This is a genomic window from Paenibacillus sp. IHBB 3054 (assembly GCF_051594305.1).
Lineage (GTDB): Bacteria > Bacillota > Bacilli > Paenibacillales > Paenibacillaceae > Paenibacillus_AQ.
The window spans coordinates 1-57671 of sequence record NZ_JBOFBG010000006.1; the positions used below are offsets into that span (position 1 = coordinate 1).

The window sequence follows — 57671 nt, forward strand, 5'->3', positions numbered from 1 at the left end:
ACAAATTGCAATTACTGCGCAGTAATCCCTATAGCCACAGCATAAAGACCCCATACTCCGCAAAGCTGGAGCATGGGGTCTTTATGAGCTATAATACTGCGGGGTCAGCCCGGCAGGTCGCCGGCTTCCTCCACAAAGGAGATCAAGCCATCGTCAAGCGAAGCAATCCGTACCAGCGATTCCACACGGTAGCCTGCTTCCTTCAGCAGCTTGTTGCCGGGCTGGAAGGCTTTTTCGATCACGATGCCGATTCCGGCTACGCTGCCTCCCGCCTGTTCCACGATGCGGGCCAGCCCGAAGGCCGCTTCACCGTTGGCAAGGAAATCATCGACGATCAGCACGCGTTCACCGGGAGCAATGAACTTTTTGGAAACTGTGATGTCATTGCTTTCTTTTTTCGTAAAAGAGTAGACCTTCTCCACATAAATATCTTCGGTCAGGGTCAATGATTTCTGCTTGCGTGCAAAAATGAGCGGAACCTCAAGCTCCAGCGCCGTCATAATGCCGGGGGCGATCCCCGAGGATTCGATGGTCAGCACCTTCGTCACCTTTTCTCCGGCAAAACGGCGGGTAAACTCGCGGCCGACCTCACGCATCAGAAACGGGTCCATCTGGTGATTCAGAAAAGAATCGACCTTGAGCACACCTTGACCGAGAACAATACCTTCATTGATAACCTTCTGTCTCAATAACTCCATTCTGTGCTCCTTCCTCTCCATCTCAAATGGACCCTGTCTTAGTTTTTACAGGCCAGACGGCTTCTGCGGCAGCAAATTGCCGACAATCGACTTCAGTTCGTTGTCCTCTTTGCTATTCGCCTTGCCGCCGTCAAAGCTCGTGATGCGGATTTCCGAGTACTTCTCTCCCGGATTCACAGGTTTAAAAATCAGCTTCTCACGGTCTTCCAGCCGAACATTGAACTTCATGTCCTTGAACATGCCGATCAGTTCATTTTCTCCTGGAACTTTACCGTCTTCCAGAAACAAGAGACCTCTGAGTGACTTGATCCCTTCCGGATGCTGCACATCAAAATGAATAATACACTCCACGCTTTCACCTCCCCAGCTTAATTTCGGCTTGCGAGCAGTTTGCTCCTTACCCAAACACGTTTCCTAATGTCCTGGCTCTTGCTGCTCTTGCTGCTCTTCCGAGTCTTCCAATTCATCATGTTCCTCTTGTTCGTCCGGTTGCTCCTGTTCGCCCAGTTGTTCATACTCCTGGTCATGCAGTACATATTTACCGTAAATGTGGCTGTAGCGTTCCCCGTACCTTCTTGTTAGCTCGGGACCCATATCCTCTTCCAGCTCGAAGAGCACCATCTCCTGCGTAAAGTGGTTCAGCAGCAGTTCCACCAGCACCTGATGTTCGGTTACGACCGCCTGTGCCGTTCCGTCCTCATACCGCATGCCGAGCATGCACCAGTTCCTGTCGATCACAAAGGAAAACTTCCGCCCGCCGCTCCGGCGCGGCTTGCCACCCAGCGGCGGCCATACCGGATAAGGTGCGGGAACCTCGTTGCCGCCGTCAAAGGCCCACAACAGCTTCACTCCCCGCAGCTCTGCCTGCTCCAGCTCATTGCGCAGCAGCGAAGCTTCCTCACGCCATACATCTACTACGATTTCCTGCTCAGCAAGATTCAGTTGGCGGATCAGTTCCTCCATCACATTCCGGTCACCCTCCACATTGTAGAAAGAGGGATTGACCGGGCCGCCGCGCGGCATTTCGCTTTCCATATAAGCCAGTGAAGCCGATACCCGTCCGGAGATCATGGTCGCGAGCTCTTCCGGGTCCAGCACACTGTAACGCGCCGGCTCCCCTTCACCGCATCTTACATAACCTTGCTGAGTCAGGCGCTGAAGCGCCGCATATACGTTGGACCTTGATACTCCGAGCTGCTTTGCCACTTCATAACCCGAAGCCTGGCCTTTGCTGGCCAGCTCGACCATAATTTTGGATTCCATCTCTGTGAAACCCAAATTGCGCAGATGCAGCAGCAACTGTTCCATCTATGTTGTCCCCCTAAGCTGACTGTAAATGCTGACTAGATTTGTTCTGATCCGCAACGCGGGCACCACATGGAACCCTTGGGCAAATCCGCCCTGCAGATCTGACATTTGACGATATCCCGCACGCCGCCTTCACTGGATGCAGCTTCTTCCGCAGGCTCACCGGCTTTCCAATCGCGGATACGCCGGTCAAGCTCAAGCTGTCTTTCCCGCTCCCGTTCAAGCTCATCGGCTTCACGGCGGCTGCGTTCGGTATCCTGCACCGCTCCGCCATATTCCTCCTGCGGCAGTTCATCGTCTACCGGAAGCACTTCGGTATACACCGTACGCTGCTCCGATCTCATCGCCAGCTCTTTCTCCGCTTCCGTCAGCTCCTCCTCGCCATAATATTGATCTTCCTCTTCATCCTCATGAATGCTGTGCACTGTGACGGGCACCGCTTCTTTTCTTGAAGCCGGTTCCTCCAGCTTGCGTCCGCATTTCGGACAGAAATTGGCGTCCAGAGCTACAACATTCCCACAGGTGCAGAGCTTTTCATTCTTCAGCTCGGCAATCCGGAAGCGCAGCTCCTCAATCTGTTCCTGAAGCTTCAGGCAGGCCCGGGAATGCTCCACCATTTTGCCTTCGGCCAGGGACAAATCCTTCGAACGATATCCGTCGTAGAACAGCTTTCCCATTTTCATAAATTCAATTTCCATCTCATGTTCGATATCGGAAATATGCCCGTTCAGCTTGCCGATCTCCACCGAGCTTTGCGCTTTTTCACTCACCCGGCTGGCACCGTCTTTAATGCGTTGCAGAAAATTCATTGTAGTTCCTCCTTCTCCAGAGTGAGAACAGGGCCGATTTGCAGCCAAATATTATTCCAAATAAACCCTCAACGCTCCGTGCAATAGCGGAAACGTGCTTCTATCATACCAAATGTCCCGATTAGATTCATTATTTGTCGTTCTGTGTATAATAGTAAAAAATAACCATGTACAAGCTTACCAACGATGGAGGGATCGATCTTGCCGGACGAAGAGAAAAAACGCTATTTCGTATCCGTAACCCACAGCCTTGTTCAGGACGTGCGCAATGACTCCAATGAATTTGAAGTGCTGCTTAACGCTGAAGAGCTTACCCTTCTCCATGATCTCCTGAACGAACCCGAACGCGGGGATGATTACGCCTTCCGGCGTGCCTTTGTGCCTTATAAGTCTGCCGATCACGATGAAGCTGCCCGGCAATTTGACGATGAGACCGTCAGACTGTACCAGACCCTGCACCGTTTTGGCAGCATAGTGACGCAGCAGACCATTGAACAGCTGGGTATACTGCCCAAGTTGGAAAATACCGGGTATCATGATAAAGGTTATGACGGAGGCTCCCCAACGAACAAATAATCAACGTAAGCGCCGCACTTTCTATCCCTTATGTGTGCTAATACGCTTCTGCGGGAAGAATGTTGCGCTATTTTGGGTTGGCCGGATTATAGTTGCAAACAGCCTGGACTCTTCGACACTACAGGGGGGTCTGGTTTTTTTTGCTTCTGGGGCAGTACATCGGTTAAAATAGGGATATAGACTGGTCCCGGAATGTATAACATTTCTTTATTCATGGGTTCATCTTATCCAGTCACAAATAACTAAACTTGGGAGAGTCTCAGTGGAAGAATATGATAGTACACAGGTTACACTGAATCAGCTGCAGGTGCATGTCAAAGATCTGAAGAAGTGGCAGGTTAATGGGGATTTCGCCAAACAGATCGAGGATTTCAAAGCTTTGCCGGCGCTGTACCGCCATGCCCTGAATGAGCTTGAGAATAAAATTGATGTGATCAAAACGGAATGGCAGGTGCGCGACGGCTTCAGTCCGATTGAGCATGTCAAGTCGCGGATCAAAGAGCCGAAGAGCATCCTGCAGAAGATGGAACGCAAAGGGCATGACTTTACCCTGGAAAATATGGAGCAGCACATTCATGATATTGCAGGCATGCGGATTGTCTGTGCTTTTGTGAAGGATATTTATCGTCTGGTCGATCATCTGTGCGCGCGGGAGGACATCCGTGTGCTGGAGATCAAAGACTATATTGCACATCCCAAACCCAACGGCTATCAAAGTCTGCATCTGATTGTGTCGATACCGCTTGTGCTGCTGGAAGGAACCCGCTGGGTAAAAGCGGAAATCCAGCTGCGTACACTTGCCATGGATTTCTGGGCCAGTATGGAGCATATCCTCTACTACAAATTCGATAAGCAGCTTCCGTCGCATGTCGCCGAGGAACTGAAAGAAGCGGCACGTGCCGCCGATGAGCTGGATCAAAAAATGCTCCGCCTGCGCCGGGAGATTCTTGAGTTATCCGAGGGAAGCAGTGCGGGTGAAACCCCGTCCGGGGAGTAATGCCATTTCTGTTTATGGAACGTGGCTGAAAAGGTAATAAAAGAAGGCAGTGCCCTACAGCTGAGCTGTTGCGCACTGCCTTTTTATTATCCTCAAGAATGAAGCAGCAGGTCTCTCCATGTATGACCCCCGTCTGCCGTGGTCCAAAGGATTTTCGGCCCGGAAATCCAGCCGTTTCGCGAGGTAGAGAACTGTATCTCCGTTGCCTTATCGAACGCTGAACCTTTGGCAACCTGTTTCCAGCTACCTCCGCCATCGTCTGTAGCAAGCAGCTTGCCGCCTGCCTGCAGCGCCCAGCCTGAGCGGGCATTCAGCCAAGCCGTCCTTGACGTTTCAACCCCTTGAATGCCGGGGCCATGCTTCCAAGTCTTTCCGCCATTATTGCTGGTGTAAAAGACCATGCTTTTAACGCCGTTCAGGACAATTTCCAGCGGCAGCACCCCATCCTTCTTATCCTTGCCGGAAAAGACAGGAGGGTAGCTGTTGCTATACGCATAACCCGAAAGCGCTGGCGGGGAGACGAGTTTCTCCGGCTTCCAGCTCTTGCCCCCATCGGCAGTTCTAAAGGTAAGAATGGACTTCTGTCCGTGATTACTGGAGGTTATCCAACCGTTAGCGCTATCCCGGAAGGTTATGCCCGTTGGATAGGCAGCAATGCTTGCGGTAAGATCGCCCACTCTGCTCCAGCTTGTCCCTCCATCCACCGTGCGGTATAACGACTTCTCCATCATGCCAAGTGCCGGCTCGGAACATAGCAGCATATACCCGCCCTGCTTATCGGAAAAATGCATAAATCCGCTGACATATCCCTGCTCCCAGCTTTTCTTCACTGGAAGACGAATAGTCTTCCATGACTTTCCCTTGTCTAACGTATGAAAAAGGGCTGTAGGCTTGTGCGGGCCATAGGCGCTTAAAATCCACGCCTCATTGTCACCCGCAAAGTAATGCGCCAGTTTGCCAAGCTGGACATCATTACCGGGCATGGGCACCGTATTGCTAAGCGGATGCTTCCAGCTTAACGCACCGTCCGCTGTATGCCACACTCCGCCCAGCGTGATTCCCCAGCCCTCTTTCACGCCTGTCATTTGGAAATTGTCCGGATATCCCTTCAGGGTAATGCTGGAGCTTTGCGCCGGTGTCGCCCCGATGGTTGAGGCGGAAATTAGAAGCGCCCCTGCTATGAACAGAGAAGCCAGAATTTTATAAACTCTCAAGTTAAGCTCTCCCTCATTTCCTGTTTGTCCTGTTATCATAAGACCTCAGCAGGAACATTAGGTTACGATCAGTTCATTCCGCAGTGAAAATATTGTTAATTAAGGCGTGTCTTCAAACCGCTTCACCCGCCAAAACCTGCTGCTGTATGCCCTAAGGAATCATGAGTACAGTAGCATTTTCTCACGCGGAGAAAGGCATTTCGCCACTAGGTAGTTTTTTCGGTAGAGGTTTACGTCTCGGTGTTTCAGAGACTTCACTCTTGTTCCGAAGGCGTGTGTGCGTCCGAAAAGTGTATTCCTGGCTCTGAGCATGAACGGACCGAGTGGCACTTATTTGGAGCTTTTAGCCTGTTACAGTAGGAAAACGGACTCCAGCGCAGTTATTTCTCCCTGATGGCCGTTTTTAGATAGAATGCAGAGCAGATAAGGTCGCCTGGGTCCGCAAAAGAGAATAAACAGGGATTTTACTCTCCATAGCTCCTCCTGAGTCCGTCCGAGTAAACGAACCCGCTGCGGGCTTTTAGGGACCCTACTTTCAATACTGAATTCCTGCTTCTCCAGAGCTCTTCCAGTTTGAAGACACGCTCTAATTGAACGATATCAAACCGTTCTGTTTCCGCTAGAAGGAAGCGGGGAAATTATGGCGTGAACTATGTTCAAAAAGCCGCATCTTCAGCGAGATGCGGCTTCCTATTCTTATAGAGCAACCAGAGCAACGTTACAGCTTACCCAGCGCTGCCGCCCTGCGGGCCGCGGCTTCTGCGACACGCCGCATGATGAGCACAAGCCCCTCACCGGCACGGGGTGTCTTGTCGAGCAGGGTCCCCCAGTTTTCGGTCGGCTTCGCAACCACCGGTGAAGCTGGAAACGGCCGGGCTGCGATTTCATGAAACATGGGACCGGGCTGGTGGAGCGAGCCTTCAGCAGCCGCTTCGGCCAGCCATTCTCCAGTCGGGACAGCCGGCCCTTTGCGCTCCAGCCGGGCCAGTTCGGCTGCAAGCAGGCCGGACGGGGCCGGTCCGGCATCCTGGCTGTCCTCCGCTTCCTCTTCCGCCCAAAGGGCAAAAACTCCGGCCAGCAGCGTCTCTTTGTTCAAACCGCGCAGTTCAAACGCCAGCAGCGGTTCCTCTTCCAGCTGCTTTTTGACCAATCCCAGCAGGGCCATCTGTTCCGGCCCTGAAAGCTTCTGTCCGGCCAATGCCAGTTCTTCATCGCCGGGCAGAAGCTTCATCGCCGCCAGGCCTCCACTCAGGTTGCCCTGCAGCAGACCATACAGCTCACCCGGGTGCTCCGCGAGCCGGATCAGCACCTCCTGTTTCACTTCATCAGACCAGCGCGGAATTTCCAAAGAGAGAACCGTCGTTGGCGCTTGCCCTTGGGCGACAGCAGCAGCGTTTCGCTTGGTCTGCACCCCCGGCGCTTTGGCCGAGAGCTGTGTTCCCGTCGCCTTAACCACCCCGGGCTCAATTTCCAGCCGCAGTTCCAGCAGTTCACTCATTGCCCATTCCTCCTTTATGCCAAGCTTGTTCCTCTACATCCAGTCCTGCCCCTGAAGCTCGATAAGCTCCTTAAGCTCATGATTGGACATCTCTGTCAGCCAGTTTTCTCCGGAACCGACAACCTGCTCCGACAGGCTTTTTTTACGCTCGATCAGTTCATCAATCCGTTCTTCCAGCGTTCCCTGGCAGATCAGCTTATGAACCTGCACATTCTTATGCTGGCCGATCCGGAACGCCCGGTCGGTCGCCTGATTCTCCACCGCCGGATTCCACCAGCGGTCATAATGTATGACATGGTTGGCCCGTGTGAGGTTCAGACCCACACCGCCAGCTTTGAGCGATAGTACGAAGAACGCCGGCCCTTCCCCCTCCTGAAAGGCATGCACCATCTCATCGCGCTCCCGTTTGGGGACGCCGCCATGCAGGAACAGCGGTGGCGAGCCATAACGTTTTGCCAGCCTGCTGACCAGCAGCTCGCCCATCGCTACATACTGGGTGAAAATAAGTGCGGATTCTCCAAGCTCGGCAATGCTGTCCAGCACCTCGAACATCACATCCATTTTACCGGAATGCTCACTGCGTTGAGTCCGGCCCTCCTCTTTGCGGTACAGCTGCGGATGATCGCATATTTGCTTCAGCTTGGTCAATGAAGACAATACCAGCCCCCGGCGGGCCATGCCGGAGCGTTCCCCGATGACACCGAGCATTTCATCCACTACACCCTGATACAGCGCCGCCTGCGTTTCTGTAAGCGGACAATAAGATTTCAGCTCCAGCTTCTCCGGCAGATCCTTGGAAATGTCCGGATCACTCTTGAGCCGCCGCAGCAGGAAAGGCGAGACGAGGCGGTGCAGCTCCCGCAGCCGCTCTCCGCCTTCACCGGATACATACCGCTGGCGGAATGAATGATAAGTCCCCAGATACCCCGGATTCAAAAAGTGAAAAATGGACCACAGCTCGCCAAGCCGGTTCTCCACTGGTGTGCCTGTCATCGCAATACGATGTGGTGCTGACAGCTTCATCACACTCTGTGCCTGCTTGGTGCGGTGATTCTTGATATACTGCGCTTCATCCAGCACAACGGTCGACCACCGGACGCCAGCGAGATCCTCGCTGTCCCGGCCTGCGAGATGATAAGTGGTCAACACGATTTCATGGCTGGTGGCCAAGTCGATGAAGCCTTCCCCGCGAACCCGTCTTCCCCCGTGGTGAATATGCACACTCAGCGATGGTGCGAAACGCTGCAGCTCCCGCTGCCAGTTGCCAAGCAGCGAGGTCGGGCAGAGAATCAGCACCGGCTCACGCTTCTCCTCCGGCGGAGCAGTCAGGGCACGGTCCAGCAGACAGGTGATGACCTGGACCGTCTTGCCGAGGCCCATGTCATCGGCAAGGCATACACCAAAGCCAAGACCGCTGAGCGCAGCCAACCATTGAAAACCGCGCTCCTGATAAGGTCTAAGCGTTCCATGAAGACCCGGCGGCACAGAGCGCAGCGGAAGGCCCCGCAGAACATCGCCATGCATGAGCGAAGCGAGCATGCCGGAGGTTTCCATGCCGGTCACCGACATTCCCTTCCAGAGCCGCTCGTCACCATCCTCGGCCTCCAGACGCATCCAGTCCGCCGCCGACATTTCTCCGCTTTCGTTGCGCTTCATATATCTCAGAACCTGGCGGATCTCCTTCGGATCGACTTCAATCCATTCCCCCCGGAAGCGCACAAAAGGCACTCCGGCCTCCACCAGCGCATTCAGCTCTTCCTCGCTGATCGTGTTATCGCCCAGCGAAGCCTCAATGCGGAAGGAAATCAGCTCTTCCATGCCGAGGGAAGGCTGGGTCGAACCATCTATGCTGCCGGCGGGCGGCTGCATCTTCATCTTCATCCCGATCCGCCGCCGGCCTTCACGGCTCCAGCGGGATGGCATCTGCACTGTAATTCCCCGCTCCCGCAGCTGCTGTACGCTCTCCTTCAGAAAGAAATAGACACGGTCCGGCTCCAGTTGGACTCCCTCCGGAGCCGGTCCGGCCAGCGCACGCTCAATATCCGGCGATATTTTCGCGGCCCGGCCGAGTGCCGCCAGCAGCTGCTGCTGAATATTGCGGTAGCGCTTGCCCCATAAAGTGAACTCCCGTTCCCTGCTGCTCCAGATCGCCGCCGCAGGAATCCAGAATTCTCCTTCTTCCCGGTTCTCCGCCCAGAAGGTTAAATTCCAGGCATCGCCTTCGTTGGCAGGCGGCTCCAGGCGCAGACCCAGACTAAGCTGGCCGCTGTGTACCTCCTCCGCCCCGGAGTTCGGAATCTCATTCTCAGCCGTACCGTTTACGGCGGCAAGGAGGTCCGCCACCTCGGCCGGAGTCCCCTGGACCGGGATATCACGGCTGCCCGTTAGCAGGCTGTTCCACCACAGCTCGGTCAGCGGTGAATAACCACGGCGATAATTCGCCTTGTAGGGCCCCAGCTCGCTTTCCATTCCCGCAATAACCTTTTTGATCTCGGCGGTCATTACAGCCTGCAGAAAAGAATACAGCACGTACGCTCCCGCTTCTTCACGCGACGACAAGTCACCCTCCTCCGCAACATGGGTTCCCAGTGCCAGCACCGGCATGGAAGCTGCCATCTGCAAAAAGAACTCCTTATCTGCCTCCTGCCGAAAGGCCGGAGACCAGCAGGCCGCAGCGGCTTGCTCCCCCCCGCGGCGGCGCGAGCCTATAGGCCTCGGCGGCATTGCGCCGGGCACAATCCCGCCTGTACCCATCAGTTCAAGGGCAAAACGGGCCGCAGCCGCCCAATAGCGCAGTTCACCGCCAGGCTCCACTCCCTGTGCACGGCACATTTCCTCGTCCCAGGCCAGCAGCAGCTCAAAGGCGTCCTTCGGGGCCAGGGCAAGCCCTTCCAGCGTGCGCCCCGGCAGTCCGCGCCGCGTTGTCCTCCCTTCCGCAGAGGCAGCGGCCGGATACTTCACTTCCGCCAGCCGCAGCGCAGCACCCGCAAAAGGACGTCCTCCTCCCCGAAGCTCCAGCCGTTTGACCACACGTGTCCATGCATCAACTTTCGGCTCTGAAGTTTCGCCGGAGAAGCAGAATAATACGTCCCCTAACCATATTGCATACAGATGCTTAATCATTGGTGATCTCCTGTCTTTTTATGCAAACAGAAAGCGCCAGCCGGTTCCGCTAGAAGAAACGGCTTCGCCGCCCTAAAGGACGGAATCCGTTTCTAACATTGCAGAAGGCTGAATCCTTCTCCGCGAGAAATATATTTTTAAGCTAAAAAAATTCAGAAGTTTTTTTCTTCATCCCTTCATCTTATACGAAAAAGTCCTGATTTAAAAACGTTTCTGTATATTTTCTGCAGATTTTATATTCCGGCACCGTCCGTAATTGAAAAAAACCCGCCAGCAGGCGGGTTCAAGTCGTATCAAAGGGTTCTAAAGTGTTCCGGTTGCTGCTCTGCTACCTCCATCCGCAGCTCCCCGCCTTCCGGGTCATCATCCACTTGAATAATCACCGCACCGCTCTTGCCATTGCGTGCCCAGCCCCGCCGTCCTTCCTTAAGCTGCTCCAGACTGATTTCGGAGAGTCCTTCCACCGATTGGGTGAAGAAGAACGGATAACAGAGCGCGAAGCGCAGCATCTCCCTGCGGGGCGTAAATTCACGGACTGCATAAGACCAGCTTATCCGCAATGTCCCTGCTTCTCCGGCGGCCTGTACGTTGATTTGCGAATATTGCCCTCTTCTGTACCCGAAGCTGTGCCCGTCATCTTCATACAGGGTAAAGGCAGCCGAGAATCCTTCCTTGGCTTCCGCACCATACAGGTGAAACACCACCGTTTCCTCTGTTTCTTCGAGTGCGTATTGTTTGAGCGGACCTTCGGCGACAAAACTTCCGGCCTTCACATACATCGGCATAATGTTCAGCGGTGCATCGGCGAGGATATGACGTCCGCCCTCATGAACTTCACCATCCCAATAATCCAGCCAGCACCCTTCAGGCAAATACACCGAGCGATGCTCCGTATCCGGGCGGTAGACAGGGGCGATCAGCACATTTTCCCCGAGCAAAAATTGATCGCACAGGTTGGTCACATAGGGGTCGCGCGGATACTCCAGAATCAGCGGCCGGATCACAGGAAGCCCACAGGTTTCCGCCTCATGAAAAAGGTTATAGATATGAGGCATCCAGCGGTAGCGCAGGCCGATGAATTCGCGGAGAATCCCTTCGACCTCCTCACCGAACGACCATGGCTCCTGGCGCAGGGTACCGATGGAGGAATGGTTGCGGCAATAGGGGAAGAAAACACCCATCTGTGTCCAGCGCACCAGAAGCTGCGCGGAGGTATGGTGGGCGAAGCCGCCGATATCCGGTCCGGAGAAGGCCAGTCCCGAGAGTCCCATATTAAGCACCATAGGCATCGCCATCGCCATATGCTCCCAGAAGCTGCGGTTATCCCCCGTCCATACCGCGGCGTAACGCTGTATCCCGGCATAACCGGCCCGGGTCAGCACAAAGGGGCGCTCTCCCCCCATATGCTCCGCCAAGCCTTCATAGGTTGCTTTGGACATCATCATCCCATACAGGTTATGGTATTCCTCATGTGTAATCGGATGCCCGTTGTTGAAATGCATCACATCCAGATCCATCGTTTTGCTCTCATTAAACACCGCCGGCTCGTTCATATCATTCCAGATTCCGTCAATGCCAAGGTCGGTATAGTATTTATGCAGATCGCCCCACCATTCAGCCGTCCGGCTGTCGCTGAAATCAGGGAAAGCGCTGATTCCCGGCCACACCTCGCCGAAGAATATATCACCTTCCAGCCTGCGGCAGAAATACTTTTCGAGAACCCCTTGCTTGTACACCTCGTAATTGGGGTCTTTCTTGACGCCGGGATCAACAATCGGTACGATCCGCACACCGAGCTCCTTCAGCTCCGATATCATCTTTTCCGGCTCGGGAAAGTTTACAGGATCAAAGGTGAAGACACGGTATTCATCCATATAATGAATATCCAGATAAATGACGTCGCAGGGAATCTTCTTCTCACGGAAGGTCCGGGCGAGCTGCAGCACCTCCTGCTGGTTCATATAGCTATAACGCGACTGGTGGTAGCCGATCGCCCATTTAGGCGGAAGCGCAATCCGTCCGGTCAGCGAAGTGTATCTTTTTACAACATCCTTCATTTCGGGACCATTGATAAAGTAGATATCATAAGCTCCAGTGGAGCAGCCGATCGTAAAAGCAACCCCATGGGATCGCATATCAAAATCGCTCCGGCCCGTATTGTCGAGGAATAATCCGTAGGTGAGGTCGCCATGCATATGAATAATCAGCGGAATGGACTCATACAGGGCTTCTATCTCCGGCAAATGTGGCGCAAACACATCGGTATTCCAGTTCGTATAACGCTCCCCGCGTTTGTCGAGAAAGCTGGATTTCTCCCCCAGCCCGTAAAAATGCGAATCCGGCTGCATATCATACTCGGCATGACTGGCCCCGCGCGGATTCCAGCTTGTCAGGTTCTGCTGCATGATGACCTTGCCCTCGATATTTTCCACACGGAGAAGGAACGAGGTTTTCTCAAGGATCAGCCGAATCGCGCTGGTAGTGAAGATCAGTGCATCCTCTGTCTCCTCTACCGGGAACAAATGCGGCACACAGCTCTCCGCCAGCACTGCAGCAGATGTTGTCAGATCCGGAACGCTGCTGCGAAACACCTTCATCCGGAACATTTCATCATTCAAAAAGACAAATACAATCCCGCCGCGCTCCCCGCGGACGATATAAATATTCTCTGAACGTTCCCAGGATTCAATGCTTCCAGGGGTATTCCAGGTTTCCTTCATAACAAGCGGACCCATTTTTTCTGGACGTATTGCTTCGCTGCTCTCCATCGCCTCTTATTCCCCTCCGGCTATTGCCGCCTTGTTAAAATTTCCTATTCTACTTCTATTACCCCGCTTGTGCGGACGGCTATCCGCAACTTTATGACCTGCAGGTCATTTTTTTGGGTAATAATGTCTTAAGCGATGACAAAGCGGGTATATTCTATGTAGACTCAGACTTCACCGTTATACAATCTACTTAAGTATCATACCTATTTCACACCGGCCGGTTATGCTTTTTCCATCTGGTCGCTGATCTATCTCCTGCTCGCCGGTTTTATCGTATATCAATTCCGCGAGAGCACCGGGTCACGGGATTCGGTTAACTCTTTGGGCATTTGGTTTGTGCTGAGCTGCGTCTGTAATATGGGCTGGCTGTTCCTCTGGCATTATCTTTACATCGAGCTGTCGCTGGTTCCCATGGTGCTCATGCTGATTACACTAATCGTCATCTATCGTAAAACCCGCAGCGTCACCGATCCGACCACAGGCGAAAATTGGCTGATCAAGCTGCCCTTCAGTATTTATCTCGGCTGGATCTCGGTTGCCACAATTGTAAATGTCAGCGTCGTGCTGGAGAAGAACAACTGGGACGGATTCGGACTCAGTGATCCCGCCTGGGCAGTTATCATGCTCTGTGTAGGCGTACTGCTTGCTGTAATGGTCAGTTTCCCTCACCGGGACAGCATTTATCCACTAGTCTTCGTCTGGGCGTTCATCGCGATTGCCCTTGAGCACAGAGACACCGGAAATGTATTCGTGACCGCTTCAGTGGCGGCAGGCCTGCTGCTGCTCTACAGCATTTGGCTGATGTTTACTTCGCGCCGCCGGAGCAGATATTAACGCGGTTCCCGGAGTTTCAACAACAGGCTGTTTACAGGCCATTCACTGGTCAAAAAAAACCCGTTGCCTGATTGTACCGGCAACGGGTTTTTGAATCCATTTGATTTCGTTCAGTTAGCTTATCTAATTAACAACTATAAGGCCCATTATTTCTTGCGCGCTACCGCTTCGATCTCCACAAGACCATCCTTCGGCAGTCGTGCAACTTCAACCGCACTGCGGGCAGGATAAGGTTCTGAAAAGAAACTGCTGTACACTTCATTCACAGCTGCAAAGTCATTCATATCCTTGAGGTACACGGTCGTCTTCACAACATGATCCAGCGATGCGCCGGCCTCTTCCAAAATGGCCTGAACGTTGCTTAGCGACTGGCGTGCCTGCTCCTGTACACTTTCCGCAAGTTCTCCAGTTTCCGGATTCAGACCCAGCTGTCCTGAAGTATATACCCAGTTTCCGGCTACAATCGCCTGACTATATGGCCCGATGGCTCCTGGGGCTTTGGTTGTAGCAACCTGTTTTTTACTCATGATACGCTCCTCCTGTGGGTACACGACATTAATGTCATGATGTACATATGAATTTATGTCCCATTGTACGTGCTGCACTCTGTTTAATGCAAACTTCCCTTCTAGCGGCGACCAATAACATGTATCACATCATTGGGATAAACATGTACACCGCCTGTGTTGGCAAGTGCAATATTCACCATTGCTTTCGCCACTTTGGCACCGGGGATAGCCCGGTACTTCGCTGCTTTGCCGACCATTGCAAAATTAAGTGCCTTCATCAGCACGGCAGCAGCACGTTCTCCCAGCCTGAATTCCTGACGTTCTCCCAGCAGCAATGAGGGCCGGAACAGGTGCAGGCCATGAAACCCGGCGGCGATTAACCCCTCTTCCGTCCGGCCCTTGGTACGGCTGTAGAAATTGCGGGATTTGGCGCTGGCCCCCATGGAGGAAACCGCCAGAAACTGCCTCACACCGCATTCTTTGGCAATTGCAGCGGCCGCAAGCGGATACTGCAAATCCACACGTTCAAATTGTTCCTGTGAGCCTGCTTTTTTAATCGTGGTGCCCAGGCAACAGAAGACAGCATAGGCCCCGCTGAATTGTTCCTTATATTGCCCAAGCTTTTCCCAGTCAATACTGGTTTGCTTCAGCTTGGGATGCTGCAGCTCCAGCGGACGGCGGACCAGCACCCGGACCTCATCCCAATCCCCGGTCAGCAGTTCCTCGGTAACTGCCTTGCCTACCAAACCGGTCGCTCCCAGCACTACGGCTATTCTAGTCACGTAATCCCTCCTTTGCTCTAGCACTGCAAATGTTTATATGATAAGTCTATTCATCTCTGAGGATACGGCGTCCCAGCAGCAGCACCAGGACGATCATCAGCACCCCGACAACCAGCTGCATGCCATAGACCTGCGTCCAGCGGGGCCATTCTGCGATCCATTCGTAAATTCCGCCCCCGATCAGCGGCCCGAAAAAAGCAGCCAGACCCGTAAGCGCCGCATACATTGCCATATACATTGGCCGTTCCTTTTTCGGCGTATCCCCGATAATGAAGTTAAAGGCCAGCTGGTTGAAACCGCCTACCCCCATGCCGAATACGATATGGGCGGCAAACAGAACCGGCAGCATCGGGAGAACGGAGAGCATGCCCCACAGCAGCGAGGATGTCGCGATAATCGGCAGCGTCCAGAGCAGCAGGCGCTTATTGCTGTATTTTGCATTCAAATTGCCCCACACGTAGAAGCTGGCCATCATGAAGAGGGTCTGCGACACATTCAGCAGCGACAAGGTCTCATAATTGATATGGAGAAGCTGCAGCATCACATAGGAATAAAGCGGAACCGTAAGGTTCTGCAGCAGCAGCCAGGCGGAAAGAAATAAGGTTGATTTCATAAACAGCGTATCATGTAGCGGTTTCCTGAACATCGGCAGAAAGTCCTTCTCCTCCGATTTCTCAAAAGGCACATCCGGATAGAAGAAGAAGACGATGATGTTCGAAATTGAGAATATCCATACCACGATATATAAAATAAGGAAGCCATGCCCGCCGGGATAACGGTCAAGAACAATCCCGCCGCCATACATCACAAGGCTCCCCAAAGCGTTCAGGAAGGTGTTGCGGATGCCAAAATATCGGCCTCTCACACGGGCAGGGACGAGATCGCTGATGACTGAGCTCCACAGCACACCACCCGCCGTGTTAGCAATGAAAGCGATTGTATATAACACTATAAATGCAATAACCCAATGCTCTTTAGGAAAGATGAACGGTACAAGTCCGGTTGAACCCCACAGCAATCTGTGCAAGCCGATAAAGGTTACCATAGCCCACTTGCGGCTTGGCAGCTTCTGGATCAGAAACGCTACACCTATTTGCGCAACATTGACCAGAGTAGTAAGCGCCAGCACAAAACCAATCTGGCTGGACGTGGCTCCTAAATATAATAGAAATCCGGTCAGAAACTGACCTTGCAGCAGCACCTGGAAGATAGTAGACGGTATCCCCTCGAATGTAGCGATCTGCAGATTCTTACGTTGTACCGAGGCTTTGCGGATACGCTTTGGACGAATGCCGGGCAGCCTGTTTCTCATGATGTTCATGGGGGTATTAACACTCCTTAGATGCGGCGTTTGCTTCATTCTACTCCGCATCATCGTCCTGTCAATACACCAAAATCACAAATTAAATTGGAGCAGAAATTCACCGCAGCGCGGAGCCTTACAAGGGCAAATAAAGGGAGAATTGACTACCCTGATCCTCCTGGCTCTGTAAAGTGATGAATCCGCCAAGCAGCCTGGCCAGATCATTGCTGATGGACAGCCCCAGCCCTGTTCCGCCATATTTCCGTCCAATAGTCTGATCCGCCTGTTGAAAGGCTTCGAAGATGATATCATGCTTCTCTGCGGCTATTCCGATGCCGCTGTCTTCCACGTCAAAAACAATCCAGCGCCGCTCGAGCGTCCCCTCCTTACGCTCCAGTGTGCGGATGTTTAAGGAGACATGCCCCGACACTGTGAACTTAATGGCATTGGAGAGCAGGTTACGGAGAATCTGCTGCACCCGCTGGGGATCTGAATGAATGACTAGCGGCACGTCATCATGCAGTGCGATGTTGAACTCCAGCCCCTTTTGTCTGGCTGATACACTAAACTGCACAGCCAGCAGTTCAGGGATTTCACTGACATTCAAGTCTTCCTTAAGAATATCAAGCTTGCCTGCTTCTACCTTCGACATGTCCAAAATATCATTGATCAGCGTCAGCAAATCCTCCCCCGAATGGTGAATGATCCCGGCATATTCGGCCATTTCCTCCGGAGACAGCGATGCCTCATTTTCTTCTATTAATTGTGAAAGATTAATGATACTGTTCAGCGGTGTTCTAAGCTCATGCGACATATTAGCCAGAAACTCCGATTTGTACTGGGAGGCCATCATCAGCTGCTCAGCTCTCTTCTCCAATGCGATCTTATTCTTATGCAGCTCCTCCGTCTGGGCAGAGAGCAGCTCATTCGCTCTGACAACCTGTCCGTTGCGCAGCAGCTCTAATTGGAAGTCACGGATAATAAGCGCGAACAGTATACTTAGACCCAGCCCGGCGGGCAACGTGACCGGCATAATATCTTTTATGTATTCCCGGGCAGGTATAACTCCAAAAATGGTGATATTGATTACGTTCATTAAGTTAACTACGATAATAGTGACTAACCCTTTGTTCATCATGGAAGCAGTGGTACGCCGTATCCAGAAGCTCAGGGCGGCGCAGACGAAACCCAGGATAGATAAATTCAGCACTCCTACCACTGCTGCTTCATTAATGCCGAAGGTTAACCTCGTGAGCCCGGTTCCTACACCAATAATAATAAGGATGAAGGGATGCGGGTAAGCCAGAGTAGAAATAATGAGCGGAACAAACCGCAAATCAAAGATAACGTGCTCTTCCAGTCTGTACCCGAAGAAGGAGCTGATCCAGCCGGCAAAGATAGCGAGCAGCACCCAACTAACCTTTTTAACCCCTTCTGGAGCATATGTAATTGTGTGTTTATATATTAAATTCGCCAGATAAGCCAATGTTATGAGAAGGGCTGTGTTTATAAAAAATATCTTCAAATATTCCATAGCTTCACTCCTACATCATTTATGTAATAGCAAACACTTATCTATACTATCACAGTGGCAAATTGAATTCATGAAACTACAGCTCTATTGCTGTATATCCGAACAGTGCGCGAAGCTAGTTTCTTACAATTAAAGAAGACAAGTGGAAACGGCTTTGCCGTCCTTTTTAAGGACGGTACCGTTTCAGCGAGAAATAGAAGGATAAGTTATCGTGTGAAACATATAAATTCTTATATTTGCACAAATGAACAGGAGCGCAAATCAAATGCGATTTGCGCTCCTGTCTTTCAGCTCTATAGTAGGCTCTTCCTGCCGGTTACAACTTGGGATTTGTCCATAAGACACCGCCTCTTCATGAATATGGGATTATCCTGTCACGAGGCCTGATTTTCCGCTAGCTGCGGAACGACTTCTCCCAGCTATGGTATTCCGCCTCTGCGGCATCCTTGGTATGTCCGTAACGTTCCTGCAATTTACCGACCAATTTATCCTTCTCGCCGTCAATTACGTCAAGATCATCGTCAGTAAGCTTGCCCCATTGTTTTTTGGCTTCCCCTTTAAGCTGCAGCCATTTTCCCTTAACCACATTGTTATCCATTACATGTCATCTCCTTAGCCTTATTTAGGTATCGTTTAGAAGCTCATGTCTAGTAAATACTTAACCGTGCTCCCCGGATATGAATCTGGACAGTCTGCGGAATGAAGTCGTATTTTGTCACATAATAGTCTTTTAAAATGGGTATCAATATATTTTAAAAATTGATATAATCCAGATGTAAATTAATTTTTTGTTCGTTAAGTGATTATTTTCACATGATATTCCCCTCCCTTGTGCTAAAATGCCATCGAAGTAGAAACAAGATGTCTAAATTTTTTTCTAATGCTGACCGATATATGTCAAGGTAATGCTACAATTAGGGTCTAAAGCCTTGGGTACACGTGACATATGTCATTTATAAAGTGATTTTTGTCACTTCCAACGACTATTAAAATGTTTTACATTTTAATATATATATTTTAAACTATTTTTGGAGGTCATATCAAATGAAAAAAGCTTCTGTAATCTTGTCGAGCGCTCTTGTACTCGGTACTCTGCTCGCGGGTTGTGGCAACAACAAGGATGCTAACAACGCTGCACCAACAAATGCTCCTGTAGAAACTACTGCACCAGCTACCAACTCCGGCAGCAACACTGCTGGAACAGAGACTGGAAAATACAAGGACGGTACTTACTTCGGAACTATTGAAGCTGATGCAGAAACCGGCTGGCAAACTTACGCCCTGCTGACTGTAGAAGGCGGAAAAATCACCAAAGCTGATTGGAATGCTTTTAACGTTAAAAACGCAGGCGATCTGAAGAAAAAAGTTTCTGAAGATGGTAAATACGGTTTGGTTGAAAAGGGCGGTGCTCAATCCGAATGGCATGAGCAAGCAGTTAAAGCCGAAGCTTACCTGATCGAAAAACAAGATCCTGCAGCAATCACTGTTGATGCTGAAGGACATACAGATGCAATCTCCGGTGTATCCGTACATGTAAATGACTTTGTCGCTGCTGCTCAAGCTGCACTTGCTGCCGGTCCTGCCGAAGCTGGTGCTTACAAAGATGGCGGATATCATGCAGAAGGCGAAATGGATAAAGAATCCGGCTGGAAATCCACAGTTGACCTGACTGTTGCAAACGGAAATGTTGTTGCTGTTAAATTCAGCGGTTTGAATGCTGCTGGCGACGATAAGAAACAATTCTCTGTAGACGGCAAATACGGCATGAAAGCCGGCGGTGCTTCTGCTGAATGGCATGAAGAAATCGCATTGGCTGAAAAGTATTTCCTTGAAAACAAAGGTGCTGCTCCTACTTTGGATGCCGAAGGCAAAACAGATGCCATTTCCGGCGTTTCTATCCACGTAGGCGAATACTTTACACTGGCAGAAAAAGCACTCGAAGGCGCGAAATAATAATTCGCACTCCTCTTGCAGCTAATCAGACGAATGAGGTGAGTTTCTCTTGAAAAAAATAGTCATTTTGGGCGGCGGCTACGGCGGCGTACTCACGGCTAAGAAACTGGCAAAGAAATTTAAGAACGACAAAGATGTAGAAATCAAACTGATCGACCGGAATCCCTATCACACTCTATTGACTGAGCTGCATGAGGTTTCAGCGAACCGCGCGCCCGAGGATTCAATTAAGATTGATCTGAAGAAAATCTTTGCAGGTCTTAAAGTAGATGTAGTTCTTGACGAAATCAGCAACATTGATTTCAAGAATAAGAAGCTTAAATCCGACAAAGCTACCTATGCTTATGATTACCTTGTAATCGGCACAGGCAGCAAACCTACTTTCTTCGGGATTCCGGGAGCTGAAGAGAACACCTTCTCCTTCTGGTCCTATGACGACGCGGTTGCGCTCAAACGTCAAATCCGCGATATGTATACCAAAGCGGCTCAAGAAAAAAATGCGGCTGTACGCCGTTCCATGCTGACCTTCGTTATTATCGGCGCCGGCTTTACAGGTGTCGAGCTGGTTGGGGAAATGGCCGAACAACGCGAAGAATTGTGCAAAGAGTTCTACATCGACCCATCTGAAGTGCGGCTGATTGTAGCCGATATGGCTCCTAAGATTCTGCCTATCCTGCCGGATAAGCTGATCCAGAAAGCAGAAGCCCGCCTTCGCAAGATGAATGTAGAAATCGTTACAGGCGCCAAGATCACCGAGGTAGGCAAAGGCAGTGTGGCTCTCGGTGAGAAAAACATCGTGGATGCACAGACCATCGTTTGGACAGCCGGTGTTGAAGGCTCGGAAATTGTTGGCAACCTTGAAGTTCAGCAACAAGGACGCAAGCGGATTGTAACGAACGAAAACCTTGAAAGTGTAGACCACAAGAACGTATACGTTGTAGGGGATAACATCTTCTTCATCCCTGAAGGCGAAACACGTCCTGTACCGCAAATGGTTGAGAACGCCGAACAGGCAGCTCCAGTTATTGCCGGCAACATTACCGCCGACATCAAAGGAACTGCCAAGAAGGCTTACAAACCAGGTTTCCACGGTACAATGGTTTCCATAGGCAGCCGCTACGGTGTGGCCAACGTCGGCCTTCCAGGCAAGCTGTTTATGCTTACCGGCTTTATGGCTATGCTCTCCAAACACTTTATCAATATGTTCTACCTGTCCCAGGTTGTTGGTTTCAACAAAGTCTGGACTTATATGATGCATGAGTTCTTCCATGTGGAAAACCGCAAGAGCTTCCTCGGCGGCCACTTCTCCAAACGTTCGCCGAACTTCTGGCTCGTTCCGCTCCGCATGCTTCTCGGGGGCATGTGGCTGTATGAAGGTATCGACAAGATGAAGAAGATATGGGAAGATCCGGATAAGATTTTCTTGATTCCTGCAGCTCCATTCGCTACAGATGCCGCATCATCGGCCAGCGTTGCCGTGGATGCAGTAAAAGACACAGTGGATGCACAGTCGGCTGCTTCTGCAGTTACGACAGCCAAAGAAGCGGTTGAAGCTTTGCCGGTTCCAGGCTTCGTATATGATATTACGAACTGGTTCATGGATCTAATGTTCTACAACAATGACGGAACTTATACGTTCCTGGCTAAATGGTTCCAAATCGGTATGGTTTGTGCCGAAATCGTCTTTGGTATTATGCTTATCGTAGGTCTGTTCACAGCAATTGCTTCGATCGCTACCATCGGTATGGCCGTCATGATCTGGTCTACGAAGATGGCGTCGACGGAAATGCTCTGGTATGTTGGGGCGGCAATCGCCACAATCGGCGGATCCGGCAGCATCTTCGGTCTGGATTACTATGTTCTTCCTTGGCTCAAGAAGCAGTGGAAAAGGATACCGATCGTCCGGCGATGGTATCTGTATACCGACTGACGTTAGGCAGGAATGAAATACCGCTGCAGTTGAATATGATGTTCATAAGAGTAATGTGTCCCTAGGACACATTACTCTCCTTATTTACACAGGTGAAAGTATCTTTCACGTCCTAATTTGTATTTGATCTTCCAGCAAGCAACAATGATTCAAGCAACCGCCTGTCTTTATTTTAAATAATGGTTTTGTAGGGATAATCAAGGCTATGGTTTCTTCCGGCAAAACCGACAAGAAGGAGAGAATAGGGTGAACAAACAACTCATTGAAGATACCTTCCGGCTATTGCAGACTGAAATGTCACCGATTGCCGGAATTCAGTTGCATCTCTCTCCGGCAGAATGTGAGCAGCTGCTCCCGGTACTGGAACGCCATGATCTGGAATATAACCGCAAAGTCCATTTGCTAGGTATTTACACGATTCTTACCATGGCAGCAAGGCGCCATATGGAATGTGTCCCACATCATCCCGACCTGACCCGCAACATTTTGGATGGAGATTACTTATACAGCTTCTACCTTCAGTTTGCGGTGAAATGCCGCGAGCTGGATCTGGTTGCATATTTGGCTCCCTCGATCAAAAAAATGCAGATACGGCGTGCAAATGGAGACTTCACGGATCAAAATCCGGCTGCGGGAATTGAAGGATTCCTTCTCCAAGAGCAAAGGCAGCAGAACCGCACAAGCAAAGCCATTTGACAGGTGGGAATCTTAACTATGAAGCTGCATGAAGCCTTGAATATAGACATCAATGAAATTAACCGCGAAATTGAAAATCTTGTAGCCCGTGACCGGGATGTGCCCAAAAAGTCACAGTTGGCCCAGAGTATTCTTGAGCTGATCGGCTCAGGCGGGAAACGCCTGCGTCCGCTGATGGTCATTGTGGGCAGCCGGTTCGGACGCAAGTCTCCAGGCCGCAGAGCGCTGCAATTATCTGCTGCTGCCGAGTTTATTCACGCGGCCTCTTTAATTCATGATGATATCATTGACGATGCCGAGCTTCGGCGGGGCGGGGCAGCGCTTCATACCAAAACAGGTGTATTATCCGCTGTGCATATCGGAAACTATATGTCCGCCCGCGTCATTGAGCTCTTAAGCAAATATACAGGTGACAAAAACCGCTACGTCCATGATCTATCCTCCGTAGCCACCGCTCAACTATGTCTGGGTGAATACCAGCAAATGGAGCATGCCTACGATTATAATCTGACGTTTGAACAGTATCTGGAGAAATCGCGTAACAAAACAGCACTGCTGATGGCTACCTGCCTCAGGGTAGGCGCACTGTCCGCTGAGAGCACTGAAGAAGTGGCGAATCTTCTCTATGCCTTCGGTGAAGCGCTCGGAATGTCGTTTCAGATCCAGGATGATCTCTTGGACTTCACCCAATCTGCCGAGGTGCTTGGCAAACCGGCCGGAAGCGACCTGCGCAACGGCCAGGTTACCCTGCCCACCCTCTTTGCACTTCAGGACCCTGAGCTGGCCCCTCTCATCCGCAGGATCGGCCCCGGCTCATCCGGGAAGGAAGTCGCCGAGGTACTGGAGCTAATCAACCGCAGCGATGCCTTATCCCGTACCGAGGACGTCAGCCAGAATTACCTGGATCAGGCCTCAGCCATAGTGCAGCAACTTTCCAGCTATCCGGCGAATGCCGACCTGGAGACGCTGCTGCAGTACTTCGCGGGACGTGACCGCTGAAGTCCGGCTTAGGGATCCAATGGATGCTGAATGGAGTAAGCCATTCCCCTAAATACTATGTTCCACATACAAAAGAGAGCCCCACAGCGCGGGCTCTCTTTTGTATGTATTCAACTGTCATACTATTCTTCGCATCCTCACATACTCAAACGGAGTCTGGATTAGGATCCTTGCCCTTTTTGCTATGCTAAAAAGTAAACGCAGCACAGCGTACGTGTGCGTGTGAGCGTGTGCGTCCATGAGCGTGCGTGCGTGAGCATGTTTAGCAATGACACTCGCCTATATTCAACTTCTTTTCTTTGTTGTAGACAGGGGCTGGATAGGACATTTTTGTCCAAAGTGGTGCTGTGATTAGCTATCGGACTCCAGCGACGTTATTTCGAGAATTAACTCAATATCCGTGCTCTATCGGACCGCAGTGCAGTTACTTTGCATTTTCGAAGCCCATTTTGCTGCTTTCTTCAGGAATAAGGTTTCTCCAGTCCGCGTGCAAAGGAAATGAGCTAAGATCAGGTGAATAGCGTCTCCTTAGTCCGGATACAGGAATAAAGGAAAGCTGTCTGCTTTGAATCCTCCTTCCCCACGCAAAAAAGCGCGCAAGCCTAAGCTTTCCGCGCTCTTCTGCCACCCCCCGCTGGGTAGGCATGTTATTTTTTTTGTGTTAGCCTTACGGGGTGCCAAGGCGGATTAGGACGCGGAGCGGAGGGGAAGTTTGGAACTGGAGGAGCGATAGCGCCCGCCTTTATGTTTGGATTTCTACCGCAGACAGCGGAACAAAATTAGGAAATCCAAACATAACAGCGGCCGGAAGTCCAAACATTCCCCGGAGCGCAGCCTTTCCTAATCGCCCGAAGCCTCCATACCCCTAGCTAACGTAAAAATAATCAATCAGCGTACACAGCAATATCACCATACTGATCACCTGATTCAAATTATAAGAAGCCACCTTCATCAGCTTCCGGTTCGACGGCTTGATGATCTTATGCTCCGCCATCAGAAGCAGCGTGGCAATACCGATGCCCACAAGATACATCCAGCCCAGATCACGCCAGAGATAGAGGAACAGCAGAAGCAGGATCATAATGAAATGCAGACCTTTGGAGATCCGCAGTGCATTTTCGAGCCCGAAGAAGCTGGGGATCGACCACAACCCGTGCCGCCGGTCAAAGTCGATATCCTGAGTGCCGTAAATGATGTCAAAGCCGGCTATCCAGAGCATCACGACTGTACCAATCACGAACGGCGTAAAAGCAATATTTCCTGTCACGGCGAACCAGGCACCGATCGGTGCCGAGGCAATGACAAAGCCCAGGTACAGATGACTGAGAAAGGTAAACCGTTTCGTGTAGGAGTAAGTAGAGATCAGGACAATGGCCACTGGCGACAGCAGCAGACAAAGCAAGTTCAGCATCCCGGCAGCGACTATAAACAGCGCGTAGTTGATGACAATGAACAGGATGACTTCCTTCTCCGCAAGCAGCCGCTGCGGCAGATGGCGGTGCGCCGTGCGCGGGTTCTGTTTGTCAAAGGTGCGGTCCACCAGCCGGTTAAAGGCGTTCGCGCCGTTGCGCGCCCCGATTAAGGCAATAAGCCCCCACAGCATCATATGGCCGGAGGGCCATCCCCCGGCAGCCCATACCATCGAGATGATCGCAAACGGCAGCGAAAAGAGCGTATGCGAGAACATAACCAGTTCGCTGAACATTTTCAGCTTGAGCGCGGTGGTTTTGAAAGCATTCAATATAACCATATCATTCTTCCTTTATCTTCATTTCCTGTGAGGGTGTGAGGCTTGAAGCAGCACTTCATTCAGTGCTTTTATCATACCATCAATATCCTCCGCTGTAACGATCAGCGGCGGTTGAAAGGCGAGAACATTGCGGTTCACACCGTTTTTTCCGATCAAATAGCCACGGTCCTTCATCTCTTCCAGCACATCGTCCGTCAGCTCTGCCGCAGGAACGGCGTCGCTGCCAACCAGCTCCGCCCCCAGCATCAAGCCGGTACCCCGCACGTCGGAGATCAGTGCCGGATAACGCTCCTGCAGCTGCTGCAGACCGCGCTTCAGCCGCTCTCCAAGCTCTGCCGCCCGTTCCGCCAGCCGTTCGCCCTCAATATAATCCAATACGGCCAGTGCCGTAGCCGCCGAGACAGGATTGCCTCCGAAGGTGGAGGCTGAAGGCCGGTTCAACGAGGCGGCAATTTCATCCGTAGTCGCGAAGGCAGCCACCGGCACCCCGTTGCCCAGCGCCTTGGCCATGCTGATGATGTCGGGAACCACACCGAAATGCTCCATGGCGAACATGGCTCCGGTGCGGCCATATCCGGTCTGAATTTCATCATCAATCAGCAGCACACCGTATTGGTCCAGCAGCGCCTTGACTTCGCGGAAATACCAGGAGACCGGCATAATCATGCCGCCATTGCCCTGAATCGGTTCGACGATCATCGCAGCAATGTGGTCCCCTTTCTCCTGCAGCACATGTTCGAGGTTCTGGAGCGACCGCACACCGGCCTCTTCCAGCGTAAGTTCAGGATCATACGGGCGTGCAATGAACGTTACATCCTCATCCAGATACTTGTCGGTTCTCCACATTTGGAGGCCGGTGACGCTCATCGTAAGATTAGTCCGTCCGTGCAGCCCGCTTTCCAGGGCAATGAACCCTTTGCGGCCGGTATGCATTCGGGCCAGGAGCAAAGCCCCTTCATTGGCCTCTGAGCCGCTGTTGACGAAGAAGGTCCGGCGCAAGCTGCCCGGCAGCAGCTGCTCGAGCCGTTCCGCCAAGTCCACACCCGGCTGTGTTAGGTAGACCGTGGACGTGTGCTGGAGCTGCTGAAGCTGCTCGATTGTGCGAGCTGTAATCGCCGGGTTGCAGTGGCCGCAGGCCACGACGGATACCCCGGCGAAAAAGTCCGTATATTGCTTGCCGTTCTCATCATAGACAAACTGCATGCTTCCGCGTACCAATTGCGGGGCATCACGGTAAAAGTGTGCGGTGCAGGGATAGAAATACTGCTTTCTTTTAGCGGCTACCCCATCTCTTCCAATGAATTGCTGTTGTTCCATCTATGGTCCTCTCCTTCTGCTGCTCCTCTATAACTCTCTTAATATGGAAAATAAATCAGTGCAATAGTTTGTGAAAAAAATAACTTATCACTCTAGCATTTACCGGTAAAATTACTATGCAGAAACCCTTAAAAATTTAAATATCAATTAAACTGCAGCGAACCCAGGGTATAACCTGCATACACCGGCTTCAACCCGCCGAGCAGCTCTTCTTTTTCCAAAGAACCGTTGATTGCTGCCTGATAAACCTTAATAATACCTCGCAGCTCTTCCACACTATAGGTCGCTCCTTCAATCCGCAAGCTGGTAATGCCAAGGCCCTTCATCTCCTCCACCATAGGCAGATAGCAAAGCTCCTTGGAGAACAGCAGGTGGCAGCGGCCGTATTGGTCACGGTACACCGGATTCTCGCCTTTATCCGTCTTCAGCACCAGTACCTCATTGCTTACATACAGGTTGTCTTCTTCACCAATCGGCTCCATCACCTCGGTATTCTCGAACAAATCATGCTCCATATACATCAGCGCCGGTGTGCCGTGAACGACAACTTCGAGCGGCAGCTCGCAACGGGAGGTAAAGGATGCAAAATGCTCCATCGTCATTTCCGGTGAAACCGTTAGCTTAGCCAGTCCCAGTCCGGCATACAGCCCGGCAGAAAGATGATTGTATACATTCAGATTGGCGTCCCCGATCATCGGGTATCCCGTCTGGGCGAAACGGCGAATCGCTCCAAGGTTCGTAATCAGCAGCCCGTCAATCGGCAGGCGTTCCCCGTTCAGCAAATGATCGTATTGATCAAAATGCAGCTCCGTCATCATCCGCGGCATCCCAAGGTAGAGCTTTGTCTTTCCTTTTAAGGCGCCAAGTTCCTTAATGTCCTGCTTCGTAAACGGACGGTCCGGCTCAAATACATCACCTGGCAGATATAGATGATCTACACCCAGCTCAAGCACCAATCGGGCCTGCTCCATATTATTCACGCGTACCGCAAGCTCCGGTTTACTTTGCTCACTGCGTCTGCCTTCCGCAAGCCGCTCACGCAGCTGCATTACCCGGTCCACCGATAGCTCCCGCTCTGCAGTAGGTGTACTGAATACCTTGCCTGTGCTGTAAAATTTGCCTGTTCCTTCATAGCGGCGGTTGATGTTTGCCAGTCCCGGCTTGCCAAAAGCATACGCGGTGGAAAAGTCGCGTTTCCGGTTTTGGTGCAGCATTTTGGTATCTACGGTACGGTCAAAACCAATTGGATCCTCAATATAACGGTCAATGGCTTCACCATAGCTGTTTGCGAGCATCACCATGAACTCTTTGTCGCGCATCCGGCCCTCAATTTTAAAAGAAGTAATGCCTGACTCAATCAGCTCCGGAAGATGCTCATACATGAACATGTCTTTGACAGCCAGCGGATATTCAGCCGGGAAGACATAGCCGTCTTTCTTGATCCGGTAATCCCAGCGGCAAGGTTTCATGCATTTGCCCCGGTTGCTGCTCATGCCGAAGACCTGTGAGCTGAAGTAGCAGTTCGCCCCGTGCACAGAGCACATATCGCCGTGAATGAAATACTCCAGCTCCATGCCGCTCCGCTGCCCCAGCAGCTTTGCCGTCTGCAGATCCATCTCACGCGAGGTCACCACCCGGCTTACCCCAAGATCACGCAGCGCGTAAACCATCTCCAGATTGTGCACATTCATCATCACCGAAGCGTGGACCGGAAGCGTAAGCTCCATCTCGCGGATCAGCTCCAGCACAGCCATATCTTGAACGATCAGTGCATCGGGATGAACTCCGTCGAGAAAACGAAGATATTCTCTGGCTTCCTCCACATCGTCCTCACTGAACAGGTTGTTTACCGTAATATATACTTTTTTGTCCAGGCTGTGGGCGATCGCAAGGGCTTCAATAATCTCCTCATGAGACAGGTTGTAGCCTTTGCGCATCATTCTCATGTTCAGCACAGGACCGCCAAAATAGACTGCGTCACATCCCGACTGCACCACTTCCTTGAAAATTTCAAACGTTCCCGCCGGTGCCAGCAGTTCGATTTCCTTGCCATTAAAATAACGTGCCATTTTTGTTTCCCCCTAAAATTACAATAATGCTACTGCAACTCCCATGATGATGAACATAGCGACAAAAACAGTGTCGGCCCAGCCCCACCTGAGGCGGTGATACCGGCTGCGCGGCGCATCCATGCGGAACCCGCGGGCTTCCATGGAATAGACCAAATCCTGAGCGCGCCGGAAGGCGCTGGAGATTACCGGCACAAGCAGCGAGACGAGCATCCGCCCTTTTTCCTTAAGCGGCAGCTCCTTCAGGTCGGCTCCGCGCGAGGCTTGCGCCTTCATGATGATCTGCGATTCGTCGAGAATCGTCGGAATGAAGCGCAGGGCGATGCTGATCATCAGCGTAATCCGTTCCGGCGGCAGCCCCAGCTTTTTGAACGGGGTCAGGATGCCCTCCAGACCCCGGTTCAGCTTCGCAGGTTTTGTAGTGAAGGTAAGCAAGGCCGTGAAGGTGATCAGGAAAAACATGCGGATGACGGAAAACGCGGCCAGCCGCAGCCCGCCTTCATGCAGCGAAAAAGAGCCGATAGAGAACACCGCATCACCCTCCTTAACGGTCAGGGCCTGAACGACAAAGATAAACAACATTAAATAACGCAGCGGCTTGGCCGCCTTGACGAAATATTTAAGCGATATTCGGGTTGATGACATGACCGCTATCGAAAATACGGCCAGCAGCGCCATCGCCATCCAGGAATGCGACAGTAAAATAACAACTAAATATAAGATCATCCCGATGATTTTGGCCCGGGCATCCAGCTTGTGTACCCAGGAGCCGGTCTCAATGCTGCGCCCGAGCAGCAGCCGATCATTCATAGCTATCCCTCTTTCCTGCAAGGCCCGGGCCCTCCGCTGCTCCAGGCAGCGAAGCAATCAGCTCGGCGAGGCTGCCCGCGGTCAACCGGGGCTTCTCCCCCGCAAGACCGAAGCGGTCGGCAACCGCCCGCCAGTAGCGGAGCGACTGCGGCACCGTCAGGCCGCAGCGTTCCAGAATATCCGAATCGGCGGCAAGCTCCTGGCTGCTGCCTTGAAAAGCCAGTTCGCCTTCCTTAAGCAGCACCCAGCGGTCGGCATAGGGAAGCAGCTCATCCATCCGGTGCGTCACGATGATAATTGTCCGGCCCTGCTCGCGGCAGAGCCGCTCCAGCAGCCCGATCAGCTCCGCCCGGCTGATCGGGTCGAGTGTCGCTGTCGGTTCATCCAGCACAACGATATCCGGGTCCATGGCCAGCACCGAAGCGATGGCCGCCTTACGCATCTGTCCGCCGCTTAGACGGAACGGATTGCGCTCCAGCAGTCCAAGATCGAGCCCCATGTCCGTCATCGCCTTGCGCGTGCGCTCCTTGGCTTCTTCAAGACTCATGCCAAAGTTAAGCGGGCCGAAGCATAGATCCTTCTCTACCGTCTCCTCAAACATCTGCTGCTCGGGAAACTGAAAGACCAGACCGACCCGGCGGCGCAGCGGCAGCAGCTTCGGAGATTTCTCGCCGGCGCGGATAGTCACATCAAGCACACTGACCGTCCCCTCCGTCGGCTTCAGAATTCCGTTGAACAGCTGCAGAAGTGTCGATTTTCCCGAGCCGGTTGCCCCGGCAATGCCCACCATCGATCCGCTGGGGATGTTAAGATTAATCCCGTGCAGCGCTGTCTGCCTCCAGAGGCTCCGGTCCGCGTAGGTGTAGCTTACTTGTTGTAGTTGTATGGCCATAATGTGTCTATAAGCTCCTTTTCACTGGCGGGAACATCCACCTTGATCCCCAGGTTCTGCAGTTCACGGGCAAGCTGCCAAGGATACGGCTCCCGCAGGTGGCACTTCTCCAGAAGCTCTTCATTCCGGAACAATTCCGCAGGGGTTACATCTGCCGCCAGTCCACCCCCGTGCAGGGCCAGCACGCGATCCGAGGCCAGGATTTCATCGGCATCGTGTGTAATCATTAGAAGGGTATAGTTCCCTTCCGCGCGCATATCCTGCAAAATGCCCATCAGCTCGTTCCGGCTTCCTTCGTCCAACATGGAAGAGGCCTCGTCAAAGATGACGATGCCTGGCTTCATGGCTAGAATGGAGGCAATGGCGACCCGCTGCTTCTGGCCTCCCGACAGCTCGCCGGGATGCTTGGCCAGCAGATGGTCGATCCCCAGCTTCATGGCATAGGATTTCAGCCGTTCTTCCATCTCCGCGTAGGGTAAACACAGCCCCTCCAGGCCGAATACGATGTCTTCCTCTACCGTTGCCCCGATAAACTGGTTGTCAGGGTTCTGGAACACCATGCCAATGCACTGACGGATCGTTCCAATATTCTCTTCCTGCAGTTTATGGCCGCAGATGAAGATATCTCCGGCACTTTTAGGCAGCAGGGCATTCAGCAGCTTGACCAGCGTTGACTTGCCGCAGCCGTTCGGTCCCACGATGCTTACCCATTCCCCCTGCTGGATAGACAGTGTAATATTCTGGAGGATAGGGTGCTCCGGGTTATATCCAAACGATACGCCTGCCAGTGAGATCACTGGCGGTTCCGCTCCAGCTTCCAGCTCATTGTTAAATTCATTCATGTTAGTCATCCTTCCCAGCTAGTGACCCGTTCCGCCCAAGAACTCTTCAAACAGCGATATTTTGGATAACGAGGCTACCACATACCGCACCGCGAAACCGACGACAATCCCCGTCACCACTCCGGTAATCAGCAGCATCGGAAAGTAGTAGAACGTGCTCGATGATTTCAACACTATGGAAGCGGCGAGCAGCTGCCCTGTGTTATGGGCCAGTCCACCGGCAATACTGATCCCAATGACACTGAGTCTTTTTCCGCCAAAACGGACGAGCAGGTACATGACAACAAAGCTGAACAATGAACCAAACAAGCTGAACAGCAGACTTGAGAAGGTACCCAGCAAAAATGCGGTAAGCAAGGTCTTGAGGATTACCAGTACAAATGCGTCACGTGCGCGCAAAAAATAAATGCAGGTCAAAATCATAATGTTGGCAAATCCCAGCTTGGCACCAGGCATCAGCCCCATCCCTACGAGTGGAATCTGGGCTTCCACAATACTCAGCACAACCGCCACTGCAGCAAAGAGTGCTACAATCACCGTTCTTTTCAGGGCCGTTGAAGACTCACTACTGGACATAGGCATCTATATCATCTCCTCCCGACGCGCCTGCAATTTCTACTAATACCCTGTGCGGCAAACAGACGATCGTCTGCTTGGGCAAGGTAATAAACCCAAAACCTAGACATACCTTATCGGGACAGTCGGCGTCATACATTTCAATACCATAATCATGCACTTTTAAAATGTTATACCCACGATCGGTACGGACTTCTACCGTTTGATCTTCCTCTGTAAGCTGAACCGTCTTGAACAGCTTGCCGTCCACCATTATATTGGCCACAAGATTTTTCCCCGGGCCGCCTTTATCGTCTGTAAACCACCTCGGTGCAAGAAAAGCGAGAGCGGCAATGAGCACGATGGAAACCAGCAGCACATCTGCGCGTTTCATAAAATTCTCCCTTATTTTTTAATTAAAATCCAGACTTAATAATTATAACGGTCTACCCTCAATCCTTCAATGAATGTAGTCGTTAATTGTCGGTTTTAAAGACCAGTTCACAAAATAGGCACGCAACGAGAAGCGGATACCTCCATAAATTGGATGGTATCCGCTTCCGCAAGAAATATTAGGATAAACAGCAAGCAACACCCTGCTTGCCCGTTTCACCCCGCCCTTCCGGGAACATCCTCTTCTTCTGAACTTGCCGTTTTTCCGAAGTATGCCAGGAATAATCCGGCGAATTCAGGATCCCACTGGCTCCCTCTGCCCTGTTCCAGAATAGCCAGCGCCCGTTCATGATCCATCCCTTTCCGGTAGGGGCGGTCCGATGTCATGGCGTCGTAGGCATCGGCTACGGCAATGATTCTGCCATGCAGCGGAATGGACATTCCGACAAGGCCATCCGGATAACCTTTGCCGTCGTAACGCTCATGATGTGAGCGGACTCCACTTATGTAAGGCGCCATCTTCTCCACAGGCTCAATCTGCCGCAAAATATTTTCCCCAAGCACCGGATGGCTCTTAATCTGATCAAATTCCTCATCCGTAAGATTTCCCTCTTTAAACAGGACATTGTCGGGCACACCGATTTTGCCGATGTCATGCAGCAGAGCTGATTTCCGCAGGTCATCGAGCCTTTGACCCGTCAGCCCCGCCAATTGTCCAATAATGACCGAGTACTCCGCCACCCGCAGTGAATGTCCCGCGGTATAGGAATCACGGGCATCCAGAGCCACGGCAAGCGTGGTGAAGTAGCTGTCCAGAAGCTGTCTGTTCTGCTGTTCCCGGGCCTGAAGCCCCCGCACCATCATATTAAACCCGGCCACCAGCTTGGAAAATTCATCGGAATATTCATCCTGCACCTGCAAGAGGCGCCCGTCCTTGACGTTATTCATTGCCTTGTATAGTTCATTGATCGGGTGTTGAACGCTGTTAGTCAGGAGCCAGGCGGCAATGGAGGAGAATAATGTACCTACCATCAGCACCATCCCTGCCCAAGCCCAATAACTCTGCAAGCCGGCAAGCGAACTGCTGTTGAGGCTGTCCAAACGGATATGTGTTGCCATGATGAAAAGAAACAGCGGAAACGTCCCGATCAGCATACAGCTGATCAGAAATTTTGGGCGGATGGCTACAAATACATGCCCTTCCAGCGAGAAATCCACATTATACATATCCAAAGCCCGGTTTCTGAATTCTTTAATTAGCGGAACAATGGCCGAGCAGGTCAGGAAAAATTCGATCAGCGCATGCATGCACGCCACCAGAGTCGCCCCGACCATGGCCAGCAGCAGATAGAAATAAGGGAGGTTGATTAATCCGGTGTGAATCATCCAGAAGGTCATTAGCGCCGCCGGCAAGGATAACCCGAGAAGATGCGGGCCTAGAATCCGCTGTACTGCATTTCTGGGCATTCGATGGGTGTAGAGATAAGCTTCTTCCAGCATGGCCAGCGTAGGCCGCCGTTCTTTCATTGCAGTCCGTATCGGTTTGAGTTGATTCATGAACACACTGACTTCCGTGATTGCCATAATTGAAAAAGAGAGCAGCAATACGATTAGCAGGCGGGAATACTCCACCGCACTTATCTGCAGAGAAGAGAGCAGCAACAGGCTTCCCACCGCAAGTACGGCAATCACGGAGCCAAAAAAATAATTTCTGATCTGCTTCTTCAAAAACACCCCGTATATATTCATCTGTTCCCCCATTTCCAGCCTTACCCTGCTGCTTATGTTCCACTTGCATTACTATATATTCCGTGGTATAATAAAGTAATATTTGTTTTCGTGTATATACATCCCCATCAAGAAGATGTCGGCCGATTGGTACTTTCTATTTATTATCGGCATTTTGGACACAAAATCTTACGTTTTCTTGCATGACTCTTCCTTTTTATGAGACTAAATTCGAACATAGCATTCCGATTCACACTGGCGCGGCCACGGAGCCGCAAGGACAAAAGAGAGGTAGGGCTTTTGTCGTTTTGGAAGGATTATTCTCGCCATACGGCTGCTGGAAATAACAGGGAATTACGACACCCGTTTCGCTCACAAACGGCGGGGGATTAAATATACGAGAAGATATGGACGTGCCGTTCCCCGTTGCAAGGAACGCCGCCATATGTGGAACATATAAGCGCCCGATATCCGCAGCTTGCGGATATCGGGCGCGTCTACTTTCTAGGGGTTTATCCGGAACTAATGTACATAACGGGCAACAAACTGGCTTATTTTGCCGATGTATCCCGCCTTATCCGTATCATACGCAAGTCCATGCCCCGCGCCATGCACTACGAATTTCTCTTTTGGGCTGTTACATACCTCATACAACTCATTCATCACGTGGAAAGGCACGAAAAAAAATTGTCTGCATCGCCATGGATAAACAAAATCGGCACCTTTGCCTTGCGTACCTGCTTCAGCGCCGATGCTTCACTGAAGAAATACCCAGCCTTCAGCCGGGCAAAGAAAGGGCTTTAGATCCTGTAAAATATCCAAATAATCGACATATTTTTACTATCCTTGTGATATACTAGAAATGGTAAACGTTTACAAAAGTCATTTTGTAATTGCAGAATCAGGGATTGATGAGTCACAACTTTTGGATTTTGTAAATTCAATTAAATAAGTTTAAGTTTTTATTGACTCTAAGGAGGGCATATGATTAAAAAAAGCAAAAAAATAGCATTCTTTTTTTTAGTACTTACACTGACTTCAATTTTAGGATGTTCCTCATCTGGAGATGCTGATCTCGCGAAAGCTAATGAAAAAGTTAAGAAGCTTAGTCCTCTCACCGAAATACCCAAAATTGATGGTTTGGATATAAAGGAAATAGTTGTTAAAAGGGGATTAGAAACCGATAAACTCCCTCAAAATACAGTTATAATAACTTACACCGACAATAAGGGTGAAAAAGAGAAAGAAGAAGCTTATGATAAAAGTATTGAGTTGCTTTATGGTCCATATGAGGGCGACAAAGTATTTACACTTTCTGTAAGCGACATTGAAGTAGAATTCGCTAATAACATGAACACAAAAACTGTAAATGGTCTCGACCTTCTCTATACAGAAATTAATGATTCATTATTAATATATGCTCGTCATAATGGGCTCTCGTACACTTATGAAGCTCAAATAACAAATAAATACGCCAAAGACAAACAGTTCGAATTATTCTCAAAAGCAATCACTTACAATGAAACTGATTAGAACATCTTTTTATCAATATGCTTCCCTCATTCTTAAAAGTATCATCTTTCTATCGTAAAGTACAAAGCGATAGAGAGATGATACTTTAATGATCATGTGATACATTGCGCAATACATTAACAGGTACATAACTAATACACTCGATCGACTCAGGGAATAAACACACCCGAACGTAGGCGCGTCTACTTTCCCGGGGTTATTGGACTACTTCACGTACCGGTTAACAAACTCACTTACCTTGCTGATATATCCCGCCTTATCCGTGTCATACGCAAGTCCATGCCCCGCGCCATGCACTACGAACTTATCCTTGGGGCTGCGGCATGCCTGGTACACTTTGTCCATCATGGCATAGGGTACGAACTTATCGGCATCGCCATGGATGAACAGGATCGGCACCCGTGCCTTACGCACCTGCTTCAGCGCTGATGCCTCACCGAAGAAATAGCCTGCTTTCAGCCGGGTAATCAGACTGGCAATCTGCACGAAGGGAAAGCTTGGCAGATGATACATCCGCCAGAGCTGATAAGAGAGCTGTGCTTTGACCGAACTATACCCGCAGTCGGCAACAACCGCCTTCACCTGCGGCGGAAGCTCTTCACCTGCGGTCATCATCACCGTTGCTCCGCCCATAGACACCCCATGCAGCACAATCTGCGCCTGCGGCCCATTCTCTTCAATGATGTATTCGATCCACTTTACATAATCCCGGCGTTCGGGCCAGCCAAATCCTATGTAATTGCCCGTGCTTTCACCATGTCCCCTGGCATCGGGAATCAGCACATTATAGCCCAGGTTTTCATAATAAATCTTGGCGTAGGCCCCCATATCCTTGGCTTTGCCGGAATAGCCGTGGGCAACGATTGCTGTACGTCCGGCTGCCCGCTCTGACGGCAGATAATAACCCCGCAGCTTCAGTCCATCCTCTGAGCTCATGTCGACATTCCGGAAGCTCTGCCGGGCGATCCACTCCGCCCCTTCTCCCCAGGATGCCCCGGCCACCGGCGGATCTACCTTCAGCGCGGGTGATTTCGCCAAAAACTCCTTAGGCGCCCGATGGATCGCCACTCCATAGAAAAAGAAACCCGCATAGGTCAATCCTCCGGCAATGAATATAATAATCGCCAGTATAATTACACTCCACATGAATATTCTCACCTTTCCTTCTCGTAGCTGTGGGATACTCCAGTCACAATCATGCGGGCTCCGCAATGATTTCTGCATAGTATAACATGGTAGCCTCGCCTGCGAGAAATGTACATATAACAGATGGATTGAAATCTAAACCATTGTTGTATAATAACCCTCAAAACGTAAGAAACACCCTATAAAAAGGCCGCTTCCGGGATTTTCTCTCCCGTAAGCGGCCTGAATTATGTTTAGAACATGGCGTCTGGACTGCTATTGGCCCGAGTGTGATTCAATGAAAGCCTCAGCGTTTTCGTCTGCTGGTTCTTGCCGTTCTGCTCAGCAGCAGACCTACTCCGGCAATAGCGAGACCGGTAATATAATAAGGTGCCGGGCTGGCTTCACCCGTTTGCGGCAGACTCTCGGCTGGATCCACAGTCCCCAGCGGAATTTCTTCATCAAGAATAATTTCTTCATCCGGTACCGAAGCAGGTACTGGGACAGTCGCTGGAGTAGTCTCCGGCGTTGGCTGCACAGACGAAGGTTTGGTCACAGGGCCCAAAGGCAGCGGATCCTCATCAATCGTAATCTCCTGATCGTCATTCGTACCAATCACCGTTGGTGTCGGAGATGGCGTCGGGTCTACCGTTGGTGCTACACTCGTCGGTGCTGGCGTTGGGTCTACCGTTGGCGCTACACTCGTCGGTGCTGGCGTCGGGTCTACCGTTGGCGCTACACTAGTCGGCGCTGGCGTTGGGTCTACCGTTGGCGTTACGCTTGTCGGCACTGGCGTCGGGTCTACCGTTGGCGCTACACTCGTCGGCGCTGGCGTTGGATCTACCGTTGGCACCGGTGTTGGTGTCGGTACCGGCGTTGGCGTTGGTGTCGGTACCGGCGTTGGTATTGGTGTCGGCGTCGGTGTTGGTATTGGTGTCGGTGTTGGCACCGGTGTTGGCGTTGGTATTGGTGTCGGCGTCGGCGTCGGTGTTGGTATTGGTGTCGGTGTTGGCTCCGGCGTTGGCGTTGGTGTCGGTGTTGGCTCCGGCGTTGGCACCGGTGTTGGCGTTGGTGTCGGTGTCGGCTCCGGTGTTGGTGTCGGCGTTGGTGTCGGCGTCGGCGTCGGCGTCGGTGTAGCCGTTGGTGTTGGTGTCGGTGTCGGCGTTGACGTTGGTGTCGGTACCGGCGTTGGTATTGGTGTTGGCGTCGCCGTCGGCGTTGGTGTTGGTGTCACTGTCGGTGTCGGTGTCGGTGTCGGTGTTGGCGTCGCCGTCGGCGTCACTGTCGGTGCCGCCGTTGGTGTCGGTGTCGGTGTCGGTGTTGGCGTCGCCGTTGGTGTTGGCGTCGGTGTCGGTGTCGGTGTCGGTGTCGGCGTTGGTGTCGGTGTTGGTGTTGGCGTCGCCGTCGGTGTTGGTGTTGGCGTCGCCGTCGGCGTTGGTGTTGGCGTCGCGGTCGGCGTTGGTGTTGGTGTCGGTGTTGGCGTTGGCGTCGGTGTCGGTGTCGGTGTCGGTGTTGGCGTCGGTGTCGGTGTTGGCGTCGGTGTCGGTGTCGGTGTCGGTGTTGGCGTCGGTGTTGGCGTCGGTGTTGGCCCGACTGGCGGCACCGTTCCCTCAAAGGTATGATGATGCATCTGAATATAACCGCTGAATCCTTTTGCAATAAGGGTACCATGCAGCTCAGCTCGGCTGAATGCCACAAAGGCATGAGGCGCTAACATGGTGCCTTCAATGGTTGTGTTGCCATTTGCTACAGAAGAAGCTTCGTAGAAGTTGAACAGCACATTGTGAGGTTTGCCGTTCCACATTTGAAAATCCGGAATGACGACCTTATTCCCGCTTACATTGATAATTACCGTGGCATTTCCTGCAATGTTGAACTGGAGACCGTTGGTAACCGCCAAATCCGCAGCAGTCAAATGAATGACATTAAAGGAATCCGGAGCGTTAATCGTCATTTTCCCTCCATCTCTGACAAAGGGCTGTGTTTGTTTCAGAGCAGCGAGTTCACTCGAACGCTGAATCAAAAATTGCTCCTCAGCTTGAAAGTCGATCGGATGACCCTGCCGCGTGCCTCCCTTAAGATCGGCTCCTGAACTTTTCATGCTGCCTCCATATACAGAGGTGCCATAAACTGTTCCATTTGAAAAGTCGATGTCTTTGCCGGCGATAAGCACATCTCCACCTACAGCATCCTTGGATACGCCATATCCTTGAAGAGTAATGTTCCCTGCAGCAGCAAGCCGTCCGTGGATCTGGTCATTGCTTTGCGCGAAATCTCCAAAGATAAAGGCGTTGAAATTCCCGGCGACTCCCAGCACCGGTGTTGGGGTGTACGGCATGCTTGCCGCCGCCTCTGCATTGATCCCCGGATGAAGCATATTGCCGATGGTTAAAATCCCCGTCAGAATCAAGGCTAATAATTTGTTCTTCAACAATGATATGTACCTCCTATGTAACTATTCTATGAATGCACAGATTGGCCCATAACAACAAAAAGACCGCCAAGAAGGGTTAGCTTCATGGCGGCCGGACGATCATGGCACCTTTAGAGTGCTGTAGATTCCTGACTTTGCGTCCCGCTCTTTCGAACGGTTTGCGATTATACATGAGAAGTTGGTAACAGTTGTTTTCTATGTAGTCTATGACTTTTGTTACTTTCGGACTAGGATTAGTCTATCTCTTCACCCTCTCGTTTGTCAATCTATTCCTTATTTTTTCGATAGATTCTCTGCAAAAATCCTCAATCCCGCTTCACCTAAGGGTTTCGTTGTATTCACCGATCACATAAAACAAATTTTCAATATTAAAAATTAGTATATTCGAACCACTTTTCAACCCATGGCGAAACGGCAAAAAAACTGTCGCCAGCACTTGGCAGCAGTTTTTGGTCATTTTCAATTTACACAAGTCAGCGGGCAACAGCCGGACTCAGAATTTGTATATTTTATAACAGCTGAACCCAGCCGATCATGGACATCCATATTGGAACACTTAAAAACAACCCGAACAGCAACCCGCGGCGGAGACTTCCCTCATAATTCATCACAATTCTCCTTTTTAATGAACTTTATTTTTCAATATTTATTATTTCAATTTTAATATAAAATAATTCTTATAATTATTTTGTGAATTATGTCACATTGTTTAGTTGTTTAGAAATTCCATTGATTAATTTTTGAATAATCGGTTAAAATACGAATATACGTTCTTATTAGAGGTGATTGAATTTATGCATAGAGCGGAGAGTAACGATAATACACTGGTCAAATCCTATATATTGCTTCCGCTGATTTTATCAGCCTTTGAACGGGATTCAGCCATTATGTCGACACAACTGCGGACCCCCGCTCCATACATGGATGTTCTCCGTACTGCTGCGAATGCAGCCACTGCCGATCTGAGGGATGTGCGCGCCGAAATGAGGAAACGCGGAGTTAAGGTCTATGAACAGCAGCGGCTCCAGGTCGGCATCGAGGCCAAATTTATATGCCGGGGATATCATGAACGGATGCTGCTGCTGGATGACGTCATCGCTGCACAGGCCGCTATCCATATGCGCAAATACCTGGGACTCGATATCTCCGGCTACCACAGCTATGAGGAACAGTACAAAATCAAATCCGGCCCTCAAGCAAGCCTGTAGCCTTTGGTGCGTTGAAGAATAAAAAACAGGCCTTGCCATGGGAGTCGGCAAGACCTGTAAAGTACCCGCTATAAATTACATTAAAACCTTCCAATAGCCCAATGTGCCGAAAATAACGACCAGCGCCACGGGATATAGAATTCTCCGGCTTACCTTATCCTTAAACGTAAGAAATAAACATAACATGCAAAGCCACGCAATAAGAAGACTGCCCATTTCCTATGCATACGCTCCTTCCTGAGCCCATTCATACCTGTATTCCACCGAACCGCCGGTACCGTCATAACATTTTCCGTCTATCCAATTAGACTTGCCGATCTGAAATTCCATAAGCGCTTCACCGCTTTCTTTGCGGAACAGGATGCTCCCAGAAGCCCAGTCGGCCCTTAGCCGGAATGTTGTCCTCCAGCGGAGTGACCCCCGTCAATTCCCAGGCAAACCGGCCCTCCCTATAATCTCCAAAGATATATTCGCTGCCGTAGGGCCAGCCTTCTTCAGCCATACCAGCTGTAACTTCATAACAGTTTATCAGCGATCCTGTCGCTATAATCGCTCCGGCAGGCAAATTGTCCGCTGTAAGACCATGACGGGCGAGCACCGATTGGAAAGGCTCCCGTAAGCATACTTCCTTATCAATCTTCAAACCGGCATGAATGGCGATTTCACCCCGGTAAGCCGTTCTCCAGGAACGGGTCTCGAATGATTTTTCACCAAGAGCAATGAGCGTGGCCCAAGGCTGCCGTATAGTCAGGCATCGCATAACATCCTGCCCCCTCTCTGCAACAAAGGAAAGGCGCAGCCCACCGGGAATCCGGAAAACCGCGCCGCATATAGTTTTTTTAAGATGCTGGTGAAGGAAATTGCCCCCGGCTTAAGCATTATGAGCGTAACCCACACCTATCTATAAGGTTCAATTAGGTTCTGTATGATCTTTGCGGCGCTTCACTTCTCATTATAAGGTTCAATAAAGTTTTGTAAAGTTTCTCTCGACGGTAGAAGAAACGGCAGATGGCTGGCTGCCTATTCCAAGGTTAAAGCTCCGGCTTTGCTTGATGCTGCAACTTTTTCCAAATCAGTAAGTCTAAATAAAAAAAAGAAAAGGATGGATTAACTTGAAAAAAACATTATTTTTGTTTTTTACTGTATTGTTTATCTTTTCAATCGGCGGTACAGCGAATGCTGCTAACCCCCTAAAACTAAATGTAAACGGGGTAATACAGGATGAGTTCCCTTCTCCATTGGTTAGAAAGAACGTGAGTTATGTTCCTATTCGCACTGCGCAGTCTTTGGGTTATAAGGTGACCTGGAACAGCAAATCCAAAACGGTTTTGATTGTTAACCCTAATACTTCGGATACATTGAGCCTTGCCGTCGGCAGTGGTATTGCGAGGATGAATGAGAAAAAACTAGAATTAGATACGCCGCCTCTTGTTGAGAAAAACACCGTTTATGTCCCGTTACGGTTCATGAGCGGAAGTTTCGGAACGCTTGTTCATTGGGATTCGAAGAATAATGGTATTGTGATTATTTCTCCAAATCCGGACATTCAGAAAAAATTGAACAGCGGCGATTTGGCTAAAGCAAGGTTAGCCGTCATTGGTTTGCCGCGGGTTCAATTTTACTATTCCACTGTGCATCCGGAAGGCCCTATGACTAGTTTTATTTACACTGAAAATGACTATTCTAAGTTGTATTTCATACACAGCGATAGCGTTTATTATTACGAGTTAAAGAATGGATACATGAGCCTTGTTTGGGAAGGTCAGATGTCGGCTAAGACTCAGGAAAACTCATCTAGTCCTTTGGCTAAATTTTTGGGTACAGGCATAGATACTCTCTGGGGGGAGCAACCAAAATTAACGTCTAGGCTCATCTACTTTGAAGATAGAATATTCCCCTATGATGAAGGAGAATATGGAATTATTGGTGTGGATGGATCAGTAGAGTTCTCTCATAAGGTTGTAAACCCTAAACAATTGAGTGACATTATCGTTAATTTCAAAGAAGAAAATCAATGAACATTCCCTCCTTACGAATGTAATACATCCAAACAATTATTATTGGGCATTCGCCGTCAACAATTTAGGTTATAGTCCATAGACTGTTGTCAGGATGTATAATCTGAGGAGGTATTATTTTATGGAAGCAAATAATTATCAACAAGTCGCTTGGAGTTGCATGAATAAGTACGTTGGTGTAACTACTACGGATGGTCAGTCTCATGATGGGTTTATTGCCCATGTAGACCAGGATTTCGTTACTCTTGCTATTCCCACAAACGAGATGTTTCAGGGTATGCCTGCGCAAAACTCTACCTACAGACAATTCGGGTTCCATCCAGGTTTTTTCCCCAGACGCCGCTTTATCCAGAGACGGGTCCCTTTTGGCGCCATTACTGCTTTGTTCTTACTCCCGTTTTTTATTTAATGACAGGAGGGAGGGAATTCCCCTCCCTTCTCCTATGCCAGCCCCTCAAAATAACTGTTGTCGTGTAACCGATATCCCCGCTGTGCAATCTCTACATATTGTGGTCCCCTCTGGAATCCGTTTACTCATTCATCCTGACCGCCATAATCCCGCAGTTCCCAATGAGACAAGCTAGTGAAGCATGTATTACAACTCTTGGCGGCCAGCCGTCTCTAAATGATTGCCTCCCTGCGGACGAACTCCTTGGAATAGCTGCATACCATATCTCAAAAACTATGGGAGGCTAGATATATGACACGTTTACTCGATGCTCGGACTTCTCAAAACGCTAGCATTGCCGGCAGCATGAATGGCGCAGGATTGACAGCAAACCAAAATGTATTAATTGGCCAGATTGGATTAACCACTGCCGGATCTCAGGGCCCTATTAGGGTACAGTTCAATGGCGTCGCAACTTTTTTTGTGTTTTCAGGAGGATTTATCACGTTAAACCTGTTTGTGGTTAGGGGGAGTGCAGCTACTGATCCCATAGTTGCTTCAAACCGGCTTCAATTAAATCCCGGTGCAACAACACCTACTAATTTGTTCCCACTTTACTTAATAGGCTCTGACTACAATCCCGCTCCAGCAGATGAGATCATCTATTCCTTATTTGTGAACAGCACTGTAAACGTTAACCGTGTCGGACCTGAAAGTTTTAATGGGTGTGCTTATTCAGACTAGCGCTTAGCTCTTGAAGAAATTCTCAATGGTCACTTTACTGATGTGTAGCCTCTTACTGACCCCTGGCGTTAGCGCCGATCCGGAAGAGAAGGAACAATTATGCAAAGACGCTCTACTTACTGCACTAAATCCAGCGATCCAAAATGCAGTAAACGGATATTTTGGCTCTCCGCGGCAATACGGACTGTATGATGCAGAGATCATAAAAATCGAACGTGTACAAAAGGGCGGGTTCTTGTTCAACGTAACCGTCAAGGTCAAAACTTTTGTGGGTCCGCATAATCCGCCATATGGTATTGAGACAATGACCCTAGCTGTTGATCCAGGCAATTCTATGGTGATTGATTACCAACACAAGGATCAAAGATAAAAATCAATCCAGGTACCCACTGATCCAGAGCCTCTTGCTCTGGGCTGGTGGGATGAGGACATGCAAGGCCGGAGTGGATACCCTCACAAAGGAACATTCTGAATTCCCCAAGAACCCATTCGACTGTTCGCGATCTCTATAACTTCGCTTGCCCGAAAATTTTGTTATTATAGTAAATAACTAGGATTTTGGTAATCAAAGACCTGGAGTGATATTTAATCATTCAGAATAAGCGGGGCATACAAGATGAAAAAAATATTGACTATTTTATTCATGGTTTGTGTAGTAGCTCTAACTTCATCATGTACGATTGTAGAGGACGCAAGAGATAATAGAGAGCCTAACATTATAATTCTAACTGGTAACTACAGATTATTTCAGAGCAATGATGAGATAAATTTTATTAAGGGTAAGCTGGATGAGGACCCGGTTAAGGTCGATTCTTTTATAGAGGAAGTGGGCTGGAATAAAAAATATATCGCCTTTAAGCGTATTACGTTGGATCAAAAACATGAGGAAGGCATTCTCGATGTGTCAACCGGGAAAGTAATTCTTGCTGAAGATAAAGAGACTGTTATTGAGCAACTTCACGGGCTGGGCGTTAAAGATCTTGAACTGTATCCCGTAAAGCAACTTATAGAAGAGAAAAAGAAAAAGCTAGAGGCTGAATAATAAGATGAAACATAATCCCCTTTAATCAGCAACTGGACCTGCCTCAGTTAATGAACTACCGTATGTCCACACCACGCACCATAACTTCTGCAACCGGATCACTGATAATCCTCTAATGGCTAAATCACTCAATATTAAAGATTTCTTTAGAAAATACCCCTAAAGTTCTTTAAATTTTAACTCTATTATTGGGTTCATTGATAAACCCATTTAGGAGTTGAGAACTTGACCCACCCTAGCAAACAATCCTCCCATTCAGTATGGCTTTCCCTGTTATGGCTTTTAGCAATTCCTGTATTAAATATTTTCTATGGCATACTGAACCGGCCTGGGGAAAATGTGTATAGCCTCGCAACGAATCTAGATCTCCTATTGCCCTTTGTCCCTTCTTTTATTATCCCTTATGTATTATGGTATCCGTTCGTTACTGCAGTACTAATTGTACTTGCGTTTAGGAACAGGGGAATCTATTATCAAACGCTAATTGCGCTTTGTAGCGGCCTGATCCTATCTTATATCGTCTACGCCCTGTTTCAAACAACTGTTCAACGCCCAGAGGTACTGACTGAGACAGACTTTATCCACCGTCTAATTTCGTATGTGTACAGTCATGATCAGCCATTCAACTGTTTTCCGAGTATTCACGTTTTAACCAGTTTTCTGATGCTTCGAGGAACAAGCGTATTTGGGCGAATGGTTTGGTTGTTTACTGCCACAATGTCCATTCTTATTATTGTGTCTACTGTGCTGGTGAAACAACATGTATTGGCGGATATTGTTGGGGGTATTCTGGTCGGCGAGCTGTGTTTCCGATTAGCAGGCACTGCCATATTATTCGTACAAAAAAGCCAACAATAGCGTCCTTTATATTTCCTTTAGAAATATACTCGGTAATTCCTTAATATTTTTCATTACTATTTCTATATCAAAACAAGACAAGGAGGTGAAATGTGGTCAGTAATACGATCTTTGAGCTCATCAACCAGTACGGCTATCTGTTTTTTTATTTGGCCTTCTTCTTAGGTCCCTTTGGAATCCCTGTCCCAAATGAAATTACGATCCTCACTGGAGCCATTCTAAGCCACAATGGTGTTTTAAACTCGTGGATGACATACTTCTGTATTTTATCAGGATTATTAACTTCTATTACGCTATCTTACTTTGCGGGGAAATTATTCGGGAAAAAATTGAAAAACAGATTCCATAATAATAGCTACTTCCAAAAGGCAGAAATGATTTTGAAAAAAAGAGGGGATTGGGCCATGAGTATCGGTATTTTCTTTCCAATCATCCGATACATTCTTCCTCTATTAATCGGACTAAGCGGCGCACATTTTAAAAAATTCGCCCTTATTTCATATTCCAGTGCTTTATTTTGGACAATAGCGTTTTTTACTGTTGGTAAGTATTTTGGTCATCATATATTTCACTTCTAATCGCTTCCTATGTCCATCCGTATTCATACAATTAATTTACAGTTAATGGAGGAAAATCAGTTGGATTCCAATGAATATATTATATTTTTACGAAGCTTTATTCATAACCCGAAAAGAGTAGGAAGTGTTATACCGAGCTCTCGGTTTCTCGCGGCTAATATGGTTAAACATGCGCCATGGCACGAGGTTAAAGCAGTCGCGGAGCTCGGGTCGGGTACAGGTGCTATCACCCGTTTAATCCATACCCAGGTGAGTGAAACAATGAAAGTGTTATTGTTTGAGATGGATGAGAACATGAGGAATAATTTACAGACAGACTATCCAGCATTCTCTTGTCATTCCAACGCAGCTCACTTAGTAGAAACTATGAAGCAAGAAAATATTAATCAACTGGATTGTATTTTTAGCGGTTTACCTTTTTTTAATTTTGAGCGTGATTTGAGAGATACCTTGGTCGAACAGATCTATCAAGCACTCAAACCTGGAGGACTGTTTATCGCATTTCAATATTCACTTCAAATGAAAAAGCAGCTTTCCGATAAATTTATCATTGAAAAAATTAATTTCGTGCCTCTAAATATCCCTCCCGCTTTCGTTTACATCTGCCGAAAAAGGGAAACAACTTAAATGAATTATGACACTTAAACTCATTCCATTGAACAATTTGGTTATACAGCGTGTACCTTCATTCTACCAAGTCAAAAAAAGAAGGAGCATTCGGTAATGAATACAGTTCTTATTGTAGATGATGATGTTGAGATCCGAGATGTCATTCATGTCTATTTACGCAATGAAGGATACCATGTAATTGAAGCAGCCGATGGCGAAGAAGCGCTGAATGCAATAAAAACAACATCTATTCAACTGGTTATCCTAGATGTGATGATGCCACGAATGGATGGGATCAAAGCATGCCTTAAAATAAGGGAAATATCGAATACTCCGATTATCATGCTTTCAGCCAAGGAAGAAGATATTGATAAAATCACAGGTCTGACTACCGGGGCTGATGATTACATGATCAAACCTTTTAATCCGTTAGAATTACTCGCTCGTGTAAAAGCTCAGCTACGGCGTCAATCATTAATTGGAAAAGAAGAATCAAATTCTCTTATTCTTATTAAAGACCTTGTGATAGATAAAATTAAACATTCCGTGAAATTAAAAGGAAACGAAATTTCGTTGACCCCTTTGGAGTTTGCTATTCTGGTGCTGTTAGCTAGCCACCCTGGACAGGTATATAGTGCGGATAACATATACGAAAGTGTGTGGAAAGAACCATATAGATATTCTGATAATACCGTGATGGTTCACATTGGGAATTTGCGGGATAAATTAGAGGAATTCCCAAGAAATCCTCAGTACATTAAAACTGTGTGGGGAGTTGGCTATAAAATTGACTGAACAACAAAAGCCAAAAGGTAAAAAAAAAATTCAGGTCAGCATTTTAATCAGAATGCTGCTAAGTTTAATTATTGCTGTTGCTATAAATAATTTGTTCATTTTATTATTCATAAAGGTTGGAACCGGAATGCAATGGGATTGGTTTGTACAATTTTTCCCTTATTCTCTTACCCCTTTGTATATTTTTATATTTATTTTTACTTTTTTAGTTCTGACACGAGGTATCGTTAAAGACTTAATCACTTTGGAACGTGGACTTCAAATTATTTCTGAAGGTGATTTGAGCCATCGGGTATCTATTGATCGACAAGATGAGCTCGGGCGTGTCGCGTTTAACATTAATCGAATGACAGAACGTTTGCACCAGCAGATTTTAAATGAACGTGAAATAGAGAAATCAAAGATGGAGATGATCACTGGTATTTCACATGACTTGCGTACTCCTCTTACAAGTATTATCGGATATATTGAGCTTTTAAGAACAAATTCATTTCAAGATAAAGAAGAATATACGCGATTTGTTCAAAACACATATAACAAAGCTATTCTTTTGAAGAAATTGCTCGATGACTTGTTTGAATATACCCGGCTCACTTCGGTCGACTCCCGCTTAGATCTGAGAAGGATAGATCTATTTCAACTTTTGGATCAATTGCTTTTTGAGTTTGAACCCATTGCTCAAGAAAACGGTGTACAAATTGTAAAAACGATCGGTGACTCCCCAATCATTATGGTCATTGACAGTGAAAAAATTGCCAGAGCAATCGATAATCTTCTGATGAACGCCTTAAAGTATTCCTTAAAGCCGGGAACAATTTGCATTCGAATGAAAACGGATTATGAACAAATTACGATTGAGGTCGAAAATAAAGGAACTCCGCTTACGCAAGATCAAGAGGAAAAACTGTTTGATCGTTTTTATAAGGTTGACCATTCAAGAAGTAGCGAAGGTATCCAAACTGGAGCAGGACTGGGTCTTTCCATCGCTAGGAATATTGCTGAGTTACATCGAGGCACCTTAATGCTTAATCATGTTAACAATGTATTTACATTCCAACTGAAATTGCCTATAGCTCCATTAGCTAACACTGTGAGTTAAAGCTGTTTCTTCATGCCTTTCTATTGGGATAGGGTGTACGTTTAGATTTTCTTTAGAACTATACACATAAAACCCTCAGAAATTTTCGTTAAAATTCTAAAGGGCCAGAAAATGTTATACCTTGGAGGGTAAATAAATGAATATTCCCGAATACCAGCTTTTTCTGCAAGGATTCCTCAAAAATCCGCAACGAGTTGGAAGTATTCTGCCCAGTTCGCGATTTCTGGCAGCTAAAATTGTTCAGTCTGTACCATGGAATGAGGTTAAGTCAGTTGCAGAACTTGGATCAGGTACAGGTGCAATCACACGCTACATCAAGGCACAGTTAACTGATTCTGCAAAAGTGTTTTTGTTTGAAAGAGACAAAAAAATGAGGGAGAGCTTGAAAGTAAAATATCCGCACTTCATTTTTCATTCAAACGCTAGCTACCTTGTAAAGAAAATAAATCAAGAAGGCATCAATCAGTTAGACTGTATTATTTGCGGATTACCATTTTTCAATTTCACGAGTGAAATGCAGGAAACTATACTTTCTCAGATTGTTAGGTCACTCAAACCAGGCGGGGTTTTAATCGCTTACCAATACTCTCTTCAAATGAAAAAAAAATTCACTGAACAATTAATCATAGAGAAAATCGAGTTTGTGCCCTATAACTTCCCTCCAACATTTGTGTATGTTTGTCGTCGGGATGAGCTGATTGACGTTGGAAAGAGCAGCTTCTGAAACAGGGCTTACTCCACATGAACATATAGGGCAAGATGATTAAATCTACAATCCTCCGGGGTATTGGTGACTTAATCACAAGCGGAAAAGACCTGCTTTTGGTAGAAGAATCAACCCCGGAAATCACTTTACTTGAATAAAGGGTAGAAGAATTAAAAAAAGCGCAGCCTCCGAAATTCCGGAAAGCCGCGCCATGATTGAGTTGCTAAGGATGCTGGTGAAGGGAATTGAACCCCCGGCCTACGCATTACGAGTGCGTTGCTCTACCCCTGAGCTACACCAGCTTAAAGCATTTTTTCTGTCAAACAAAAATATTATACAACTTTCAGCCAAAAACGCAACCTTTTTTCACAATATCCGGGCTTCAATTCTCCTGCAGCTTGCGTTCAACGGATTGCAGCTTGCTGCGGCTTGTAGACGGCTTGTCGCGGCGGTCATCAATCTTCAGCGACGTGGATACCCGCTGCGCCCCGGCAGCGAAAGGAGACTCATGCAGCGCTTCTACGGCAGCCAGAATCCGCGGGATCGGTCCTTCGATAATCGTCCCCATGGATGTAAGCTCATAAGTGATCCCTTCCACTCCCCTGAGCACACGCTGCATATCGGCCACATAGCTGCTAAGGCTCGTGCTGCCTGTGCCGATCGGAATTACGGTAACTTCGCCAATTGCCATCCTGAACCCCTCCTTAATATGCTGTAAAGCAAAACCCTTTATGAAAACTTCCTCGTGTCAACTCATTCCGGACATAAACCTAAAACTCCTGATACATGTCTCCAGCCTGTTCTTATTGTAGCAACTCCGCCGCACACTCACAAACCGCCGCGAGGATTGTTGCACCATTTAACACCATCCGTAACCCTTCGCCCCCCCGTATTTCTCCGTTAGGCATTCCAGTGTCACGCTCACTATATTTATGGAGTCTTTGTGGCATCTTTTAAGACAATTTATGACTTTATCCAGACACTTTTTGCACCCGGCTTGTGGATTACCTGTGGACTAACTGTGGATCATTTGTGAGTAAAACCGCAGAACCCGCTCCCCGCGCGGAGTTTCAAAAAATGGTTTACAAACACAACATATTGGGTTATTTTTATCTAACGACAACAAAATATAGTGGAAACAGGTGTTTCGCTCTTTCAAGCGAGCTGAAGCTTAATAGGGAAACGCGGTGCAAATCCGCTGTGGTCCCGCCACTGTAACCGGATGCCTGCAGGCTTTCTGAAGCCCGCGAAGCAGCGTCTACCGGCAATAGCCACTGAGGGGCGGTAAAGCTCTCGGGAAGGCGCCGGAAGATTCACCGGAAGCCAGGAGACCTGCCTGTTTCGCCGACACCATCATTCATGCCTGCGAGGACCAGGTGAGGTGTCCGCAATGCGGCCTGCACAAGCAGACATAGCCTTCCCGTGTTTTAAGGAGCCAAGGCTGCCGATACCTGAAGGCGATAAACCGTTATCGCCCTCAGGTATCGGCTTCTGCGGAATATATAAGAACAGGACAGAGATTACCCCTGTCCCCTGCTTGTATGTTCATCAAGACAACCGGCAAATATCCTTTAAGGATATTTCGTACGCATTCGGGCATTTCCCGCCTCCTCGGCGGGAGATGCTTTTTTACTGCTATCAGGAAGTATATACTTCGTTCTTACTATACCGAGGGGAGAGAGCTAGACAATGACGCTGCTGGAGAAACGGTACAACGGTGGACAAGCTGCACAGGAAGTTCTTTTGGAGGAAGTTATTCATTTGGGACGGGATATTATCGACAGCCGGGATTTGGATCTGCTGCGCGAGAATGCCAATTTGAACGGAGAAAGCTTCTCCGGCAAAATGAGCAAATTCGGCAGTGAATATTCCAAGTGGTATGCCCGCAACTTCACGATGCCGCCACAGCTCGTGCAGGCTATTCAGGATAATGTCGTGTACGTCCACGATCTGGATCAATATGCCATCGGAACGACCAACTGCATCTTCATCCCGTTTGAGCGCCTTCTCCGCGAAGGCTTCAATACCGGCAACGGCAGTGTCCGTCCTCCGAACTCGATTATGACCGCAATGTCGCTGGTTGCGATTATTTTCCAATCCCAGCAAAATGCCCAGTACGGCGGCGTATCCGCCAATAAACTGGATTACGATCTTGCCCCGTACGTGACCAAATCCTTCGCCAAGCTGTTCCGCAAGGGACTGGAATACTTTGAAGAAGGACAAGCCGGTGATCACCTCGGCGAAATCACGATGAGCCGCAGCGATCTGGCGGAGCAGTATCCGCGCGCCTTCCGCTTTGCGCAGAAAGAGACCGAAAGCGAAACACTACAGGCAGCAGAGAGTATGATACATAATCTCAATACGATGTCCAGCCGTTCCGGCGGACAGATTCCTTTTACCAGCATCAACTATGGCACCTGTACCTCCCCCGAAGGCCAGCTTGTGATCAGTTCCCTGCTGACTGCCACCATGAACGGCCTCGGCAGCGGAGAAACACCGGTGTTTCCGATCCAAATCTTCAAATGCAAGCAAGGCGTCAACCAGAAGCAGGGCGATCCGAACTATGAGCTGTTCCTTAAAGCAGCCGAATGTTCCGCACGCAGACTGTATCCGAACTTTGCCAATCTGGATGCTCCGCTCAATATGCAGTACTATGATCCAGCTGACCCGGACACTGAATTTGCTACGATGGGCTGCCGCACCCGGGTACTGGGTGACCGTTTCGGACGCGATCACTGCTCAGGCAAAGGCAATCTGTCCTTCAACACCCTTAATCTGGTCCGTCTAGGCCTCGCTCACGGCACTGTGACAGGCCGCCGTCTTGCTCCCGACGAGGAAGGCTTCTACGACGACCTGAATCATTATATGGATATTGCGCTGGAGGGCCTGCTGCACCGTTTCCGGATCCAGGCGGCCCAAAAAGCCAAAGCCTCCGATTTCATGATGCGCGAAGGCGTCTGGGAAGGCGGCGAACAGCTTGCTCCAGAGGACAGCGTAGGCGATCTGCTGAAGCACGGCAGTCTGTCGCTCGGCTTCATCGGTATGGCGGAGTGCATGAAGGCCATGTACGGCAAACATCATGGCGAGGACATGGAGGTCCATGCCAAAGCGCTCGCCGTTGTCCGCCATATGCGTGAGTACTGCGACCGCAAGAGCGAAGAACTTGATCTTAACATCACGCTGTTTGCAACACCTGCCGAAGGCTTGTCCGGCAAATTCACCAAGGTGGACCACAAGGTGCTTGGCTCAATTCCCGGCGTAACCGACCGCGAATATTATACGAACTCCTTCCACATTCCGGTGTATTACGAGATCAGCGCGGCCAAGAAGATTAGCCTTGAGGCCCCTTTCCATGAGTACTGCAACGCCGGAGCCATTTCCTATGTGGAACTGAACGGCAATGCCCGCAGCAACCCGGCGGCTTTTGTCAAAATCATCCGCTACGCGCTGGAGCAGGAAATCAGCTATTTCAGCATTAACCACCCGATTGACCGCTGCTCCGGCTGCGGCTATGAAGGGGTTATCGGCACGAACTGCCCTTCCTGCGGTGCGCATGAGCATGACACCCATATCCGCCGCCTGCGCCGGGTAACCGGATATTTGACCGGCGACTACCAGACCCGCTTCAACGCCGCCAAGCAGGCTGAAGTAAGAGACCGCATCAAGCATCTATGAATATTTGCGGTTACTACCCGGAATCAATTAATGAGGGAGAGGGCATGCGGGCCGTCCTCTTCCTCAGCGGCTGCCGCCACCGCTGCCCGGGCTGCTTCAATCCGAAAACGTGGAATTTCAATTTCGGTGAAGTGTTCACCCTGGAGCGGCAGCGTGAGATTATTGCTGAAATTGCCGCTAATCCGCTGTTGGACGGCCTGACGCTGGCCGGCGGGGACCCTTTTTTCTCGGCAGAAGAGGCTGCGGGCTTTATCCATGAGCTTCGCGCCGTGCTGCCGGATTTCTCAATTTGGATTTATACCGGTTATACGTATGAAGAGCTAACGGCTTCTCCTGGCTCGCCGGAATGGAATCTGCTGGCCTTGTGCCATGTAGTGATTGACGGACGATTTGTAGAAGAGCTAAAAGATACTACCCTTCCCTACCGGGGAAGCAGCAACCAGCGGATTATCGACATTCCGGCCAGCCTTGCCGGCAAGGAAATCATCCATTGGCAGCCTGCTGTACTTTAGCTTCTTGGAAATATAAATTTCATGGTATACTTTAAGCTTCTGTTTTCCGCAGACTCGGATTCTAGCACGCGATACGATCTATCGCCTGTTTCGAAAGCACGCGCTTTGAAATGTCGGCTGAGCCGCCATTTCCTGGCCGCTTTCTGCGCTATAATATATCAATTTTTAATATTGAAAATTAAACCCAAATACGAAAGGATGAATCCCCTATGCCAGAACTCGTAGTGAAACCCGACAACCGCCAATTGGCTTTTGATCAAATCCGCCTCTCCGTTTACGCCGACCGTATCCTGAACGGCCTTGAGCAATTAAGCAAAGAAACCTTGCTGCGCGGGGTGCAGTCCAAGCTTCGCCGGAGTGAGGTCAGCGGAGAAGAAATCAGCAGCGCCTTCACCATGAGCGCCCTTGAGCTCGTAACCAAAGAAGAACCGGACTGGAAGTTCGCTGCTGCCCGCTCGCTTTTGACGACCCTATACAAAAAAGCCGCAGTTAACCGCCGCTATAAAGCATACCCGGATGAGCCATACGGCGAATTGTACCCGCTGATTTCCGATCTGGTGAAGAAGGGCATCTACCGTGAAGAGCTTCTGACCCACTACACCAAAGAACAGATTGCCGAGCTTGGCAGCTGCATTGATTATACACGCGACCTGCTGTTCGATTACATCGGCTTGCTTACCCTGTCCGACCGTTACCTGGCCCATGACTTTGACGGGCGTGTGATGGAGCTTCCGCAGGAGCGTTATATGATTATCGCTATGTTCCTCATGCACACAGAGCCGGAAGAGAAACGTCTGGATCTGGTCAAAGAAGCCTACTGGGCGATGAGCAACATCTACATGACTGCTGCAACGCCAACGATGTCCAACGCTGGTAAAAAGGTTGCCGGACAGCTCTCCAGCTGCTTCATCGACACCGTCGACGACTCGCTCGAAGGTATCTTCGACTCCAACACCGACGTAGCCCGGCTGAGCAAAATGGGCGGCGGCATCGGCGTCTACCTCGGCAAGGTGCGGGCCCGCGGCTCCGATATCCGCGGCCACAAGAACACCAGCTCCGGCGTTATCCCATGGATCCGCCAGTTGAACAATACCGCCGTCAGCGTCGACCAATTGGGTACCCGCAAGGGTGCGGTTGCCGTTTATCTCGACGTCTTCCATAAAGATATTCTCGCCTTCCTCGACCTGAAGCTGAACAACGGCGACGAGCGGATGCGCGCGCATGATGTGTTCCACGGCGTCTGCCTGCCGGATCTGTTCATGGAGGCCGTAGAAGCGCGCGGCCACTGGAACCTTTTCTGCCCACATGAGGTGAAGAAGGTAATGGGCTGGAAAGATGCGAATGGCCGCGCACTTGGCCTTGAGGATTTCTATGACGAAAAGCTTGGCCAAGGCGCATTCCGCGACAAATATGCCGAAGCTACCGCCAATCTGGAGCTGTCCCGCATTACGGTTCCGGCCATCGACATTATGAAGCGTATTATGAAATCACAGCTGGAAACCGGCACACCTTACATGTTCTACCGCGATACGGTGAACCGCTCCAACCCGAACCGGCACCAGGGGATGGTCTTCTCCTCCAACCTGTGCACGGAAATTATGCAGAACCAGTCGCCAACGGTCATTGAGAGTGAAGAGCTGGTTACCAAAGACGGCCAGACCCGGATCGTCATCTCGAAGGTTCCCGGCGACTTCGTAGTCTGCAACCTGAACTCCATCCACCTGGCACGCGCCATCCCGGCCGGAGTGCTGGAGCGGCTGGTGCCGATTCAGGTACGCATGCTCGACAACGTCATCGACATTAACAATATCGAAGTGCTGCAAGCGCAGTACACAAACAGCCAATACCGTGCAGTCGGCCTCGGTACCTTCGGCCTGCATCACCTGCTGGCGCTGGAGGGCATCCGCTGGGAGTCCGACGAAGCCGTGGAATACAATAATCACCTGTATGAGCACATCAACTATCTGTTGGTACGCTCCAGCATGGAGCTGGCCCGCGAGAAGGGCCGCTATCCGAAGTTTGCCGGCTCCGACTGGGATACCGGAGCCTACTTCGACTCGCGCGGTTATACAAGCGGCGAGCAGGAAGGCAAATATGTGACAACTGAGCAGTGGCGTGAGCTGCAGCAGGAAGTAGCCAAAGACGGCGTACGTAATGCCTGGATGTTCGCGATTGCTCCAAACGGCTCGACCTCGATCATCGCCGGCTCCACAGCCAGTATTGATCCTCTGTACGAGCTGCTCTCCTACGAGGAGAAAACAACCTACAAGATCGCCAACCCGGCACCCGATCTGTCCGAGAAGACAATTTGGTACTACAAAACGGCGTTCTTGATTGACCAGAACTGGTCTATTCGCATGGCCTCAGCCCGCCAGCGCCACGTCGATCAGGGCCAGAGCTTCAATCTGTACGTGACGCCGGACATCAAGGCCACCGATTTCCTGAACCTGCATCTGAACGCCTGGAAGGGCGGACTCAAGTCGACGTATTATGTGCGGAGCCGTGCATTAACCATAGAAGAGTGTGAATCTTGCGCGAGCTAAGCCTTTCATTCCAACTTTAAAACCCAGCGCAATAACCGTCACTGCGAGGAATGTTTGGACCTCCGGCCGCTGTTATACTCAGATTTCTTGATTAATACCGTATTTACGGTTGAAATCCGAGTATAAAGGCGAACGCTAACGCTCCTCCAATTCCAAACTTCCTCTCCGTGACTAAGCGCTGGTTTTTAAAGTAAGCATTCACCAGTTAGCTGCGCGAACGATGTCCCAATATCAAGATTGGCGGTTGACCAATTCAGGCTTCCTCTTCCTTGTTCAATGCGCAGCATGCCATTTTTTACCCATTTTTAATCAATAACGGGAATTCCTGCCGCTACCTGTGCCCCTGGATTGAAAATCGCAGAAGGAACGGGAATTCTGCCCGCTAAGTTTTCACAAAAGGGCTCTATTTGATAAACAGTCCATAATAGCGACATGAATTCCCTCTATAAGAATAAATAGAACCATTCATACAAAATTACCGGGTGACTTTCCCGTTACCCCCGCAGGAACCAGGAAGTTCCCCCTCTCCGTTTGGAAGCCCGCTTCCGGCGAAAGGGCATGTCGGCGGGAACCCGTCCACAGTTTGAGCACAAAATACAGGAGGGAAACAAAATGCAACTGCAAAAGATTTTTAATACAGAAGCGCCGAATATGTCTACCCGCATCATTGACGGGGAATGCTCGGGTATTCTGAACTGGAACGATATCCGCATGCCGCATATGTATAAGCTGTACAAGGTGCTGCTGCTCAACCACTGGATCGCCGATGAAATTCCGATGTCCAAGGACGCCCAGCAGTTCCCGATGCTTGAAGCTGAAGAACAGCGTGTGTTCAAGATCAACATCTCCCTGCTCGCGGTGCTGGACTCCATGCAGACCATGTTTGTGGGCGACGTAAAGCGGTATTTTACCGACTCTTCCCTGGAGGCGATCTCCGCGATCATCGGGCAGCAGGAGGTTGTGCACAACCAATCCTACTCCTACGTCCTCTCTTCCATCGTTTCGGACAGCGAGCAGAAGGAAATCTTCGAATACTGGAAACATGATCCGGTCCTGCTGGAGCGCAACCAGTTCATCTCCGATATTTATCAGGAGTTCCGCGACGAGCCGTCGAAAGAAACCTTTTTCCGCGCGCTGGTAGCCGATCTCATTCTGGAAGGCATTTTCTTCTACAGCACGTTTGCTTTCTTCTACAATCTGGCCCGTGACCAGAAGATGATGGCAACGAGCCAGATGATCTCCTACATCCAGCGCGACGAGAACCAGCATTGCTACTTCTTCGCGGAAGTGTTCAAGCAGCTGCTCGCGGATTTCCCAGAGCTCAACACTCCGGAGAATATGGATTACGTGTACCGCACCATCGACCGCGCCGTAGAGCTGGAAACCAACTGGGGTCACTACACACTCACCAACGTGCGCGGCATTGACATGAACGAGCTGAGCGATTATATCAAATACACCGCTAACAAACGCCTGACCCTCATGGGCATGGAAAAAGCCTATAAAGGCGTGGACGTCAACTGCATGCCATGGATCAAGCCTTTCTCTGACGAAGCGCTGAACGCCACCAAAACCGATTTCTTCGAAGCTAAGTCGCGTAATTACGGCAAAGTCGGCGACGACAACGGGTTCGACGATTTGTAAGATTCGACCCAGCCGGCTGCAGATAGCAGGTCCAGGAAATAACCTCAAAAACCCGGAAAAAGCCTTGGATAATCAAGGTTCTCCGGTTTTTTGCCTCTTCTGCTATTCAAAAGTCACAGCTTTTTATAATATCCTGATATCCTCTCTAGTTCAGCAACAACTAAATTTTTCAAGCAAGAAGGCTGGATAGAGATAATAGCTGTTCCATATTTGATGAAATAGCTCGAAATAAATTTTTCTTCTCCTTTATTATAAAATCCACAGATTGCATAT

At 49.7% G+C, this 57671-nt stretch carries 51 protein-coding genes, 1 tRNA gene, 1 pseudogene and 2 riboswitches (1 of these 55 running past the window's edge); of the genes and pseudogenes, 25 read left to right on the forward strand and 28 right to left on the reverse strand.

Annotated features, from left to right (window positions below):
• Positions 1 to 104: 104 nt before the first annotated feature.
• The 4 genes from ACQ76X_RS09215 to ACQ76X_RS09230 form a co-directional block, all read right to left on the reverse strand.
• Positions 105 to 698 carry a xanthine phosphoribosyltransferase gene (locus ACQ76X_RS09215; RefSeq protein ID WP_438493191.1) on the reverse strand — a complete coding sequence of 198 codons (594 nt, stop codon included), beginning with the start codon at positions 696 to 698 and terminating at the stop codon, positions 105 to 107.
• A 45-nt stretch (positions 699 to 743) separates the two neighbouring features.
• Entirely contained in the window at positions 744 to 1049 is a 306-nt protein-coding gene (locus ACQ76X_RS09220) for a hypothetical protein (protein ID WP_438493192.1), read from the reverse strand.
• 63 nt (positions 1050 to 1112) lie between these two features.
• The gene (locus ACQ76X_RS09225) at positions 1113 to 2006 is read right to left on the reverse strand and encodes a TrmB family transcriptional regulator (RefSeq protein ID WP_438493194.1); all 894 of its coding nucleotides are present in this window, start codon (positions 2004 to 2006) and stop codon (positions 1113 to 1115) included.
• A 35-nt stretch (positions 2007 to 2041) separates the two neighbouring features.
• The gene (locus ACQ76X_RS09230) at positions 2042 to 2815 is read right to left on the reverse strand and encodes a zinc ribbon domain-containing protein (RefSeq protein WP_038585371.1); all 774 of its coding nucleotides are present in this window, start codon (positions 2813 to 2815) and stop codon (positions 2042 to 2044) included.
• 201 nt (positions 2816 to 3016) lie between these two features.
• On the opposite strand from ACQ76X_RS09230, the gene ACQ76X_RS09235 reads away from it, so the two are divergent.
• Together ACQ76X_RS09235 and ACQ76X_RS09240 are read left to right on the forward strand one after the other, a co-directional pair.
• Positions 3017 to 3391, forward strand: coding sequence for a hypothetical protein (locus tag ACQ76X_RS09235; RefSeq protein ID WP_438493197.1), 375 nt, complete (start codon positions 3017 to 3019; stop codon positions 3389 to 3391).
• Positions 3392 to 3683: 292 nt separating this feature from the next.
• Entirely contained in the window at positions 3684 to 4388 is a 705-nt protein-coding gene (locus ACQ76X_RS09240) for a GTP pyrophosphokinase (protein ID WP_438493523.1), read from the forward strand.
• Positions 4389 to 4480: 92 nt separating this feature from the next.
• On the opposite strand, the gene ACQ76X_RS09245 is transcribed toward ACQ76X_RS09240, so the two are convergent.
• The 4 genes from ACQ76X_RS09245 to ACQ76X_RS09260 all read right to left on the reverse strand — a co-directional run bounded on the left by ACQ76X_RS09245 (position 4481) and on the right by ACQ76X_RS09260 (position 12991).
• Positions 4481 to 5602 (reverse strand): WD40/YVTN/BNR-like repeat-containing protein, encoded by a 1122-nt coding sequence (locus ACQ76X_RS09245; RefSeq protein ID WP_438493198.1) that lies wholly within the window; start codon positions 5600 to 5602, stop codon positions 4481 to 4483.
• A 718-nt stretch (positions 5603 to 6320) separates the two neighbouring features.
• Positions 6321 to 7100: a hypothetical protein gene (locus ACQ76X_RS09250; protein WP_438493200.1), complete on the reverse strand. Its 780-nt coding sequence runs from the start codon at positions 7098 to 7100 to the stop codon at positions 6321 to 6323.
• Between the two features lie 33 nt (positions 7101 to 7133).
• Entirely contained in the window at positions 7134 to 10223 is a 3090-nt protein-coding gene (locus tag ACQ76X_RS09255; RefSeq protein ID WP_438493202.1) for a DEAD/DEAH box helicase, read from the reverse strand.
• Between the two features lie 293 nt (positions 10224 to 10516).
• Positions 10517 to 12991 (reverse strand): TIM-barrel domain-containing protein, encoded by a 2475-nt coding sequence (locus ACQ76X_RS09260; RefSeq protein ID WP_438493204.1) that lies wholly within the window; start codon positions 12989 to 12991, stop codon positions 10517 to 10519.
• Between the two features lie 186 nt (positions 12992 to 13177).
• On the opposite strand from ACQ76X_RS09260, the pseudogene ACQ76X_RS09265 reads away from it, so the two are divergent.
• Positions 13178 to 13825, forward strand: a pseudogene (locus ACQ76X_RS09265) (TspO/MBR family protein); the annotation flags it as partial.
• Between the two features lie 146 nt (positions 13826 to 13971).
• Here the strand turns inward: ACQ76X_RS09265 and ACQ76X_RS09270 are convergent.
• The 5 genes from ACQ76X_RS09270 to ACQ76X_RS09290 all read right to left on the reverse strand — a co-directional run bounded on the left by ACQ76X_RS09270 (position 13972) and on the right by ACQ76X_RS09290 (position 18551).
• Positions 13972 to 14352 carry a RidA family protein gene (locus tag ACQ76X_RS09270; RefSeq protein ID WP_438493206.1) on the reverse strand — a complete coding sequence of 127 codons (381 nt, stop codon included), beginning with the start codon at positions 14350 to 14352 and terminating at the stop codon, positions 13972 to 13974.
• A 101-nt stretch (positions 14353 to 14453) separates the two neighbouring features.
• Entirely contained in the window at positions 14454 to 15116 is a 663-nt protein-coding gene (locus tag ACQ76X_RS09275) for an oxidoreductase (protein WP_438493208.1), read from the reverse strand.
• Positions 15117 to 15162: 46 nt separating this feature from the next.
• Positions 15163 to 16437, reverse strand: a complete 1275-nt coding sequence (locus tag ACQ76X_RS09280) for an MFS transporter (protein ID WP_438493209.1) — start codon at positions 16435 to 16437, stop codon at positions 15163 to 15165.
• A gap of 118 nt (positions 16438 to 16555) precedes the next feature.
• Positions 16556 to 17953 carry a sensor histidine kinase gene (locus ACQ76X_RS09285; protein ID WP_438493211.1) on the reverse strand — a complete coding sequence of 466 codons (1398 nt, stop codon included), beginning with the start codon at positions 17951 to 17953 and terminating at the stop codon, positions 16556 to 16558.
• A 394-nt stretch (positions 17954 to 18347) separates the two neighbouring features.
• Complete coding sequence (locus ACQ76X_RS09290) at positions 18348 to 18551, reverse strand: CsbD family protein (protein WP_438493213.1); 204 nt, start codon at positions 18549 to 18551, stop codon at positions 18348 to 18350.
• A 446-nt stretch (positions 18552 to 18997) separates the two neighbouring features.
• Here ACQ76X_RS09290 and ACQ76X_RS09295 point away from each other — a divergent pair, with 446 nt between their 5' ends.
• The 4 genes from ACQ76X_RS09295 to ACQ76X_RS09310 all read left to right on the forward strand — a co-directional run bounded on the left by ACQ76X_RS09295 (position 18998) and on the right by ACQ76X_RS09310 (position 23531).
• A complete protein-coding gene (locus ACQ76X_RS09295) occupies positions 18998 to 19906 on the forward strand; it encodes an FMN-binding protein (RefSeq protein ID WP_438493214.1) in 909 nt (302 codons plus the stop codon).
• A gap of 49 nt (positions 19907 to 19955) precedes the next feature.
• Positions 19956 to 21836 (forward strand): FAD-dependent oxidoreductase, encoded by a 1881-nt coding sequence (locus ACQ76X_RS09300; RefSeq protein ID WP_438493216.1) that lies wholly within the window; start codon positions 19956 to 19958, stop codon positions 21834 to 21836.
• A gap of 246 nt (positions 21837 to 22082) precedes the next feature.
• Complete coding sequence (locus ACQ76X_RS09305) at positions 22083 to 22532, forward strand: hypothetical protein (protein ID WP_438493217.1); 450 nt, start codon at positions 22083 to 22085, stop codon at positions 22530 to 22532.
• Between the two features lie 18 nt (positions 22533 to 22550).
• Positions 22551 to 23531, forward strand: coding sequence for a polyprenyl synthetase family protein (locus ACQ76X_RS09310; RefSeq protein WP_438493218.1), 981 nt, complete (start codon positions 22551 to 22553; stop codon positions 23529 to 23531).
• Positions 23532 to 24396: 865 nt separating this feature from the next.
• Here the strand turns inward: ACQ76X_RS09310 and ACQ76X_RS09315 are convergent.
• The 9 genes from ACQ76X_RS09315 to ACQ76X_RS09355 all read right to left on the reverse strand — a co-directional run bounded on the left by ACQ76X_RS09315 (position 24397) and on the right by ACQ76X_RS09355 (position 33908).
• The gene (locus ACQ76X_RS09315) at positions 24397 to 25281 is read right to left on the reverse strand and encodes a UbiA-like polyprenyltransferase (protein WP_038585336.1); all 885 of its coding nucleotides are present in this window, start codon (positions 25279 to 25281) and stop codon (positions 24397 to 24399) included.
• A gap of 18 nt (positions 25282 to 25299) precedes the next feature.
• Positions 25300 to 26598, reverse strand: a complete 1299-nt coding sequence (locus ACQ76X_RS09320) for an aspartate aminotransferase family protein (RefSeq protein ID WP_438493220.1) — start codon at positions 26596 to 26598, stop codon at positions 25300 to 25302.
• Positions 26599 to 26741: 143 nt separating this feature from the next.
• Positions 26742 to 28667: a peptidase U32 family protein gene (locus tag ACQ76X_RS09325; protein ID WP_438493222.1), complete on the reverse strand. Its 1926-nt coding sequence runs from the start codon at positions 28665 to 28667 to the stop codon at positions 26742 to 26744.
• Positions 28668 to 28685: 18 nt separating this feature from the next.
• Positions 28686 to 29477, reverse strand: coding sequence for an energy-coupling factor transporter transmembrane component T family protein (locus ACQ76X_RS09330; protein ID WP_438493224.1), 792 nt, complete (start codon positions 29475 to 29477; stop codon positions 28686 to 28688).
• Positions 29470 to 30369 carry an energy-coupling factor transporter ATPase gene (locus ACQ76X_RS09335; RefSeq protein WP_341377159.1) on the reverse strand — a complete coding sequence of 300 codons (900 nt, stop codon included), beginning with the start codon at positions 30367 to 30369 and terminating at the stop codon, positions 29470 to 29472. Before ACQ76X_RS09335 ends, ACQ76X_RS09330 begins: the two co-directional genes overlap by 8 nt.
• Positions 30345 to 31211 carry an ATP-binding cassette domain-containing protein gene (locus ACQ76X_RS09340; protein WP_076113707.1) on the reverse strand — a complete coding sequence of 289 codons (867 nt, stop codon included), beginning with the start codon at positions 31209 to 31211 and terminating at the stop codon, positions 30345 to 30347. The genes ACQ76X_RS09335 and ACQ76X_RS09340 overlap by 25 nt, the downstream gene beginning before the upstream one ends.
• Positions 31212 to 31229: 18 nt before the next feature.
• Positions 31230 to 31793: a Gx transporter family protein gene (locus ACQ76X_RS09345; RefSeq protein ID WP_438493226.1), complete on the reverse strand. Its 564-nt coding sequence runs from the start codon at positions 31791 to 31793 to the stop codon at positions 31230 to 31232.
• Positions 31777 to 32160 (reverse strand): NusG domain II-containing protein, encoded by a 384-nt coding sequence (locus ACQ76X_RS09350; protein WP_438493228.1) that lies wholly within the window; start codon positions 32158 to 32160, stop codon positions 31777 to 31779. Before ACQ76X_RS09350 ends, ACQ76X_RS09345 begins: the two co-directional genes overlap by 17 nt.
• A 215-nt stretch (positions 32161 to 32375) precedes the next feature.
• On the reverse strand, positions 32376 to 33908 hold the full coding sequence (locus ACQ76X_RS09355; protein WP_438493229.1) for an HD domain-containing phosphohydrolase: 1533 nt from the start codon (positions 33906 to 33908) through the stop codon (positions 32376 to 32378).
• A 426-nt stretch (positions 33909 to 34334) separates the two neighbouring features.
• Here ACQ76X_RS09355 and ACQ76X_RS09360 point away from each other — a divergent pair, with 426 nt between their 5' ends.
• Positions 34335 to 34691: a hypothetical protein gene (locus tag ACQ76X_RS09360; protein ID WP_438493231.1), complete on the forward strand. Its 357-nt coding sequence runs from the start codon at positions 34335 to 34337 to the stop codon at positions 34689 to 34691.
• 180 nt (positions 34692 to 34871) lie between these two features.
• Positions 34872 to 35420: a hypothetical protein gene (locus ACQ76X_RS09365; protein WP_438493232.1), complete on the forward strand. Its 549-nt coding sequence runs from the start codon at positions 34872 to 34874 to the stop codon at positions 35418 to 35420.
• Positions 35421 to 35624: 204 nt separating this feature from the next.
• On the opposite strand, the gene ACQ76X_RS09370 is transcribed toward ACQ76X_RS09365, so the two are convergent.
• Together ACQ76X_RS09370 and ACQ76X_RS09375 are read right to left on the reverse strand one after the other, a co-directional pair.
• Positions 35625 to 36566: an alpha/beta hydrolase gene (locus tag ACQ76X_RS09370; RefSeq protein WP_438493233.1), complete on the reverse strand. Its 942-nt coding sequence runs from the start codon at positions 36564 to 36566 to the stop codon at positions 35625 to 35627.
• A gap of 286 nt (positions 36567 to 36852) precedes the next feature.
• Positions 36853 to 38979 (reverse strand): collagen-binding domain-containing protein, encoded by a 2127-nt coding sequence (locus ACQ76X_RS09375; protein ID WP_438493235.1) that lies wholly within the window; start codon positions 38977 to 38979, stop codon positions 36853 to 36855.
• Positions 38980 to 39062: 83 nt separating this feature from the next.
• Positions 39063 to 39152: riboswitch (cyclic di-GMP riboswitch) on the reverse strand.
• 621 nt (positions 39153 to 39773) lie between these two features.
• Here ACQ76X_RS09375 and ACQ76X_RS09380 point away from each other — a divergent pair.
• Positions 39774 to 40187, forward strand: coding sequence for a hypothetical protein (locus ACQ76X_RS09380; protein WP_341119412.1), 414 nt, complete (start codon positions 39774 to 39776; stop codon positions 40185 to 40187).
• A gap of 337 nt (positions 40188 to 40524) precedes the next feature.
• Here the strand turns inward: ACQ76X_RS09380 and ACQ76X_RS09385 are convergent, their stop codons facing one another.
• Positions 40525 to 40947 (reverse strand): ASCH domain-containing protein, encoded by a 423-nt coding sequence (locus tag ACQ76X_RS09385; protein ID WP_438493237.1) that lies wholly within the window; start codon positions 40945 to 40947, stop codon positions 40525 to 40527.
• Positions 40948 to 41299: 352 nt separating this feature from the next.
• Here ACQ76X_RS09385 and ACQ76X_RS09390 point away from each other — a divergent pair, with 352 nt between their 5' ends.
• From ACQ76X_RS09390 to ACQ76X_RS09440, 11 genes are all read left to right on the forward strand, one after another.
• The gene (locus ACQ76X_RS09390) at positions 41300 to 42205 is read left to right on the forward strand and encodes a copper amine oxidase N-terminal domain-containing protein (RefSeq protein ID WP_438493239.1); all 906 of its coding nucleotides are present in this window, start codon (positions 41300 to 41302) and stop codon (positions 42203 to 42205) included.
• 121 nt (positions 42206 to 42326) lie between these two features.
• Positions 42327 to 42614: a phosphatidylinositol kinase gene (locus ACQ76X_RS09395; protein WP_438493241.1), complete on the forward strand. Its 288-nt coding sequence runs from the start codon at positions 42327 to 42329 to the stop codon at positions 42612 to 42614.
• 291 nt (positions 42615 to 42905) lie between these two features.
• Positions 42906 to 43337, forward strand: coding sequence for a hypothetical protein (locus ACQ76X_RS09400; RefSeq protein WP_038585295.1), 432 nt, complete (start codon positions 42906 to 42908; stop codon positions 43335 to 43337).
• Between the two features lie 25 nt (positions 43338 to 43362).
• Positions 43363 to 43707, forward strand: coding sequence for a DUF3888 domain-containing protein (locus tag ACQ76X_RS09405; RefSeq protein WP_438493243.1), 345 nt, complete (start codon positions 43363 to 43365; stop codon positions 43705 to 43707).
• 246 nt (positions 43708 to 43953) lie between these two features.
• Positions 43954 to 44379 carry a hypothetical protein gene (locus ACQ76X_RS09410; RefSeq protein ID WP_438493245.1) on the forward strand — a complete coding sequence of 142 codons (426 nt, stop codon included), beginning with the start codon at positions 43954 to 43956 and terminating at the stop codon, positions 44377 to 44379.
• A gap of 339 nt (positions 44380 to 44718) precedes the next feature.
• On the forward strand, positions 44719 to 45237 hold the full coding sequence (locus ACQ76X_RS09415) for a phosphatase PAP2 family protein (RefSeq protein WP_438493525.1): 519 nt from the start codon (positions 44719 to 44721) through the stop codon (positions 45235 to 45237).
• Between the two features lie 92 nt (positions 45238 to 45329).
• Positions 45330 to 45815 carry a DedA family protein gene (locus tag ACQ76X_RS09420; protein ID WP_438493247.1) on the forward strand — a complete coding sequence of 162 codons (486 nt, stop codon included), beginning with the start codon at positions 45330 to 45332 and terminating at the stop codon, positions 45813 to 45815.
• Positions 45816 to 45860: 45 nt separating this feature from the next.
• Positions 45861 to 46442 carry a class I SAM-dependent methyltransferase gene (locus ACQ76X_RS09425; protein ID WP_438493249.1) on the forward strand — a complete coding sequence of 194 codons (582 nt, stop codon included), beginning with the start codon at positions 45861 to 45863 and terminating at the stop codon, positions 46440 to 46442.
• Between the two features lie 96 nt (positions 46443 to 46538).
• Positions 46539 to 47219 carry a response regulator gene (locus ACQ76X_RS09430; protein ID WP_438493251.1) on the forward strand — a complete coding sequence of 227 codons (681 nt, stop codon included), beginning with the start codon at positions 46539 to 46541 and terminating at the stop codon, positions 47217 to 47219.
• A 52-nt stretch (positions 47220 to 47271) separates the two neighbouring features.
• Positions 47272 to 48318 carry a sensor histidine kinase gene (locus ACQ76X_RS09435; RefSeq protein WP_438493527.1) on the forward strand — a complete coding sequence of 349 codons (1047 nt, stop codon included), beginning with the start codon at positions 47272 to 47274 and terminating at the stop codon, positions 48316 to 48318.
• Between the two features lie 136 nt (positions 48319 to 48454).
• On the forward strand, positions 48455 to 49042 hold the full coding sequence (locus ACQ76X_RS09440; RefSeq protein ID WP_438493252.1) for a class I SAM-dependent methyltransferase: 588 nt from the start codon (positions 48455 to 48457) through the stop codon (positions 49040 to 49042).
• Positions 49043 to 49254: 212 nt separating this feature from the next.
• Here ACQ76X_RS09440 and ACQ76X_RS09445 read toward each other — a convergent pair.
• Positions 49255 to 49326 (reverse strand) — tRNA-Thr (locus ACQ76X_RS09445).
• An 80-nt stretch (positions 49327 to 49406) separates the two neighbouring features.
• The gene (locus tag ACQ76X_RS09450; protein WP_341089485.1) at positions 49407 to 49715 is read right to left on the reverse strand and encodes an MTH1187 family thiamine-binding protein; all 309 of its coding nucleotides are present in this window, start codon (positions 49713 to 49715) and stop codon (positions 49407 to 49409) included.
• Between the two features lie 432 nt (positions 49716 to 50147).
• Positions 50148 to 50378: riboswitch (cobalamin riboswitch) on the forward strand.
• A 335-nt stretch (positions 50379 to 50713) separates the two neighbouring features.
• On the opposite strand from ACQ76X_RS09450, the gene ACQ76X_RS09455 reads away from it, so the two are divergent.
• The 4 genes from ACQ76X_RS09455 to ACQ76X_RS09470 all read left to right on the forward strand — a co-directional run bounded on the left by ACQ76X_RS09455 (position 50714) and on the right by ACQ76X_RS09470 (position 57398).
• Positions 50714 to 52699 (forward strand): anaerobic ribonucleoside triphosphate reductase, encoded by a 1986-nt coding sequence (locus ACQ76X_RS09455; protein ID WP_438493254.1) that lies wholly within the window; start codon positions 50714 to 50716, stop codon positions 52697 to 52699.
• Positions 52696 to 53211: an anaerobic ribonucleoside-triphosphate reductase activating protein gene (gene nrdG / locus ACQ76X_RS09460; RefSeq protein WP_038585284.1), complete on the forward strand. Its 516-nt coding sequence runs from the start codon at positions 52696 to 52698 to the stop codon at positions 53209 to 53211. The genes ACQ76X_RS09455 and nrdG overlap by 4 nt, the downstream gene beginning before the upstream one ends.
• A gap of 209 nt (positions 53212 to 53420) precedes the next feature.
• Positions 53421 to 55754: a ribonucleoside-diphosphate reductase subunit alpha gene (locus ACQ76X_RS09465; RefSeq protein ID WP_438493256.1), complete on the forward strand. Its 2334-nt coding sequence runs from the start codon at positions 53421 to 53423 to the stop codon at positions 55752 to 55754.
• A 612-nt stretch (positions 55755 to 56366) separates the two neighbouring features.
• Positions 56367 to 57398: a ribonucleotide-diphosphate reductase subunit beta gene (locus ACQ76X_RS09470; RefSeq protein WP_076113857.1), complete on the forward strand. Its 1032-nt coding sequence runs from the start codon at positions 56367 to 56369 to the stop codon at positions 57396 to 57398.
• 113 nt (positions 57399 to 57511) lie between these two features.
• On the opposite strand, the gene ACQ76X_RS09475 is transcribed toward ACQ76X_RS09470, so the two are convergent.
• A protein-coding gene (locus ACQ76X_RS09475; protein WP_438493259.1) for a helix-turn-helix transcriptional regulator crosses the window boundary here: on the reverse strand, positions 57512 to 57671 show its 3' end. 782 nt of this gene lie beyond the right edge of the window; the window shows 160 of its 942 coding nt (coding positions 783-942); its start codon lies beyond the right edge, outside the window — the gene reads right to left on this strand; the stop codon is at positions 57512 to 57514.

Coding starts and splice junctions, on each gene's coding strand:
- ACQ76X_RS09215 (WP_438493191.1), bottom strand. CDS start 698: ATGGAGTTATTGAGACAGAAGGTTATCAATGAAGGTATTGTTCTCGGT.
- ACQ76X_RS09225 (WP_438493194.1), bottom strand. CDS start 2,006: ATGGAACAGTTGCTGCTGCATCTGCGCAATTTGGGTTTCACAGAGATG.
- ACQ76X_RS09230 (WP_038585371.1), bottom strand. CDS start 2,815: ATGAATTTTCTGCAACGCATTAAAGACGGTGCCAGCCGGGTGAGTGAA.
- ACQ76X_RS09250 (WP_438493200.1), bottom strand. CDS start 7,100: ATGAGTGAACTGCTGGAACTGCGGCTGGAAATTGAGCCCGGGGTGGTT.
- ACQ76X_RS09255 (WP_438493202.1), bottom strand. CDS start 10,223: ATGATTAAGCATCTGTATGCAATATGGTTAGGGGACGTATTATTCTGC.
- ACQ76X_RS09260 (WP_438493204.1), bottom strand. CDS start 12,991: ATGGAGAGCAGCGAAGCAATACGTCCAGAAAAAATGGGTCCGCTTGTT.
- ACQ76X_RS09270 (WP_438493206.1), bottom strand. CDS start 14,352: ATGAGTAAAAAACAGGTTGCTACAACCAAAGCCCCAGGAGCCATCGGG.
- ACQ76X_RS09280 (WP_438493209.1), bottom strand. CDS start 16,437: ATGAACATCATGAGAAACAGGCTGCCCGGCATTCGTCCAAAGCGTATC.
- ACQ76X_RS09285 (WP_438493211.1), bottom strand. CDS start 17,953: ATGGAATATTTGAAGATATTTTTTATAAACACAGCCCTTCTCATAACA.
- ACQ76X_RS09290 (WP_438493213.1), bottom strand. CDS start 18,551: ATGGATAACAATGTGGTTAAGGGAAAATGGCTGCAGCTTAAAGGGGAA.
- ACQ76X_RS09295 (WP_438493214.1), top strand. CDS start 18,998: ATGAAAAAAGCTTCTGTAATCTTGTCGAGCGCTCTTGTACTCGGTACT.
- ACQ76X_RS09310 (WP_438493218.1), top strand. CDS start 22,551: ATGAAGCTGCATGAAGCCTTGAATATAGACATCAATGAAATTAACCGC.
- ACQ76X_RS09315 (WP_038585336.1), bottom strand. CDS start 25,281: ATGGTTATATTGAATGCTTTCAAAACCACCGCGCTCAAGCTGAAAATG.
- ACQ76X_RS09320 (WP_438493220.1), bottom strand. CDS start 26,598: ATGGAACAACAGCAATTCATTGGAAGAGATGGGGTAGCCGCTAAAAGA.
- ACQ76X_RS09325 (WP_438493222.1), bottom strand. CDS start 28,667: ATGGCACGTTATTTTAATGGCAAGGAAATCGAACTGCTGGCACCGGCG.
- ACQ76X_RS09330 (WP_438493224.1), bottom strand. CDS start 29,477: ATGAATGATCGGCTGCTGCTCGGGCGCAGCATTGAGACCGGCTCCTGG.
- ACQ76X_RS09335 (WP_341377159.1), bottom strand. CDS start 30,369: ATGGCCATACAACTACAACAAGTAAGCTACACCTACGCGGACCGGAGC.
- ACQ76X_RS09340 (WP_076113707.1), bottom strand. CDS start 31,211: ATGAATGAATTTAACAATGAGCTGGAAGCTGGAGCGGAACCGCCAGTG.
- ACQ76X_RS09345 (WP_438493226.1), bottom strand. CDS start 31,793: ATGCCTATGTCCAGTAGTGAGTCTTCAACGGCCCTGAAAAGAACGGTG.
- ACQ76X_RS09350 (WP_438493228.1), bottom strand. CDS start 32,160: ATGAAACGCGCAGATGTGCTGCTGGTTTCCATCGTGCTCATTGCCGCT.
- ACQ76X_RS09355 (WP_438493229.1), bottom strand. CDS start 33,908: ATGAATATATACGGGGTGTTTTTGAAGAAGCAGATCAGAAATTATTTT.
- ACQ76X_RS09365 (WP_438493232.1), top strand. CDS start 34,872: ATGATTAAAAAAAGCAAAAAAATAGCATTCTTTTTTTTAGTACTTACA.
- ACQ76X_RS09370 (WP_438493233.1), bottom strand. CDS start 36,566: ATGTGGAGTGTAATTATACTGGCGATTATTATATTCATTGCCGGAGGA.
- ACQ76X_RS09380 (WP_341119412.1), top strand. CDS start 39,774: ATGCATAGAGCGGAGAGTAACGATAATACACTGGTCAAATCCTATATA.
- ACQ76X_RS09385 (WP_438493237.1), bottom strand. CDS start 40,947: ATGCGATGCCTGACTATACGGCAGCCTTGGGCCACGCTCATTGCTCTT.
- ACQ76X_RS09395 (WP_438493241.1), top strand. CDS start 42,327: ATGGAAGCAAATAATTATCAACAAGTCGCTTGGAGTTGCATGAATAAG.
- ACQ76X_RS09400 (WP_038585295.1), top strand. CDS start 42,906: ATGACACGTTTACTCGATGCTCGGACTTCTCAAAACGCTAGCATTGCC.
- ACQ76X_RS09405 (WP_438493243.1), top strand. CDS start 43,363: ATGGTCACTTTACTGATGTGTAGCCTCTTACTGACCCCTGGCGTTAGC.
- ACQ76X_RS09410 (WP_438493245.1), top strand. CDS start 43,954: ATGAAAAAAATATTGACTATTTTATTCATGGTTTGTGTAGTAGCTCTA.
- ACQ76X_RS09425 (WP_438493249.1), top strand. CDS start 45,861: ATGGAGGAAAATCAGTTGGATTCCAATGAATATATTATATTTTTACGA.
- ACQ76X_RS09430 (WP_438493251.1), top strand. CDS start 46,539: ATGAATACAGTTCTTATTGTAGATGATGATGTTGAGATCCGAGATGTC.
- ACQ76X_RS09435 (WP_438493527.1), top strand. CDS start 47,272: ATGCTGCTAAGTTTAATTATTGCTGTTGCTATAAATAATTTGTTCATT.
- ACQ76X_RS09440 (WP_438493252.1), top strand. CDS start 48,455: ATGAATATTCCCGAATACCAGCTTTTTCTGCAAGGATTCCTCAAAAAT.
- ACQ76X_RS09450 (WP_341089485.1), bottom strand. CDS start 49,715: ATGGCAATTGGCGAAGTTACCGTAATTCCGATCGGCACAGGCAGCACG.
- ACQ76X_RS09455 (WP_438493254.1), top strand. CDS start 50,714: ATGACGCTGCTGGAGAAACGGTACAACGGTGGACAAGCTGCACAGGAA.
- nrdG (WP_038585284.1), top strand. CDS start 52,696: ATGAATATTTGCGGTTACTACCCGGAATCAATTAATGAGGGAGAGGGC.
- ACQ76X_RS09465 (WP_438493256.1), top strand. CDS start 53,421: ATGCCAGAACTCGTAGTGAAACCCGACAACCGCCAATTGGCTTTTGAT.
- ACQ76X_RS09470 (WP_076113857.1), top strand. CDS start 56,367: ATGCAACTGCAAAAGATTTTTAATACAGAAGCGCCGAATATGTCTACC.